The sequence below is a fragment of the Sedimentimonas flavescens genome (assembly GCF_025154035.1).
GTDB lineage: Bacteria > Pseudomonadota > Alphaproteobacteria > Rhodobacterales > Rhodobacteraceae > Rhodobacter > Rhodobacter flavescens.
Genome location: NZ_JAOALJ010000006.1, coordinates 108,856 through 164,063, shown reverse-complemented (window position 1 = coordinate 164,063; position 55,208 = coordinate 108,856). Strand labels below are relative to the sequence as shown.

Sequence of the window (55,208 nt, the reverse complement as noted above, 5' to 3'; positions counted from 1 at the left end):
GGGCGGTCCGCACCGCGCCTGACCTCGCCTTCCTGATGCAAAAGGAAACGGTGGAGCAGCGCAAGCTCTCGCGTGCCGCGATCGAGACGCTCGCCATCGTCGCCTATCACCAGCCCGTCACCCGCGCCGAGATCGAGGAGATTCGCGGCGTCGCGGTCAGCCGGGGCACCATCGACCAGTTGCTCGAGATGGAATGGATCCGCTTCGGCCGCCGCCGCATGACGCCGGGCCGCCCGGTCACCTTCGTCGTCACGCAGCAGTTCCTCGATGAATTCGGCCTTGAAAGCGCCCGTGACTTGCCGGGCCTCAAAGAGTTGCGCGCGGCGGGCCTTCTCGACAACCGCCCGATGCCGGGCGGCGCAAGCGACGATGACGACGAGGATGTAACCGGCCAGAGCGAGCTTTTCGAGGATTGACCCGATGAACACCGATCGCCTCATCGGCACGCTCTTTCGCATCCTGTTCCGGCCTGTGACGGATCTGGTCATCAACCTTCTGATCGGGCGCGGCAAGGCCCCGTCAGAGATGACCAAGGCCGAGCGCGCTCAGGCCCGTACCGCCCGCAAGGCCGTCACGCAGGCGCGCCGAGCAGCCCGTATCACCCGCCGTCTGCGCTAAGACCCAGATCCGCCAGATAGATCCGCACGGCCTCCTGCACGTGGCGGAAGCGGTCGCCACCCAGATGCTTGCCGCCATACCAGCGCGTCACCACGATCAGATGGTCGCGCAACCCGGCGCGCTCCAGCATCCGCAGGATGATCACCCCGGCGCCGCTCTCGCCATCGTCATTCTTCACCGGCCCCTCAGCGCATAACAGCCCCCAAGTGTTATGCGTGGCCTTGGCGAATTTCTTGGCCCGCTTCAACTCCCGGATCAGTGCCTTCGCCTCGTCCTCAGATGCGCAAGGCGCCCCGGAGACGGCATATTTCGACCCGCGGTCGCTGATGATGTCCTCGATGATGCGCATCGGGCCTCCTGAAAAAGATGCCGCAAGCCACTTTCGGCTTTGCACAAATATCCCGGGGGTGAGCGCGGAACGCGCGAGGGGGCTGGCCCCCTCAGCCCGCCCGGAAATGCTTGGCGAGCTTGAGGCCCTGACCCTGATAGTTCGAGGCGATGCCGGTGCCATAAAGCCGCTCGGGGCGTTCGGCCATGCGCTCATAGACCAGCCGCCCGACGACCTGACCGTGCTCAAGCACGAAGGGCGCCTCGTGGCAGCGCACTTCCAACACCCCGCGCGACCCAGTGCCACCGGCAGTCCCATGGCCGAAGCCCGGGTCAAAGAAGCCCGCGTAATGCACCCTGAACTCGCCCACCATCGCCAGATAGGGCGCCATCTCGGCGGCAAAATCCGGCGGGATCGTCACCGCTTCGCGCGACACGAGGATATAGAACGCGCCGGGGTCGAGGATGATCCGACCGTCGCGGGTGCGGATCTCCTCCCAGAATTCCGAGGCCGGGTAATGTGCGATCCGGTCGAGGTCGATCACCCCGGTATGCGGCTTCGCGCGGTAGCCCACCAGATCGCCTTCCGCGGGCAGCAGATCGACCGAGAAGCCGAGCCCGTGGTCGATCACCGCCTCGCCCGAGACCAGCGGCTCGGCCATGTGCAGGATCTTCAGCTCCGCATCGCTCAGCATCGCCTGACCCGCGCGGAAGCGAATCTGGTTGAGCCGCATTCCCGGCCGCACCAGCACCGAGAACGAGCGCGGGCAGATTTCGGCGTAGAGCGGGCCAGTGTAACCCTCGGGGATTCGGTCGAATTCCGTGCCGCCATCGGTAATGACGCGCGTCAGCAGATCTAGCCGCCCGGTCGAGCTTTTGGCATTCGCGACGGCGGTTAGGCCGGCGGGTAGGGCAAGCCCCTCCATCAGCGGCACCAGATAAACGCAGCCCTTTTCGAGCACCGCGCCGTTGGACAGGTCCATGCGGTGCATCTCGAATTCGGCAAGCTTGGTGTCAACGCGCTGGTTGCGCCCGGCCAGGAATGAGGCGCGGATGCGGTAGGCCACCTGACCAAGGCGCAGGTCGAGGCTTGCGGGCTGGATCTGCTCGGGCAGGACGGGGATCGTCGCGCTGATCTCGCCGCGCTCGATCATCGCACGGATGGCGCTGTCGGCCTGAACGCCTTGGGTCATGTCTCGTTCCCCCGGATATGCGAACGCCCACCCCGCGGAACGGGATGGGCGTTGTTCGAGATGGTCGGGCCGGAGAGATTCGAACTCTCGACCTTCCGCCCCCCAGACGGACGCGCTAACCAGGCTGCGCCACGGCCCGACGAGGCGCATATAGAGGCATCCGGGCGGTGGGCGCAAGCGGCAAAACGCATTTTTCCGCAACGCTCTGCACGCGAGATATCGGCGTGCAGCCGGGCAGAGGAAAGCGGCAGGGCAAGCATTATTCTGCCCGGCCAAGCGTCGCCGCAGCCAGGCGGCTGCGCAGGGCAACCAGCCGCGATTTGGCGGCCTTGAGCGTGTCTCTCTCCGCCTCGCTCAACTGCGTGCCAGACAGGGCGCGCAGGCGCTGCGACATCGGCGGTGTGGGGTCGGCCTCGGGCGGAGCGGGGGGATTCGGCGCCCCGCGTGCGGTCGCAAGATCAACGATCTCGGCGCCGGGAACGGCTTCTGGCTCAACATCTAGCGCCATGGGGGCCTCCGGCGCCGGTTCGTCAAAGAACGAGGGCTGACGCCAGCTTGCCTTCGACGGTGGCGCGGCAGGCACAGGGTCTTGCGGGTCGGGGGGGAACTGCGCGGCCGGGGCTTCAGGCTCCGGCTCGGGGGCGGCGGGCCAGGGCGTGGGTGCGGCCTCCGGCGTCGCGTCGACGGTCGCCTCTTGTTCCGCCGCACTCAGATCGATCGTGGCAAGCGACATGACGTGGCGCACGCCCTCATCCTTCAGCAGCTTTTGCACGCCGCGAATGGCCATGCCATCCTCATGCAGTAGGCGCTTGATGCCACCCAGCAAAAGGATGTCCTCGGGGCGGTAGTAACGCCGCCCACCGGCACGTTTCACCGGCTTGATTTGTGCAAAGCGACTTTCCCAGAACCGCAGCACATGCGTCGGCGTATCGAGAATCGTCGAGACCTCGGAGATCGTGCGGAAGGCATCGGCTGATTTCGCCATCACGCCGCCTTTCTTGTTCGCCTGCTCTTAGCGCCCCGAAACGGGGCAGCGCCTCAGTTCGCGTTGCCGGCGGCCACGCGATCCTTCATCAGATGCGAGGGGCGGAAGGACAGCACGCGCCGCGGCGAGATCGGCACTTCTTCGCCGGTCTTGGGGTTGCGACCCATGCGAGACGACTTTTCGCGCACCGAGAACGTGCCGAAGGACGAGATCTTCACCGTCTCGCCGCGCACCAGCGCATCGGAGAGATGCTGCAGAACGCTTTCGACAAGCTGTGCGGATTCATTGCGCGACAGCCCGACCTCGCGGAACACCGCTTCGCTCAAATCCATGCGCGTCAAGGTCTTCTCAGACATACCATCCCCCCGGATTGATTTTGACAACGATGGGGGCAATGAAATCCCGAGTCAATATCAATGACTTGGGCGGCGCTTTTCAAGCGTGTGGAAAGGCAGTTCTGCTTACCAGCGCAGCACGACGGCGCCCCAGGCAAGCCCGCCGCCGATCGCTTCGGTCACGACAATGTCGCCGGTCTTGATCTGGCCACGTTGCTTGCCAACCGAAAGCGCCAGGGGAATCGAGGCGGCCGAGGTGTTGCCATGGTCCTGAACGGTCACAACGACGCGCTCCAACGGCACCTGCATCCGCTCGGCGGTAGCCGAGATGATGCGCAGATTCGCCTGGTGCGGCACGATCCAGTTCACGTCCTCGCCCGACATGCCGATCTTGCCAAGCGCCGTATGCGCGGTCTCGGCCAGCTTCTGGACAGCGTGTTTGAAGACGGCATTGCCCTGCATGCGCAGCTGGCCCGCCTTGCCGTTCGACGACACGCCCCCATCGACATAAAGCAGTTCGCGGTAGCGGCCGTCCGAATGCAGATCGGTCGACAGGACGCCGCGATCCTTGTTGGTGCCAGAGCCGTTCGCCGCTTCGAGAATCAGTGCGCCTGCGCCGTCGCCGAACAGCACGCAGGTGCCGCGGTCTTCCCAGTCCATGATGCGCGAGAAGGTCTCGGCGCCGATCACCAGAACGCGCTCGGCCTGGCCCGAAACGATGAGGCCGTTGGCATTTGTCAGCGCGAAGACGAAGCCCGCGCAGACCGCCTGGATGTCATAGGCAAAACCGTTGGTCGAGCCGAGGCCCGCCTGAACCATTGTCGCGACCGAGGGAAAGGTGAGGTCGGGCGTCGAGGTTGCCACAACGATCGCGTCGATCTGGTCGGCGGTCATGCCCGCGTCGATCAGCGCGGCCTGCGCGGCCTTGATGGCGAGCTGCGAGGTCGTTTCACCTTCGGCGGCGAAGTGTCGTTGCTCGATTCCCGTGCGGGCGCGGATCCAGTCGTCGGTCGTGTCCAGCGTGGCCTCGAACTCGGCATTCTTGACGATGCGCTCGGGCAGATAATGCCCAACGCCCCGGACCACGGCTCTGATTTTCATGATACTTTCTCGCTGGTTTCGTCGCCTTGGGGCGCATCCTGCCCCGAGACTGACGCCGAGGCAACCCGTGCTGCGAGTTTCGCGCTGAAGCCCGAGCGGGCGAGGCGTGCCGCCAGATCCACCGCAGCGGCGACGCCGGTCGCGTCGGCCGAGCCATGCGATTTCACCACGGTTCCGTTCAACCCTAGGAAAACGCCACCGTTTGCGCGGCGCGGGTCGATCCGTTCCTTCATCCGTTTGAGCGGACCCATGGCCAGCAGCGCCCCCAGCTTGGCCAGCGGCGAGGCGGTCAGCGCCTCGCGCATCAATTCACCAGCGAGCCTCGCCGTGCCTTCGCCGGTCTTGAGCGCGATATTGCCGGTGAAGCCATCGGTCACGATCACGTCAACGCGGTTCGACGGCAGGTCATTGCCCTCGACGAAGCCGATGAATTCGAACTGACCGGCGTCCTGCGCCTTGGTCATCAGGTCATAGGCGACCTTGAGTTCGGCGTGGCCCTTGTGTTCTTCGGTGCCGACGTTGAGCAGGCCGACACGCGGGCGGGTCAGGCCAAGGGCGTTGCGCGCGTAGGACGTGCCCATCAGACCGTAGGTCAGCAGGTCGGCTGCCTCGGCCTTCACGTCGGCGCCCATGTCGAGCATGACGTTCCAGCCCGTCGGGTTGCGCGAGGGCCAGAAGGAGGCGATCGCGGGGCGGTTCACGCCCGGCAGCTTGCGCAGGCGGATCATCGATATGGCCATGAGCGCGCCGGTGTTCCCGCAGGATACCGCCACTTCGGCTTCCTTGGCGCGCACCGACTCGATCGCGGACCACATGGAGGTGCCCTTGCCGTTGCGCATCACCGCCGCAGGCTTGTCGTGCATCGTCACCACGCCTTCGGCATGGTGGATCTCGCAGCGCTCGGTCAGGCCGCGCGCGGCCAGCAGCGGGGCGAGGGTGCCTTCGGGGCCATGCAGGATGAATCGCAGGCTTGGCGATTTCCGCGCGGCAAGCGCCAGGCCATCGACGATGGCCTCGGGTCCGCGGTCGCCGCCCATCGCGTCGATGGAAATGACGATGGCGCCGGAATCACCCGGCGCCTTGGCCACGTCGTGGCCTTGATCAATATTTTTCATGTCGGACCGGCCCTGATCCTGCCCCGTGGTCTTCGGAATGTCCTGCACAGCGGGCATGATATCGGGCAAGCGACGGCGCGGGCTTACGCCGCGTCGTCGTCCAGATCGACCTCGGCAGCCTGAGCCACCACTTCGCGGTCGTCATAGTGACCGCAGGCGCCACAAACGTGGTGCGGGCGCTTCAGCTCGCCGCAGTTCGGGCACTCCGCCGGGTTGCCGGCAACAAGAGCGTCATGCGCACGGCGCATGTTGCGACGGGAACGCGTAACTCGGTTCTGAGGGACAGCCATGTCTCAACCTCGGGTGTTCGGGGGCGTTACAGCCCTGATTTTCCTGGAGTTTCGTCACTGGCGCCAGGTGGCGGACCGGGTGCGAACCCAAACTTTGAATGAGGCCGGGAACATACTGCGATTCTGATCCGGCGCAAGTCCTTTTTCTGCCTTTTTTTTCCGCCCTCGAAACCGGGCGGCTTCAGGCAGGACGTCAATCGTTTTCGCCCGACCCGTTGCCCTTTCCGGCCAGCAGATCGCGCAGGTTGGCAAAGGGGCGGGTGGCTTCATCGGTCAACTCTTCGGCCCCGTCGGGTACCGCGCTCAGGCGTGCGTCGGGTTCCAGCTCGGTTGCGCGCGGGTAAAGCGGCAGGGCGAGTTCGAGTGCCTCGAGCGCGACTGCGGCAAGGTCAATCTCGGCGCGCAGAGGCTCAAGCGTGTCGTCTTCGGGCATTTCGACCTCGTCACCCGTGGGCTCGGGCAGGTCGGCCAGGTAGTGGCGCGTAATCTCTTCGGCCAGATCGGTCGTGACCGGCGCCAGCGTGACCGCGCAGGGCTGCACGACGCGGGCCGTAAAGGCAGCCTCAAGCAGCCAGTCGCTGCGGCCCTTTGCGGTCAGCGTGCCCTTCAGGCGCAGCGATTTCACCGCCGAGATGCCCGCCCATTGCGCGATCGCCGCGCAGGTGGCGGCGTCGGGGCGGATGTCGAAGCGGTTGGGTTTGCGCCCCGCCAGATCGGCCACGCGCCGCGGCTCGCTCCAGGGCAGGGGGGTGTTCGGGTCGAAGGCGGCGTCACTCATGGATGTTATCCTTTGCTTTTCCCGCGCCATGGCGCAGCTTGGCTCGCAACGCGCTTGAGGGCCGTGCCAGCATGTTGTAAGCGGGATAAAAGGCCAAAGGCTATGAGGCAAGAGGGGGTTTCAGGTGGGACGCGAAACGGTCACGCGGCGCGGGGCGCTTGCACTGGCACTCGGCGCGGCGCTTCTGGCGGCGGGGTGCTCGCCAGTTTATCGCAACCACGGCTACGTCCCTCTGGAAGAGGATCTGGCGAAGATCGAGGTCGGCAAATCGACGCGCGACGATGTCGCGGCGGCGGTTGGACGTCCGTCTTCGGCCGGTCTGCTTGAGGGTTCGGGCTGGTATTACGTAGGCTCGCGCTGGAAGCATTACGGTGCGTTCCCGCCCGAGGAACTGGATCGCCAGGTCGTCGCGATCACCTTTACCCAAGCGGGCGTCGTCGAGAATGTTGAGCGTTTCGGGAGTGAGCGTGGCGAAGTCGTCGTGCTGTCGCGGCGCGTGACCGAGACCTCGATCAAGGGTATCGGCTTCGTTCAGCAGCTCATGGGCTCGTTCGGTCGGGTTTCGGCCGGCCAGGTCCTCGACCGCTGATTTCTTTCCTGGACGGGGTGCCGCGCTGCGGCATCTTTCGTCTTGCGCAGCGTTGGCCATCGGCTAGGCTTTGGACAGGCTCGACACCTGTCCGGGGGGAAGGATGCAGGCGCTCAGCAAGGGTCGATATACCGTTCGTCTGGCAAGCACGCCGCAGGATGTGCGTGCCGCGCAGGCGCTACGCTGGAAGGGGTTCCTCAGCCGCAAGCACGGCGTAGGCGTGACGTCTCAGGATGCGCGGCTTGACGCCGACGGGTTCGACCCGATCTGTCAGCATGTGCTGGTCGAGGATGCGCAGTCGGGTCGGCTCGTCAGCTGCTTTCGCCTCTTGCCGCTGCGGGATGGCTCCGAGATCGGCCGCAGCTATTCAGCGCAGTATTACGACCTGTCGGCGCTGAGGAGCTTCGATCTGCCGATGGTCGAGATGGGGCGCTTCTGCATCGACCCAGAGTGTCAGGACCCAGACATCCTGCGCCTCGCCTGGGGGGCGGTGACGCGCTTTGTCGATGAGACCGGGGTGGGGATGCTGTTTGGCTGTTCGTCCTTCACCGGAACCGACTGGACGCATTACAGCGATTCCCTCGCGCTGCTGGCCGCGCGCCACCTTGCGCCCGCCGAGTGGGCCCCGCGCGAGGCGGCGCCCTCGGTTGTCCGCTATTCCGAACGTCTGGCCGCGCATATGCCTGATGCCAAGACTGCCCAACAGCGGATGCCGCCGCTATTGCGCACCTATCTGCTGATGGGGGGCTGGGTCAGCGATCACGCGGTGGTCGATCCCGCGCTGGACACGTTCCATGTCTTCACGGGGCTTGAGATCGCCGCCATCCCGCCCGCCCGCGCACGTGCGCTACGGCTGGTCGCGGGCTGAGCGCGCAGCTAGCCGTTGACGTTTTCCTTGCGCCCGAGTAGCCGGAGCGCATGGCACGCGCACCCCTTCTTCAGCTCTCGGGCATCTCGCTCACCTTCGGCGGCAACCCCGTTTTCGACGGCCTCGATCTGGTCGTGCAGCCCGGCGACCGGGTTGCTCTGGTCGGCCGCAACGGCTCGGGCAAATCGACGCTGATGAAGGTGATGGCCGGGCTGGTCGAACCCGATCACGGCGAGCGGATCGTGCCCGTCGGCGTGCGTGTCGGCTACATGGAGCAGGAGCCCGACCTGTCGGCTTTCGCGACGCTCGGTGATTTCGCGGCTTCGGCGCTGGATGCCGCGGAACGCTACAAGGTCGATATGGTGGCCGAGGGGCTGAAGTTTCGCCCCGACACGCCGGTCGAGACCGCCTCGGGGGGCGAGCGGCGCCGTGCTGCGCTGGCCAAGCTTCTGGCCGAGGCGCCGGAGCTGATGCTGCTCGACGAACCGACGAACCACCTCGACATTCAGGCCATCGGCTGGCTCGAGGAGCAACTGTGCGACACTCGCACCGCCTTCGTCCTGATCTCGCACGACCGCGCTTTTCTACGCGCACTGACCCGCGCGACGCTCTGGATCGATCGGGGGCAGGTGCGTCGGCAGGAACGCGGCTTCGAGACTTTCGAGGAATGGCGCGAGCAGGTCTGGGCCGAGGAAGACGAGGCCCGCCACAAGCTCGACCGCAAGATCAAGGCCGAGGCGAAATGGGCGGTCGAAGGCATCTCGGCCCGGCGCAAGCGTAACATGGGGCGCGTGCGTGCGCTGCAAGCCCTGCGCGAGGAACGCGCCAGCCAGATCCGCCGTCAGGGCACCGCCGCGATGGAACTCGATGCGGGCACCCAATCGGGCAAGCGCGTGATCGAAGCGCGCGGCCTGTCCAAGCGCTACGCCGAGAAGCAGATCGTCAAGAGCTTCGACCTGCGCGTGCTGCGCGGCGACCGCGTGGCCTTCGTCGGCCCGAACGGTGTGGGCAAGACCACGCTGCTGAAGATGCTGACCGGAGAGGTCGCGCCGGACGAGGGCACTGTCGCGCTCGGCACCAACCTCGAGGTTGCGGTTTTCGATCAGGCCCGCGCCACCCTCGATTTCAGCATGTCGCTCTGGGACGGGATGGTGAACGACCCAGACATGCGCGTCTCGGGGCGCTCCGATCAGGTGATGGTGCGCGGCACGCCCAAACACGTGGTGGCTTATCTCAAGGATTTCCTCTTCGACGAACAGCAGGCCCGCGCGCCCATCGGCTCGCTATCGGGCGGTGAACGCGCGCGGCTCTTGCTGGCGCGGATCATGGCCAAGCCCTCGAACCTGCTGATCCTTGACGAACCGACGAACGATCTCGACGTCGAGACGCTCGACCTGCTGCAAGACATCCTGGGCGAATACGACGGCACCGTGCTTCTGGTTAGCCACGACCGCGACTTCATCGATCGGGTCGCTACCACCACCATCGCGATGGAAGGGGATGGCCGCGCCACCGTCTATGCGGGCGGCTGGAGCGATTATCAGGCGCAGAAAGCCCTGAGCGCCCCGGAGAAATCCGTCGAAAAGCCCGCGCCGAAGAAGGCTGAAGCCGCCCCCGCGCCCAAGGAAGCGCCGAAAAAATCCGGCCTCAGTTTCACCGAAAAGCACCGCCTCGAAGCCTTGCCGGGCATTATCGAAAAGCTCGAGTTTGAAATCGGCAAGCTCTCGGAGCTGCTCGGCGACCCGGATCTCTTCACGCGCGAGCCGGTCAAGTTCCGCAAGGCGACCGATATGCTGACCGAACGACAAGCCACGCTCAGCGCCGCCGAGGAGGAATGGCTGACGCTCGAAGAAAAGGCACAGGGCTGATCTGACGCAGCGTCACTTTGGCCAAGGCTTCCCCTCTTCAATGTGGTGAAAATATCCTGCGGGGGTCCGGGGGTGCAAAACCCCCGGCCTAACAGGAGAATTTCATGCAGCATGCACCGCAGGGGCCCCTGACAGGTCTTCGCATCGTCGAGATCTCAGGTCTTGGCCCCACGCCCTTCACGGCGCAACTCTTTGCCGACATGGGCGCCGAGGTGATCCGCATCGCGCGCCCCAATTCTGCGGGGGCCGAAAACCACGTGCTGGGCATGGAGAACGACCCGCTCGACCGGGGCCGCGATGTGCTCGAACTTGACCTCAAGAACCCGGAACACCACGCCATCGCGCGCCGCCTGATCCTGCGCGCCGACGCGTTGATCGAGGGGATGCGCCCCGGCGCGATGGAGCGCCTTGGCCTTGGCCCCGAAGATTTTCCCGAGAACCCGGCCCTCGTTTACGGTCGCATGACCGGCTGGGGGCAAAACGGCCCGCTGGCGCATAGGGCAGGGCATGACATCAATTATCTGGCCCTGTCCGGCGCGCTCGGCGCGATCGGAACCGCTGAAACGCCGGTGGTCCCGCTCAACCTCGTGGGCGATTTCGGCGGCGGCACGATGTATCTGGCCTTTGGCATGATGACGGCGCTGTGGTCTGCGCGCACGAGCGGTCGCGGGCAGGTCGTCGATGCGGCGATCACCGACGGGGTGGCAAGCCTTCTGGGCATGATTCACGGGATGGCCGGGAACGGCCTGTGGTCGGACCGCCGGGGCGAGAACATGATCGACGGCGGTATCCCGTGGTACGGCACCTATGCCTGCGCTGATGGCGGGCATATGGCGATTGGCCCGCTCGAGCCGAAGTTCTGGGCCGAGCTGCAACGACTGATGGGCTTTGCTGAGGGTGAGTTGCCCGACCGCGCCGACAAGACCCGCTGGCCCGCCCTGCGCGCGGCGCTTGCGGCGCGCTTTGCGGAAAAGACGCGCGACGAATGGGCCGCGATCCTTGAGCCCTCCGACGCCTGCGCGACGCCGGTACTGATGCTTTCCGAGGCCGTGCACCACCCGCATAATGTCGCCCGAGGGGCCTATCTTGAACACGAGGGCATGGTTCAACCCGCCCCCGCGCCCAAGTTGTCGCTGACCCCGGGGGCGATCGGTCCGGGCTCGACCCGGAACCGTATCCCCCCCGAGGAGGCGCTCAACCGCTGGCAGGCCTAGCGGTTGTCCGGCTGTGCGCGCACCGACAGGCGCCCGCGCAGAGAGATCCGGTAGGGCCGACCGTTCTGGCTTTCGATCAGCCGCCGCTTGCGCAACCGCGCGAACAGATCGAGCGTGCAATCGCTCAGGATCAGCCCGTCGCGTGTTACGCAGAGCACTTCGGTGATCTTGCCAGCCTCGCGCATATGTCGGATCTGCCCGCCCTGCGCCAGCGCGTGAAGCACGCGCTGTTCGCGTTTCGAGATATTCATGATGTCCTCGAGTGGAAAGCATGGCACAAGACACCCGACCGCATCGGCGGCGGGGTGGATGTGTCCGGGGTCATCCCGGCTCACAGCTTGCGCACAGTCTCCAGCATCAAGGCTCCGTCATTGGCCGGGATGTTCCCGGCTCGCGGCCAAGATAGGTGCGGAATTCCCGCCAGACAAGGCCGAAGCCCTTGACAGGCGGGGGGTGGATCACCCATAAGCCCCCAACCCGGCGGAAGGAGTCTCTTTCCGCCGGGAATCGTTTTGTAACAACGCCCCTGACGGGGCGCGCAGTCCGAGGCGGGGAAACCCGGCAAACCGAAAGGTGCCACAGGGCGCGGTTGACACAAAGGAATGGCCCATGTTTGCGGTCCTCAAGACTGGCGGCAAGCAATACAAGGTTCAGGCGGGCGACGTGCTCCGCGTGGAACTGATTGCCGCGACGGCTGGCGATAAAGTCCAGTTCAACGAAATCCTGATGGTGGGCGGTGACACGCTGACCGTTGGCGCCCCGCTCGTCGAAGGTGCCGCGGTGGTTGCCGAAGTCATCGACAACATCAAGGCCGACAAGGTCATCACCTATCACAAGCGCCGCCGCAAGCACTCGTCGCAGCGCACCCGTGGCCACCGTCAGAAACTGACGCTGGTTCGCGTGACCGAAGTTCTCGCTTCGGGCGCCGACAAGTCGGGCGTGAAGGAAGCTGTTGGCACCGCTGCTGCGCGTCGCACCGCGCACGAAGCGAAGTAAGAGGAGGCCTGACCTATGGCACACAAGAAAGCTGGCGGTTCTTCCCGCAACGGTCGCGACTCTGCTGGTCGTCGTCTTGGCGTGAAGCTCTACGGTGGCCAGGCGGCCATCCCGGGCAACATCATTGCGCGTCAGCGCGGCACCACCTGGTGGCCGGGTGAAGGCGTCATGATGGGCAAAGACCACACCATCTTCGCCGTTACCGAAGGCAAGGTTACCTTCCGCAAGGGCCTTAAAGGCCGCACCTTCATCTCGGTGCTCCCTGTTGCGGAGGCGGCCGAGTAAGCCGAACTCGACCCGCATAACGACAGGGGGGATCGGCTGGAAGGCCGGTCCCCCTTTCGTTTTCCGGATCTCTGTTCGGGGCGAGTGGAGGCGCGCCGAGCGGGGTTTCACTAAAAATTCAGGGGCATGGGCTTAACTTTGTCATCAGCCCGCCCAATTTGAAGAATAGGTCGGTAAGACCAGCGTTTCGAGGAGGAGCGCCATGTTTCAAGATACAATTTCGACACAGCCGGTGATTGAGGCCGAGCGGTTCATCCTGCGCCCCCTGCGCAAGTCGGACGCGGGGCTCATTGCAATGTATACCGCCGACAAGCGCGTGGCCGAGGGCACGCGCGCCATTCCCCATCCGCTGCCACCTGGCGCGACTGAAAGCTATATCACCCGCGCGATGTCGGATACCCGCAGCGAGGATGTCTGGGCGCTCGACGGTTCGGCACAAGGCTTGGCCGAGGTGCTTGGCGTGGTTTCGCTGACCCATCTCGATGATAACCAGTCCGAGGTCGGTTTCTGGGTCGGTCCGGGATTCTGGAACACGGGCTTTGCGTCCGAGGCTGTCGCGGCCCTGGTCGAGGCCAATCCGCACAAGGCCCGTACGCTCTTCGCCGAGGTGTTTCAGGACAATCCGGGTTCGGCCCGCGTCCTGACCAATGCCGGGTTCGAATACCTGGGCGATGCCGAAAGCTGGTCGGTGGCGCGTGGCGCCCGTGTGCCGACCTGGACCTATCTGAAAAAGATGGCCTGAACTTGAGCGACCTGCCGATCCGTTCCGCGCGCCTCGTGCTGGATCGGCTGGTCGCTGCTGACGCCGAGGACTTTCGGCGGATCGTCACGATCCCCGAGGTCGGGCGGATGCTCTTCATCTTTCCCGCCGATTACACGACCGAGGCCGCCGCTGCGCTGATCGCGCGCGACGCAGATCCGGCGCGCCGCCCGCTGCGACTTGCGATCCGGCGCCCCGGAAGCGACCGGCTTTGGGGTGCGATCGGGTTGGGGGCAGGGGATCGGCCCGACATTTACTATTTTCTCGACCCCGCCGCAGCCGGGCAGGGCTTGATGCGAGAGGCGGTCGCGCTGTTTTTGCCCTTCGTGCGGGCGCGGTTCGCCCTGCCAGCGCTTGGCGCCAAGGTTTTCACGGATAATCCCGCATCGGTCCGCGTACTTGAGGCCAACGGGTTCCAGCGGGTCGGGCATGACGAGGTGCAATCGGCGCAGCGCGACGAATTGCATCCGGTCTGGCTCTATCGCGCCGAATACGCCGATCCCCACGCCCCGCTTGAATAAATCCGGCGGGCGGCGTATGTCGGCGCCTTGCAAGCAAGGACCAAAGCCGATGAAATTCCTCGACCTCGCCAAAGTCTATATCCGCTCGGGTGGCGGCGGTGCCGGGTGCGTCTCGTTCCGGCGCGAAAAGTTCATTGAATTCGGCGGCCCGGACGGCGGCGATGGCGGCAAGGGCGGCTCGGTCTTTGTCGAGGCGGTCGAGGGGCTGAACACGCTGATCGACTTCCGCTACCAGCAGCATTTCTTCGCGCAGAGCGGCCAGCACGGCATGGGCAGCCAGCGCACCGGCAAGGATGGCGACGACATCGTGCTGAAAGTGCCGGTGGGCACCGAAATCATCGACGAGGACGAGGAAACCGTCATCGCCGATCTGACCGAGGTCGGGCAGCGCGTGCTGCTGGCCAAGGGCGGCAACGGCGGCTGGGGCAACCTGCATTTCAAATCCTCGACGAACCGTTCGCCCTCGCGCGCGAATCCGGGGCAGGAGGGCGTCGAGCGGACGCTGTGGCTGCGCCTCAAGCTGATCGCCGATGCGGGCCTGCTGGGTCTGCCGAATGCCGGTAAATCGACCTTCCTGGCCGCCGTGTCGAACGCGCGCCCCAAGATCGCGGATTACCCGTTCACGACGCTGGTGCCGAACCTGGGCGTGGTGGGTATCGATGGGCGCGAGTTCGTCATGGCCGATATTCCGGGTCTGATCGAGGGCGCCTCGGAAGGGCGCGGCTTGGGCGATCAGTTCCTGGGCCATGTCGAGCGTTGCTCGGTGCTGCTGCATCTGGTCGATGGCACTTCGAGCACGATCACCAAGGATTACCGCACCATCATTCAGGAGCTTGAGGCTTATTCGCCCGAGCTTGCCGAAAAGCCCCGCGTCACCGTGCTCAACAAGATCGACGCGCTTGACGCCAAAACGCTCTCGAGCCGCAAGCGCTCGCTTGAAAAGGCCGTGGGTGGCCCGGTGATGCTGATGTCGGGTGTAGCCAAGAAAGGCGTGAACGAGGTGCTGCGCGCGCTCTGGGCCGAAATCTCGGAGGACCGCCGCAGCGAGGAAGAGGCGCAACCGTGGCGACCCTGAAACCGGATGTGCGGGCCGCGCGGCGGCTGGTGATCAAGATCGGCTCGGCGCTTTTGGTGGGCGCCGGGGGGCTCAAGACCGATTGGCTGAAGGCGCTGGCCGAGGATGTGGCCGAGGCCCGTGCGCGTGGCTGCCATGTGGTGCTGGTGTCCTCGGGGTCGATCGCGCTTGGCCGCCGGGTTCTGGGCCTGCCGCTTGGCGCGCTGCCGCTGGAGCAAAGCCAGGCTGCGGCCGCCGTCGGCCAGATCCGCTTGGCGCGCGCCTATGAAGAGGTGCTCGCGCCCCACGGTGTGACCACCGCACAGGTGCTGGTGACGCTGGAAGATACCGACGACCGGCGCCGCTACCTGAACTCGCGCGCGACGATGGAGACGCTGCTGTCGATGGGCGTCGTGCCGATCGTGAACGAGAATGACACCGTCGCCACCGACGAGATCCGCTTTGGCGACAACGACCGTCTGGCCGCGCAGATCGCGGTCACGGTGGGCGCCGATCAACTGGTTCTGCTGTCGGATGTGGACGGGTTCTACTCGGCCAACCCGAAAGAAGATCCCACCGCGATCCGGTTCGAGCTGGTCGATAAGATCACCCCTGAGATCGAGGCGATGGCGGGCGATCCGATCTCGGGCCTCTCGAAGGGGGGGATGAAGACCAAGCTGCTGGCGGCCAAGACCGCCGTGGCGGGGGGCTGTGCCATGGCGATCATGGAGGGCTCGACGCCGCGCCCGCTGAGCGCGCTGGCCGAGGGGGCGAACTGCACCTGGTTCCTGCCCGAGGGCGATCCGCAGGTGGCCCGCAAGCGCTGGATCGCAGCGATGAAACCGCGCGGAGAGATTTTCGTCGATGCGGGTGCGGTGAACGCGCTCTTGTCCGGCAAGTCGCTTCTGCCTGCCGGGGTGACCAAGGTTGTCGGCCGTTTCGGCCGGGGCGAGCCGGTGGTGATTGCCGGCCCCGATCGCGCGGTTCTGGCCAAGGGGTTGGTGCGTTACACCTCGGACGAGGCGCGACTGATCGCGGGGCACCGCTCGGCCGAAATTGCCGAGTTGCTGGGCTATCCGGGTCGCGCGGCGCTGGTGCATCGCGACGACATGGCGATGGGATAGGAAAGGGGGCCGCTGGCCCCCTTTCTTCATTTCGCGATCCGGTCGAGCACGCGCACCCAGCTGCGTATGCCTTTGTGGAAGCTTTTCACGTCATATTTCTCGTTCGGGCTGTGGATCTGGTCATCGTCGCAAGCGAAGCCGATCAGCATCGCGTCCATGTTCAGGATCGTCTTGAAATAGCCCGCAATCGGGATCGAGCCGCCGCAGCCGGTATAGACCGCAGGCACGCCCCATTCGTCGGAAAGCGCTGCGCGCGCGGCCTCAAAGGCCGGGTCGGTGATTTCCATCACGCTGGCAGGGCTGCCGATGGGTTCTTTCCACTCCAGCGAACAGTCGGCGGGCAGTTGCGCCTCGATCCAGGCCTTGAAGGCGGGCAGGATCTTGTCGGGGGCTTGCCGCGACACGAGGCGAAAGCTGACCTTGGCGCTGGCCTCGGCGGGCAGCACGGTCTTGAAACCCGCGCCGGTGTAGCCGCCCCAGATCCCGTTGATCTCTGCCGTCGGGCGGGACCAGAGCTGTTCGAGCGGCGTGCGGTCAACCTCGCCCGCCGGAACCGAGAGGCCCACGTCGCCCAGGAACTTGCCCGCATCGAACGGTAGCGATTGCCACTGCGCGCGCACGGCATCGGGCAGTTCATCGACGTCATCGTAGAAGCCCGGAACCGTGACGCGGCCCTGATCGTCGTGCAGCCCGCCCAGAATCCGCGTGAGCACCCGGATCGGGTTCATCCCCGCGCCGCCATACATGCCCGAGTGCAGGTCCTTGGTCGCCGCATTGATCGTGAATTCCACCTTGGCAAGGCCGCGCAACATCATCTCGATCGCGGGCTGGGTGTCGGCGAAAAGCCCGGTGTCACAGATGAGCGCGAGGTCGGCGGAAAGCTCCTCGCGGTTGGATTCCATGAAGGGAATGAGCGAGGGCGAACCCGATTCCTCTTCTCCCTCAAGGAAGATCGTGAGGTTGCCGGGCAGGTTGCCGTGGATCTCCTTATAGGCGCGGCAGGCCTCGATGAAGGTCATCAACTGCCCCTTGTCGTCCGAGGCGCCGCGTGCGCGGATCACCGCGCCCTTGGCGGTTTCCTCAATCGCCGGGTCGAAAGGATCGCGGTCCCACAGGGCAAGCGGATCGACCGGCTGCACGTCGTAATGGCCGTAGAACAGGATATGGCGGCCGGGTGCCTCGTGCCGCGCCACGACCATCGGATGGCCGGGGGTGGGGCGCACAGATGCGGTGAAACCAAGCGATTCCAGTTCCTTGACCAGCCAGTCGGCGGCGGCGGCACAATCGGGCTTGAAGGCCGGGTCGGTCGAGATCGAGGGAATGCGCAGCAGGTCCACAAGGCGATCGAGCGCCTGCGGCAGGGTCTCATCGACGCGGTTCAGAACGGCTTGCAGGGTCATGCGGATCTCCTTTTCTGCGCGAAACCTAGCAGTCCGGTTCGCGCTGTCCAGCCGGTCGCGGGGCGTGATAGAAATGTACGATACATTCCAAAGTATGAATTGATTTATCGGCGCGACATTTTTACGCTCCCATTTTGGGTATTTGACCTTTATCAATGCCCGGCGCGAATGGGGCCGGTATGGCTCTTCCCAGCGAACTTTGGCGAGGGAAACGGAAATGGACTATAATCACGCTCTCGACATGGCGATTCAACGTCTGCACGACGAGGGGCGCTATCGAACCTTCATCGACATCGAGCGTGAGAAGGGCGCCTTCCCGAAAGCGGTCTGGAACCGGCCGGATGGCGACAAGCAGGACATTACCGTGTGGTGCGGCAACGACTATCTGGGCATGGGCCAGAACCCGGTCGTGCTGGCGGCCATGCACGAGGCGCTCGACGCGGTTGGCGCGGGTTCGGGCGGGACGCGCAACATTTCCGGCACCACGGCCTATCACAAGCGGCTTGAGGTCGAACTGGCCGATCTGCACGGCAAGGAAGCGGCTCTGGTCTTCAGCTCGGCCTATATCGCGAATGACGCGACGCTGAGCACGCTGCCCAAGCTGTTCCCCGGCCTGATCATCTATTCGGATGAACTGAACCATGCCTCGATGATCGAGGGGATCAAGCGCAACGGCGGCGCCAAGCGCATCTTCCGCCACAATGACGTCGCCCACCTGCGCGAGCTGCTGGCAGCCGACGATCCGTCGACCCCCAAGCTGATCGCCTTCGAGTCGGTCTATTCGATGGACGGCGACTTCGGCCCGATTTCCGAGATCTGCGACCTGGCCGAGGAATTCGGCGCGCTGACCTATCTTGATGAGGTCCACGCGGTGGGCATGTATGGCCCGCGCGGCGCCGGTATCGCCGAGAAGATCGGCGAGATGCACCGTATCGACATTTTCAACGGCACGCTCGGCAAGGCTTTCGGCGTGTTCGGCGGTTATATCGCGGCCTCGGCCAAGATGGTGGATGCGATCCGCTCCTATGCGCCGGGCTTCATCTTCACCACCTCGCTGCCGCCGGCCATTGCTGCGGGCGCTGCGGCCTCGATCGCGTTCCTCAAGACTGCGGACGGCCAGAAGCTGCGCGACGCGCAGCAGCTGCACGCCAAGGTTCTCAAGATGCGCCTCAAGGCGCTCGGCATGCCGATCATCGATCACGGCTCGCATATCGTTCCGGTGGTCATCGGCAATCCGGTGCATACCAAGGCGCTGTCGGACATGCTGCTGGCGGAATTCGGCGTCTATGTGCAGCCGATCAACTTCCCCACCGTTCCGCGCGGAACCGAGCGGCTGCGTTTCACGCCCTCGCCGGTGCACGATCTGAAGCAGATCGACCACCTTGTGCGCGCCATGGATGCGCTGTGGTCGCGCTGTGCGCTGAATCGTGCCGAAGCATCGGCTTAAGTCGCTTCGCGGATGCACAGCTCTCCTGCTTGTGATAAACACAGGGTAAGGGTTAGGGATCACATAACCCGAATCGACAACCTTTAGTGTTTTGGGGCAGGGGCAGCCACATGATCGGGCGGAGGAGCAAACCTTCGACGCAGGCCGAGGACAAGCCGAAAGGCTTTGACGATTTCGAGCTTCGTCTTGGGGATCTCATGCGCGGGGAGCGCGCAACTCTGGCGAAGTCGCTATTGGATGTGCAGCGAGAGTTGCGCATCAAAGCGGCCTATATCGCGGCTATCGAAAGCTGCGATGTCGCCGCGTTCGAGACACCCTCTTTCATCGCCGGTTATGTCCGATCCTACGCCCGTTACCTCGGGCTCGATCCGGATTGGGCGTTCGAGAGATTCTGCCTGGAGGCGGGCTATCAGCCCACGCACGGCATGGCCGCGGCGGCGTCCGGGCCCAAGCCGCAGCGCCGCCCGACCGAGGTCGCCGAGGCGCTGGCCAATCCCAATGCAACCTTCGTTCCGCGCACCCAGGCGTTCTGGAGCACGATTGAGCCGCGCGCGATCGGCTCGGTATTCGTGCTGGCGCTGCTGGCGGGCGGGATCGGCTATGGTGGCTGGTCTGTCCTGCAAGAGGTGCAGCGCGTGCAACTGGCTCCGGTCGATCAGGCGCCTGGCGTCGTGGCCGAGCTTGACCCGCTGCAAGGCGCGCGGCCCATGCGTATGGCCGAGACCGACGACAGCCTGCCCGACCTTCCGGTGCCCGAGGCGCTGGACCGCATCTATCGCCCCGCCGCGCTCGATACCCCGGTGCTGATTGCCCGCGATGGCCCGATTGCCGCGATCGACCCCTCGCAAACGGGTGTTCTGGCCGGGCTGGCGGGCGCGAAACCCGCGATCGAAACCGCACTGGCCGAGGCTTCGGTCGAAAGCATCGATACGCTGGTGCGCACTGTCGCCGCCGAGGCGCCTGCGCTTGAAATTCTTGCCGTGCGTCCCGCATGGGTGCGTGTGAGCGCGGCCGACGGCAGCGTTCTCTTCGAGAAGGTGATGGATGCGGGCGAACGCTACACGCCGCCCAAGCTCGAAGAGGCACCTGTGCTGCGCACGGGTGAGTCGGGTGCGATCTACTTCGCGGTGAACGGCGTGGCCCATGGCCCGGTCGGCAAGCGCGGCGAAGTGACCAAGAACATCGTGCTGGCCCCCGAGGCCGTGACCGAGAAATATGCGACGGCCGAGATCGACGCAGATGGCGACCTTGCGCGGATGATCGCCGTGGCAGATGCCAGCGCGGTGGCGACGGTCAATCCCGCAGGCCAGTGATTTCCTTGAACAGGATTGCGCAGCCGTTGCCCTCGGGCGGCGGCTGACCTATGTCTGGGGCAGCAATCGGAGACCCCGCCATGTCGCTCAACCACATTCGTCCCTGGCGCAATATCTACCGCCGCAAGTCGCGCCAGATCATGGTCGGCAATGTGCCCGTGGGGGGCGATGCGCCGATCACGGTGCAGACGATGACGAACACCGATACTTCGGACGTCAGGGCGACGCTGGATCAGGTGATCCGCTCGGCCGACGTGGGTGCCGATATCGTGCGCGTCTCGACGCCCGATGAGGCCAGCACCCGCGCCCTGCGCGAGATCGTGCGCGAAAGCCCCGTGCCGATCGTGGCCGACATCCATTTTCACTACAAGCGCGCCATCGAGGCGGCCGAGGCAGGCGCCGCCTGTCTGCGCATCAACCCCGGCAATATCGGCGATGAAAGCCGCGTGAAAGAGGTGATCCGGGCGGCGAAGGACCACGGCTGCTCGATCCGCATCGGTGTGAACGCGGGCAGCCTTGAAAAGCACCTGCTCGACAAATACGGCGAGCCGTGCCCCGATGCGATGGTCGAAAGTGGCCTTGATCACATCAAGATCCTGCAAGACAACGACTTTCACGAGTTCAAAATTTCCTGCAAGGCGTCGGATGTCTTCCTGGCGGCCGCTGCCTATCAGGCGCTGGCCGAGGCGACCGATGCGCCGATCCACCTTGGTATCACCGAGGCGGGCGGGCTTATGGCTGGCACCGTGAAATCCGCCATCGGTCTGGGCAACCTGCTGTGGATGGGGATTGGCGACACGATCCGCGTCAGCCTCTCGGCCGATCCGGTCGAAGAGGTCAAGGTTGGCTACGAGATCCTCAAGTCGCTTGGCCTGCGCACGCGCGGGGTGCAGATCATCTCGTGCCCGTCCTGTGCGCGTCAGGGCTTCGACGTGATCAAGACGGTCGAGACGCTCGAAAAGCGCCTTGAGCACATCAAGACCCCGATGAGCCTGTCGATCATCGGCTGCGTCGTGAACGGCCCTGGCGAGGCGCTGATGACCGATATTGGCTTTACCGGCGGCGGTGCGGGCTCGGGGATGGTCTATCTGGCGGGCAAGCAGAGCCACAAGCTCTCGAACGCCGAGATGGTCGATCATATCGTGGGGCTGGTCGAGGCCCGCGTGGCCGAGATAGAGGCGGCAGGCGATACGCCCGATGCGGCGGAATAAGCCCTGAAAAGAAAAAGGCCGGCGCGATGCCGGCCTTTCGCGTCTTTGGCAGGGCGATCAGCCGCGCTGCTCGGCCACGATTTGCTGCATCGTCTTGAGGGGCGCATAGCCGCGCAGCATCTCGCCGCCGATGACGAAGGCCGGGGTGCCCGAGATTCTCATGCGCTCGGCCAACTGGTGGTTGGCGCGCAAAACGGCGGTCACTTCTTCCTCGTTCATCCGCTTGAGCACGGCGTCCTTGTCCACGCCCTGCTCATCTGCCAGCCGCGAGAGGCTTTCAAGCGTGATCGAGCCACGGAAGGCGATCAGCTCGTCATGGACCTTCTTGTAGGTCTCGTCGCCCGCAAGCTGCTTCACAGCCACCGCGAAGCGCGCCGAGAGGTCGGATTCCTGACCCAGGATCGGGAATTCCTTGACGATGAAGCGGATGTTGCCGTCCTTGGCCAGAAGCTCCTCGACCTCGGTATAGGCCTTGCGGCAATAGCTGCAGCGGTAATCCATGAACTCGACGATGGTCAGGTCGCCGTCAGGGTTGCCACCGATCCAGGAATAGCCGTCGTCAAACAGGTCCTCGGCGTTGGTCTGCACCAGCACCTTGTCATTCTGCGCCTCGGCAGCCTGCTGGCGTTCTTCGAGCACGCCGATCGCCTCAACCAGCACCTCGGGGTTTTCCATCAGATAGGTCTTCACGGCTTCGCCGAAGGCCGCCTTTTCGGCGTCCGACATCCCGGAGATATCGAAAGCCATCGCGGGGGCGGAAAGCGCCATCGAGAGGGCGAGGGCGGCGAAAAGCTTGCGCGTCATCAGTTCATCCTGTTCAGGGCCTTGCGGCCGGTTCGGGCCAAACTGGCCAGTCCTGTCTTCATGCGCAAGAGGGGTGTGCATGGTGCGACTCTGTGACCGCCGCCATTGACCCTACCGCCAAGGCGGCCTATCGCGCATATTCAATCCGCAGGATGGAGGCAGAAGATGCGTTTCTCAAGCCGTGGTCAGGTTGATCCCTTTATTGTGATGGATGTGGTGGAGGCTGCGCGTGCCGCAGAGGCCGCCGGGCGCCATATCATTCATATGGAGGTGGGACAGCCGTCGACGCCCGCACCGGCTCAGGCGCGTGCCGCACTGGCGGAGGCGTTGGAGCGCGACTCTCTTGGCTACACGGTTTCGTTGGGGCTGCCTGCGCTGCGCGAAGGGATCGCGCGGCTTTACGCGCGCTGGTATGGCGTCGATCTGGACCCGGCGCGGGTGGTGGTAACGGCGGGATCGTCGGGCGCCTTCGTGCTGGCCTTCTCGGCGCTTTTTGATGCGGGCGACCGCGTGGCATTGGGCGAACCCGGCTACCCGAGCTATCGCCAGATCCTGCGCGCCATGTCGGTCACGCCGGTCGGCATCCAGAGCCGCCCCGAGAACCGCTATCAGCCCGTGCCCTCCGAGATCCCCGCCGATGTGCAGGGCTTGATCGTGGCCTCGCCCGGCAACCCCTCGGGGACGATGCTCGGCAAGCCGCAACTGGCCGCCCTGATGGCCGAGGCCGCGGCACGCGACATCGCCTTCATCTCGGACGAGATCTACCACGGCCTGCATTACGGTGATCGGGCGGTCAGCGCGCTTGAGATCTCGGATCAGGCCTATGTGATTAACTCCTTCTCGAAGTATTTCTCGATGACGGGCTGGCGCGTGGGCTGGATGGTCGTGCCCGAGGATCACATCCGCACGGTCGAGCGGCTGGCGCAGAACCTGTTCATCTGCCCGCCCCATGCCAGTCAGATTGCGGCGCTCGCCGCGCTTGACTGCATCGACGAGCTGGAGGCGAACCGCGCCGTCTATGCCGAGAACCGTCGCCTGATGCTGGAGGGCCTGCCGAAGGCCGGGTTCACCAAGATCGCGCCGCCCGACGGAGCCTTCTACATCTACGCCGATGTCTCGGATCTGACGCAGGACAGCGTGGCCTTCGCCGCCGAGATCTTGGAAAAGGCAGGTGTGGCCGTAACGCCGGGGCTCGATTTCGATCCGCGTCGCGGCGCACGGACCCTGCGCTTTTCCTATGCCCGCGCCACCGCCGATATCGCCGAGGGGCTCGGTCGTCTGACCCGTTTCATGGCTGCGCGCGGTTGAGCGGTTTCTCAGGCGTTTGCGGCGCGCTATACTGCGCGAAAACGGGCAGGGCGGCATGAAACGCATTCTCTTGGGCATCGCGCTGGCGTGGCTGGCGGGCATTGGACTGGTTCAGGCACAGGATTTCTCGGCGCTTGCACGAGTTGAGCCCGCGCGCAGCCATGTCCGTGCGACCGATGGCCAGACCGAGATCGTTCTGGGCATCAGCCAGCCGGTTCCCTTCCGTGCCTATCTGCTGGATGGACCGCCGCGCCTGATCGTCGATTTCCGCGAGGTGGATTTTACCGGCCAGAACCCGGCGGATCTGAACGAGGGCGGGGTGTTGCAAGGCCTTCGCTGGGGTCGTTTCCGGCCCGGCTGGTCGCGCCTTGTGGCAGAGCTTCCGGGGCCGATGCGCTTGCTTGAGGCGGTCGAGGAAACCGCGCCCGACGCGGCGTCGGTGCGCGTGCGGCTGGAACCTGTTTTGCCCGAGGATTTCACCGCGCGCGTGGGCGCGCCATCCTCGGTGCTGTGGGATCTGCCGCAACCGGCGGTGACCGAGGCGCCGCATCGTCGGCAAGACGGGGCGCGGCCCTTGCGTGTGGTGCTTGACCCCGGCCATGGCGGCATCGACCCCGGCGCCGAGGCTGACGCGCAGAGCGAGGCGGTGCTGGTGCTGACCTTCGCGCGCGATCTGAAAGAGGCGATGACGCGGGCGGGTATGGAAGTGCTTATGACCCGCGAAGAGGACATCTTTGTCCCACTCGAAACCCGGATCACGGTTGCCCGCGCCGTCGGGGCGGACCTGCTGCTGTCGCTCCATGCGGATGCGCTCGCCGAGGGGGAGGCGACCGGTGCCACTGTCTATCTGCTCGATGACGCGGCACAGGATGCGGCCTCGCAAAAGCTGGCCGAGCGCCATGATCGTGCGGACCTGCTTGCTGGCGTCGATCTGTCGGGTCATGACGATGCCGTCGCCGGGGTGCTGATGGATCTGGCGCGGGTTGAGACCCATCCGCGCAGCCTTCGCCTTGCACAGGTTCTGGCGGGGGCGATCAAGGCCGAGGGGCTGAAGATGCACCGCCATCCGGTGCAGGGCGCGGATTTCTCGGTGCTGAAATCGCCCGATATCCCCTCGCTGCTGCTGGAACTGGGGTTCCTGTCCTCCGAGGCGGACCGTGTTCGGCTGCTCGACGCCGAGTGGCGCAAACGCATGGCTCGCGCGGTGGTGAAGGGGGTCGAAAGCTGGGCGCAGGCTGATGCCGCCGAGGCGCGTCTGCTACGCAAGTAGCGACGGGGGGCGCAAAAATCGTCCACCGCGCCCTGTCGCGGGCGCATCGCCGCCGGCCTGACGCCAAGTTGTTTTGACCCGCGCGCGCGCGCGCGATATACGGGCGGCCGAACGGGGCAATCGGCCCCATGGGGGTGCTTGTGATCCGTTTCGTCCTGTCGTCGCTCGGGGGTCTCTTCTCGTGGATCGTGACCGCGGTGTTTTTCGCCGCGCTGACCTTGGGCGCGATCTTCTGGATGTATTCGCGCAACCTGCCCAGCCACGAGCAGCTTGCCCAATACACCCCCAAGACGATCTCGCGCATCTATAACGGCGAGGGGCGACTGATCGACGAATTCGCCGAAGAGCGCCGGATCTTTGTGCCGGTCAGCGAGATCCCCGATCTGGTCAAGAACGCCTTCGTCTCGGCCGAGGACAAGAACTTCTGGGTCCACCGCGGCTACGACGCGCGCGGCATGGTGGCGGCGGCTGTGCAGGCGGTCAAATCGGGCGGGCGCGATCTGCGCGGCGCATCAACGATCACGCAGCAGGTGATGAAGAACTTCCTGCTCAGCTCCGACCGCTCGGTTGAGCGCAAGATCAAGGAGTTGATCCTGGCCTCGCGCGTCGAGGAGGCGTTGTCGAAAGAGCGGATCCTCGAACTCTACATGAACGAGATTTTCCTGGGCCAGAACTCTTACGGCGTTGCGGCCGCTGCCCAGACCTATTTCAACAAGACGCTGTCCGAGTTGGCGCCGCATGAGGCCGCAACGTTGGCCGCGATGCCCGCTGCGCCCTCGAACTTCCATCCCGTGCGCAACAAGGAAAAGCTGGAAGGCCGCCGGAACTACGTGCTGCGCGAGATGTGGCAGAACGGCTATATCGACGAGGCGACCTATGAGAGCGAGCGCCAGCAGCCCGTGCGCTCGGTCCAGAACGGCGATTTCCCGCCTTTCCGGCAGGCCCTTCCGCCGCGTGACTATTTCACTGACGAGATTCGGCGCCAGCTGTCGAAGACCTTCGGTCAGGAGGAATTCTTTGGCGGCGGTCTGACGATCCGCGCCACGGTGAACCCCGACATGCAGCGCGCCGCGGCCAAGGCGCTGCAAGACGCGCTGGAGAAATATGACCGTAGCCAAGGCGTCTGGCGCGGCACTGACGCGACCATCGCCGCCGACCAACTGGGCGATGAGGCGACGTGGCGCGCAGCGCTTGCCGCGGTGCCGACCGACAAGGCCCCGCGTGACATTGAGGGCTGGTATCCCGCCGTCGTGCTGGAGTTGGGCGAGGATTCGGCCCGGATCGGCATCGAAGGCATCGAAGAAGATGGCGACGGCCACTGGATTCCGGCCGAAGATGTCACCTGGGCCAAGAAGCTGAAGGACGATGGCAAGCTTGGCCCCAAGGCCAAGCGCGCGTCGGACCTTGTGGATCTGGGCGATGTGGTTCTGGTGCGCGCCGTTACCAAGGACGAGGACGGCTCCTTCGTGCGCTGGAGCCTGCGTCAGGTGCCCCAGGTCGAGGGCGCCTTCATGGCGATGGACATCAACACCGGGCGCGTGATCGCGATGCAGGGTGGCTTCAGCTATCAGGCATCGGTTTTCAACCGCGCGACGCAGGCGATGCGGCAGCCGGGTTCGAACTTCAAGCCCTTCGTCTATGCGGCGGCGCTGGACAAGGGCTTTACCCCGGCGACCATCGTCGTGGACGCACCGATCGAGGTGAACACTCCGCAAGGCCTATGGCGCCCCAAGAACGCGTCGAACAAATTCTACGGGCCGACGCCCATGCGCACCGGGCTTGAGCAGTCGCGAAACCTGATGACCGTGCGTATCGCGCAGGAAATCGGGATGGAGACGGTCGCGCAATATGCCGAGCAGTTCGGCGTCTACAATCCGATGAGCCCGTTCCTCGCAAACGCGCTCGGTGCTCAGGAAACCACGATGTACCAGATCGTCAGCGCCTATGCGATGTTCGCCAACGGCGGGCAGCGGGTGGAGCCGACGCTGGTGGACCGGGTGCAAGACCGCTGGGGTCGTACGGTCTATCGCCATGATCAGCGCGTCTGCGAGGATTGCGGCAAGGAGATCCTGGCCGAGGGGCTTGGTCCGCGCATCCGCGCCGAGCGCGAGCAGGTCATCAACCCGGTCACCGCCTATCAGATGGTCTCGATGATGGAGGGCGTGGTTCAGCGCGGCTCCGGCTCGGGCGTCAACCTGCCGGTGCCGGTGGCGGGCAAGACCGGGACGACGAACGACGCAAAAGACGTGTGGTTCACCGGCTTCACCTCGAACATCGTGGCAAGCTGCTACATGGGCTATGACCAGCCCCGCACGCTGGGGCGCGGCGCCTATGGGGGCACGCTCTGCGTGCCGGTGTTCAATGCCTTCATGACCGAGGCGATCAAGGAATACGGCGGCGGCCGGTTCAAGGCCCCTCCGGGCGGCTACTGGGCCAAGTTCAACCGCTACACCGGCGAGCGTCTCTCGGACGATGCCACGGGCGATTTCGTTCAGGCCGAATACCTGCGCGAGGGGCAGGACGGCATGTTCGGCCTTGGCCTGATCGTGGATGGCGGCTTTGCCATGGGGGCGAACCTGCCGCTGTTTGCGCAGGGCGAGACCGACGGCGAGGGCACCGAGATCATCACCTCGACCGGCGAGCGCGCCGTTATTCCGAAGAAAGCCGATTTTGGCACGCTCAGCTCGGGCGGGCTTTACTGACACCGGGCAGCTGCCACAGGGCGCGGGCAAGCCTTGCCCGCGCGTGACCTTGGCTGTATCACCGCCCGCAAGACGATAAAGAGGACGAACGCGATATGCGCGCCGAGACGCTGAATACCGTGGAAGCGATCAAGAAGTCGCTGAAACTTCTGGGCCAGCGGATGGATTGGGAAACCGCTCCGCACCGTTTGGAAGAATTCAACGCGATGATCGAGGATGGCGACCTGTGGTCGGACCCGGCGCGCGCGCAAAAGCTGATGCGCGAGCGTCAGATGCTGATGGACAAGGTCGAGACCTACAAGCGCATTGACCGCGATCTGACCGACAACGTCGAGTTGATCGAACTGGGCGAGATGGAGGAAGACCCCGAGATCGTCTCGGAGGCGGAAAAGTCGCTCAAGGAACTGCGCGAGTTCTCTGCCGCCAAGGAGCTTGAGGCGCTTCTGGACGGTGAGGCCGACGGCAACGACACCTTCCTTGAAATCAACGCGGGTGCGGGTGGTACGGAAAGCTGCGACTGGGCCTCGATCCTGGCGCGGATGTACACGCGTTGGGCCGAGAAGAAGGGCTACAAGGTCGAACTTCAGGCCGAAAGCGCGGGCGAAGAGGCAGGGATCAAGTCGGCCTCCTATAAAATCTCGGGGCCGAATGCCTATGGCTGGCTCAAGTCGGAATCGGGCGTGCATCGTCTGGTGCGGATTTCGCCTTACGACTCGGCGGCGCGGCGGCATACCTCATTCTGTTCGGTCTGGGTCTATCCGGTCGTGGACGAAAATATCGAGATCGACATTCCGGCGAGCGATATCCGCATCGACACCTACCGGTCGTCGGGCGCGGGCGGCCAGCACGTGAACACCACCGACTCGGCGGTGCGGATCACCCACTTGCCGACCAACATTGTCGTCACCTCGTCGATGAAGTCGCAGCACCAGAACCGCGAGATCGCGATGAACGCGCTGCGCTCGCGGCTCTATCAGCTTGAACTCGACAAGCGCAACGCCGCGATCAACGCCGCGCATGAGGCCAAGGGCGAGGCGGGCTGGGGCAACCAGATCCGTTCCTACGTGCTTCAGCCCTACCAGATGGTGAAAGACCTGCGCACGGGCTACGAGACCTCGGATACGCAGGGCGTTCTGGACGGCGATCTCGACGGGTTCATGGCGGCGACACTGGCCATGGATGTGGCGGGCAAATCGCGCGCCGACGCGCAAGGCGAGGATTGATCGATGGCGGCGCGGGTCTATATCACCGGCGCCGCAGGATCGGGGACCTCGTCTTTGGGGCGCGCGCTGGCCGAAAGCCTAGGCGTGCCGCATCTTGATACCGATGATTTCTACTGGGCGCCCTCTGATCCGCCCTTCACGCTCAAGCGCTCGGTGCCCGAGCGTCTCTCGCTGTTGGCGCAGGCGGCGGGGCCGTATGGCGGTTGGGTCTTGTCGGGCTCGGCTGACAGTTGGGGCGATGGGTTCATTGCCGGCGTCGATCTGATCGTGTTTCTGGTGACGCCGACGCCGGTCCGCCTGATGCGTATCCGCAAGCGCGAGATCGAAAAGTTTGGCGACCGGGTGCGCGAGGGCGGCGACATGCATCGCAACCATGGCGCGTTCCTGACCTGGGCCGCCTCGTATGACGATCCCTATTTTGGCGGGCGCAGTCTGCAACGCCACCGCAATTGGCTTGAAGGGCAGATCACACCGGTGCTGGAGTTGTCGGGCGCGCGTCCGACGGCGGAACTTGCGCAGGAATGCCTATCGCGTCTTGGCTGACCGCTAGAGCTACGACAGCAGCGGTTTTCGGTTCAGCAAATGACGGCGTGCGATACTGACCGCCTTGCGGCCAAGCGCCAGCGTCCGCGCGGGCAGGCCGTGCGAGGCCTCTCGCAGTTCAGGGAACAGCGTCAGAATTTCTTGTCGCGCGCCGGGGCTCAGGGAGCGCCAGGCCTGCGGACCGGTCAGCAAGGATTCGGCCTCCAGTCCGTTGGCAAAGATGATCTCGTGCCGGTCGAAGAGCAGGTGGAAGTAGATCACGCCGTCCTTCGGGGTGATCTGCTCGATCCCGGGTAGGGAGGTCAGGTGCTTGGCACCCAGCAGAACTTCGGGCTCGCCGCAGACCCGCGCAGCGATCTGTGAGCGCACGAGGATGCGATGTTGCGGCGAAACCATCAGATCCGCAGCAGGCTTGCCACGCCCGACGGTGCCCGCCCGGATGCGGATGGGGCGCAGGTTCGGCGCCTCCTGTAGCCTGTTGGGCGAAACCTCGCTGCGACCGATCCAGAGGATCGGCTGGAAGTCATGATCCAGCGTGCGCACCAGTATTCCCGGGCGCAAATCCTCCACCGGCAACTCGCCGAAGATCGTGTCGATCCTCGTGTCCGCGGCAAAGCAGATCACGTTCGGGCCGGAGGCATAGGCGTCACTGAAGTCCAGTTGCCCGTCGTTGTCGCCGACCGTCAGATCACCGTTCTCGTCGGTCGCATAGTAGGTCAGTGTTGTCGGTGACTGCGGAAGCCCACCGTTCAGGTCATAGAGCAGGTAGTGGCTGCCCGACTGCAGCACAACGTAATCGTCGCTCGCGCCAAGGCCGCTGACGAGATCGTTTCTGGGCGTCAGGCTGCTGTAGACCGGGATGGTCTTCCAACCGGCGTCACCATTGTAGGGGTCGATATCCGTGTCCGCAGCCGGGTCGTAGCTTTGCAGTTTCCACGTTTGACCACTGATAAAGCTGGTCGCGGTCGTATTCGGGTTTTGCCACCAGACAAGGCGGTAAAGATCGCTCTCGGCGCCGAGCGCATCCACACCCGGCATGACGATGCCATACCCGGTTTGGCCCGGATTGACGCCGGACGGGCTTGTCGGTTTGCTGGAAAGCTGGGCGACCATGTCGCCGGTCAGATAGATTGGCCCGGTATAGGTGCTGTCGGCCATGATTTTGACGCGTGGGCTCCCGAGAGGGTTACGATCCGCCGAGTTCTGATCGCTCGGCAAACATAGCCTAAGTCTTCAGGCGTGAAATAAACGTTCCCGTGTTGAGGGGCTTCACTTCATGCCGACCAATCTTTTTGTTTGCGAGAGCGCTACCACTGCCCTTAGCGTAAGCAAAAAGCAGGGAGGACACAATGACGCATATCGAGGATGGCGGACCATCAGCATTACCCGAAATCAGGGACATGCCGGTTGCCCTTATCCCGAGTGTCCTGAGGGCGGGCCTGCGCGACTTTCTGCGCGCACCTGCCTTCGGGTTATTCTTTTCCGCCGTGTACGTCTTGGGAGGGATCGTACTGTGGCTGGTATTTTCGATGAACGGCCGGGAATGGTGGCTGGTGCCGTTCTTCCTGGGCTTTCCGCTGCTCGCGCCATTCGCAGCTATTGGCCTTTACGAGGTCAGTCGGCGGATCGAGGCGGGCGAGCCGCTGCTGTGGCCCTCCGTATTGGGCGTGATCTTCGCACAGAAGGACCGGCAACTGCCCTCGATGGCGGTCGTGATCCTGCTTCTGTTCATGTTCTGGATGTTCATCGCACATATGACCTTTGCGATGTTCCTGGGGCTTCAGGCGATGACCAATGTCTCGACCGACCCGCTTGGGGTGCTTCTCAGCGGAAATGGCCCTGCGATGCTTCTGTTCGGCACGGCGGTCGGTGGAGCCTTTGCGCTGGTGCTGTTTGCCTTCACGGTGGTCGGGCTTCCGCTGCTGCTGGAACGCGAGGTCGATTTCATCTCGGCGATTATCGTGTCGGTTCAGGCGGTGATGGCGAACCCGGTCTCGATGATGGTCTGGGCGGGAACGATTGCGGGGCTTTTGTTCCTTGGGATGTTGCCGCTGTTTCTGGGGCTGTTCATCGTGCTGCCGGTCCTCGGACACGCCAGTTGGCATATGTACCGCCAGTTGACGGTCTGAAATGAAAAAGGGCAGCCGCAGGGCTGCCCTTTCCAATTCGTTGCCGGGGCCGATCAGGCCTCGGGGGTGCTCGGCGGGGCCAGCTTGGGGGCGCCGGTGCCCTGAAGCGGGTCGTCCTGACGCTGCACCGAACCCTCGAAATGCGCACCGGATTCGATGGCGATGGTCTTGTGGATGATGTCGCCTTCGACGCGCGCGGTCGAGGTCAGGCGCACCTTAAGGCCGCGCACGCGGCCCACGACGCGGCCATTCACCACGACGTCATCGGCGACAATCTCGCCCTTGATGGTGGCGCTTTCGCCCACGGTCAGCAGATGCGCACGGATGTCGCCCTCGACAACACCCTCAACCTGGATATCGCCGGTCGTCTTGACGTTGCCGACGATCGTCAGGTCGGACGACAGCACCGAGGCGGCGGGTTTGTTGCGGCTCGTGGGGGCAAAGTCCCCAAGCGGGCGGGCCGGCGGCGTTGCGTCGGCAGCCTTGGGCTTTTCGGTTTCCGAAGCGGCCTTGGGGCCGGGCTCGTGGATTTTGCTCTTAGAAAACATCTTTGGCAGCCTTGATGAATGTCATCGGGTTGGTGGGTGAACCGTCCACCCGGATTTCATAGTGCAGATGCGGCCCCGTGGACCGACCGGTATTGCCCATATCACCGATAAGCTCCCCGCGCGAGACTTTTTGCCCGGCCTTCACGCGGATTTTGGACAGATGGGCATAGACGGTCGTGATTCCGAACTCGTGCCGGATCTTGATGACGTTGCCATAGCCGTTCTCCCACCCGGCATCGGTGACGGTGCCGTCGGCGGGGGCGTGAATGTCGGTGCCGACACGGCCGGCCAGATCGATGCCAGCGTGCAGACGGCCCCAGCGGTAGCCATAGGGCGAGGTGAAACGGAACGAACCCTGTTTGACCGGAAGCGCGAAGGGCAGGCGGTCAACCGCGATGCGATACATGTTCATCTCGTCGAGACGGGTCAGGATCTCGTTCGCGCGGTCGGTGTCGGCGCTCAGATCAAGGGCACCTTTCGACGAATAGGCGATCGGCAGCAGCGGGCCGCCGGTGCCGGAGTAGCCGCGCCGAACCTGCGACAGGATCGAGTCGGGGTTCATGCCTGCGGCCTTGAACATCTTGTTCAGCGGCTCCATCGAGATCTGCACGGCGCCTTCGAGCGTGGTGAAGATCTCGTCGTTGCGCTCTTCCATCAGGCGCTTCTCAAGGGCGATATCCTCAGCCTCAAGGCGCGCGGCCTCAGCGTCGCGGGCGGCGGCATCACGCTGCGCGGCGGTGCGGCCCAGAACAGCGGTCAGCATGTCCATCGTCCGGTCCAGATCGTGCACGCGCGCCTCGGGCGACAGGCCTTTCTGCACGTCCGCGCCATGGGCATCGGCGAGTTCAAGGCGTGCGGTGTCGCGCTCGTTCATGGTGCGGCGCAGGGTGGACTGGATCACGTTGATCCCGGTTTCCAGCTCGCGCCGCCGCTCTTCCGAGGAAAGCAGCGCGGTCTGCATCTGCGAGACCTGCTCGAGCGCGGTCTGGAAGCGTTGCTGCGCGGCGGAGGCTTCGCGGGCGCGGGCGTCGCGTTCGCGCGCAAGACTGTCGAGGCGCATCTCAAAGGCTGCTTGCGAGATCGCCGCCTGCTCGCGCGCCGATCCCGAGGAGATACGGTCGATGAACAGCAGCGAGGTGGCGAGCACCGACCAGACGAACAGCATGCCGACGGCCCCCAGAGCGGCGGTCTGAGTCAGCGGCCGCAGCCGGACGAACCGGGTGGAGCTGTCCGATTTCATGAACAGGCGTTGCTCGGGCAGCCAGCGTTCTAGGCTCGAGTTCGCGCGGTCGAGGAGGCGTCTGGGCAAACCTGTGATCCTGTCTCGTTCGAGGGCAGCGGGCGCAAGGCGCCCTTATCGGTGGGCCGGGAAACCGGACCGCCGGAACTGGACAGGGCTTAACAAGTGGCAAACCCGTGGCGCAACCGATTTTGCCCGGTCTGCGACCAAGGGTGGCAATTTTTTGGGCGCCATGGGCAGATTCCTGCCGATAGCGCCCCTGATCTCAGGCGATGGCGCGGGTCGCCTCAAGCACTTCCTCGGCGTGCCCCTTGACCTTCACCTTCGGCCAGACCCGCGCGATTGTGCCTGCGCCGTCGATCAGGAAGGTCGCCCGCTCGATCCCCATATAGGTGCGGCCATACATGCTTTTCTCGACCCAGGTGCCGTAGCGCTCGCAGGTATCCGAGGCTTCGTCCGAAACAAGGATCACGCCGAGTCCGTGCTTGGCGCAGAACTTCTCGTGCTTGGCGGGCGTGTCCTTGGAGATGCCGATCACCACCGCGCCCGCTGCCGCGAATTCTCCGGCGAGGCGGGTGAAATCCAGCGCCTCGGTTGTGCAGCCCGGCGTGTCGTCCTTGGGGTAGAAGTACAGAACGACCGGTTGCGGGCGCAACGCCGAGAGCGTCAGCGCGCTTTCACCCGACCCATTGTCGGTGCGCGGCAGGGTAAAGTCTGGCGCGGTTTCGCCGATGGCTCGCATTTGCCTCTCCTTCTGTTGCGGGCGTGGTGCTAAGGTCTAGGTCGGCGAAACGAATTGTAAACCGTAAAGCCGGACGAAAAGGGGCATATGAAGCCCCATGAGGTAGGATGAGAGACGAGCACGCAGGACAGGATCGGGCAGATGCCCCGGTTCCGCCGAATGCGCCGACGGCAGGCCCTGCGGGCCCCGCCGGAAGGCGGCCTGCACGCTTCGGGATCTGGTTGCTGCTCAGCCTGCCGGTGATTGCGCTGGCCGCGATCTTTGCCTTCATGGCGGTGACACATGTGCCGATCCGCCTGCCGGTCTGGGCCGTTGAACGCGTCGAGGCGCGCGCCAACAGCGCCCTTGAAGGACGGATGCGCGTTTCGCTGGCTGGCGGGGCCGATCTGATCGTCGATGAAGGGGGTGTGCCGCGCGTGCGCTTCCAGATGGTCGAGATCACGCGGCCCTCCGGTATGCCTTTGGCGGTTTTCTCTGAAATGCGGGCAACGCTGTGGTCGCAACCTCTGCTGCGCGGCAAGGTCGAGTTGCGCGGCTTCCGGGTGCGCGGCGCCACGCTTGCACTGCGGCGCATGGCGGATGGGCGGATCGACCTTGATCTGGGCGGTGCGGGGGCGCTGAGCGGCTTGCAGATCGACACGCTCTCCGAGGCCACCGATCTGTTCGAGGCCGCGTTCGAGACCTCGGCGCTGAGCAAGGTCGAGCAGATCCTGGCCGAGGATGTCCGCATTCGCCTGAACGACGAGCGTCTCGGGCGGGTCTGGCAGGTGTCTGAGGGGCGCTTCCGGCTGACCCAGAACCGCGAGCAGATCGCCGTGACGCTCAGCCTCGACGCCGGGCAGCGCGATGAGTTGCCCGCCCAGCTTGCGCTAAGCGCGACGACGCAGAAGAAAAGCAAGGAGGCCAGCTTTGGCGCCGTCGTGACCTCGGTTCCGGCGCGCGATCTGGCGGTGCAGTCGCCCGCGCTGGCGGTGCTGGGGCTTCTGGATGCACCGATCTCGGGCTCGCTGCGCTCGGGTCTGGATGGGCAGGGTCAGCTGAAGTTGATGGAGGGCTCGCTCGAGGTGGGCGCCGGGGCGATCAGCCCGGCCGAAGGGGCCATCCCACTGCCCTTTTCTGGCGGCAAGCTTTTCCTGAGCTATGACGGGGAAACGCAGCAGGTGCGCGTCTCTGATATGAGCTTCCAAAGCCGCGCGCTGCGTCTGAAGGGCAGCGGTCAGGCGCTGTTGCGCGACTTCCGCAACGGGCTGCCCTCGGCACTTCTGGCGCAGGTGGCGATCTCGGATCTGCGGCTTGACCCCGAGGGGATCTTCGACAAGCCCGCGCGGTTTTCGCAGGGCGCGGCGGATCTGCGTATCAGCCTTGCGCCCTTCAAGGTCGAACTGGGGCAGTTGCAGCTGATCGAGGGCGCGCGGCGGATCAGTGCGCGCGGCGAGGCCTCGGCCGATGCCACGGGTTGGCATGTCGCGCTGGATGCCGGGGTCGATCGCATCGCGCAGGAAGACCTGCTGGCGCTCTGGCCGCGGGCGCTGGTGCCGCCGACGCGCAAATGGCTGGCGGATAACGTGGCAACGGGAGAGCTGCAAAATGTCCGCGCGGCAGTACGCCTGGCGCCCGAGTCCGCGCCGCGTCTGGCGCTGAGTTACGAATTCCGTGGCGCGCAGGTGCGCATCCTGCGCTCGCTGCCCCCGGTACAGGAAGGGCGCGGCTTTGCCACGATCCATGAATTCAGCCATGCGCTGATGGTCGAAGAGGGGCATGTGATCGCCCCGGCAGGCGGCCAGATCGAGGTGGCGGATTCGGTCATGGTCGTGCCCGATGTGCGTATCAAGCCCGCGCCCGCCGAGGTGAGGCTGATCACCCGCTCGCCCATTCCCGCTGCGCTCTCGCTGCTCGATCAGCCGCCCTTCGAGTTCCTGAAAAAGGCAGGGCGCACCCCGGACATCGCCGAGGGCTGGGCCGAGGCGCAGACCGAGCTGCGCTTTGTGATGAAACGCAAGATCGCGCCGACCGAGGTGGATTTCGATGTCACGGCGCGGCTGACCGACGTGCAGTCTGACAAGGTCGTGCCGGGGCATGTCCTGTCCTCGCCGCTCTTGCGGCTAAGCGCGGATCGGTCGGGCATCGCCATTTCGGGGCGCGGCGATCTGTCGGGCACGCGGTTCGACGCGCGCTGGTCGCAACAGTTCGGCCCCGAGAACAAAGGCATCTCGGCCGTGCGGGGCTATGTCGAGATCACCCCCGAGGGCTTGGAGACCTTCCGCGTCGGGCTGCCCGAGGGCGCGGTGTCAGGTGTTGGGTGGGGCTCGCTTGCGCTGGACCTGACGGCGGGTGCGCCCGCGCGCTACCGGATCGAGAGCGACCTCAAGGGTCTCGGGCTGCGCATCCCGCAGATCGGTTGGTCCAAGCCCGCCGAGGCCAAGGGTAACCTCAAGGTCGCGGGGCTACTGGGTAAGCCGCCGGTGGTCGAGACGCTGGCGCTGCGCGCGCCGGGGCTGAGCGCCGATGGCAAGGTCTCGGTCAAGGCCGAGGGCGGGCTGGAGCGGGCCGAGTTCGACAAGCTGGTGATCGCGGATTGGTTCGATGGCGGGGCTGCGCTGATCGGGCGCGGCGAAGGGCGGGCTCCGGATGTTCAGATCCTGTCGGGCGCGCTTGATATGCGGCGCGCGGCCCTGGGTGGCGGCTCGGGCGGGGCGGGGGGCACAGGCATCAGCGTGGCGCTCGATCGCCTGACGATCTCCGAGGGGATCGCGCTGACCGGGCTGCGCGGCACCTTCTCGACCCAGGGCGGGCTCAAGGGCACGTTTGCCGGAAACGTCAACGGCGGTGCGCCGGTAGAGGGCGTCGTGGGCCCTGCGGATAATGGGCGTACCGCGGCGCGTATTGCCGCGGCGGATGCGGGGGCGGCCATCGCCTCGGCGGGGATTTTCAGCAAGGCGCGGGGTGGGGCGCTCGACATGACGCTCTCGCCCGTCGGCGCGCATAGCTACGAGGGGCGCGCCCATGTTGCCAACCTGCGCGTGAAGGATGCGCCGGTGCTGGCCTCGATGCTCTCGGCGGCCTCGATCATCGGACTTCTCGAGCAATTGAACGGCGAGGGCATCCTGTTCACCGAGGTTGATGCGGCCTTCCGCTTGACGCCCGAGGGGTTGAGCCTCACAAGGGGCGAGGCCGTCGGCGCCTCAATGGGCGTCACCATGACCGGCAACTATTACCCCGGCAGCGGACAGATCGACATGCAAGGCGTGATCTCGCCCTTCTACATGGTCAATGCGATCGGCGGGATCTTCTCGGGGCGGCGCGAGGGGCTGTTTGGCTTCACCTACAGCCTCAGCGGCCAGGTGGCCGCGCCGCGCGTGGCGATCAACCCGCTGTCGATCTTTACCCCCGGCATGTTCCGCGAGATCTTCCGCCGAGAGCCGCCGAAACTGGAAGCACGATGAAACTCGACGATTTTGACTTTGATTTGCCCGATGGGCTGATCGCAACGCGCCCGGCCCGTCCGCGCACGGCGGCCAAGCTGCTGGTGGCGCAGGGCGATACGATCAGCGATCTGCAGGTGTCCGATCTTGTGGATCAGTTCCGCGCGGGCGACCGGCTGGTGCTGAACAATACCAAGGTGATCCCCGCACGGCTGAATGGAACCCGTAGCCGCATGACCCCGCAGGGCGAGGCGGTTGCCAAGATCGAGGTGACCCTGCTTGAACCCGCGCCGGGGGGCGAATGGGTCGCGCTGGCCAAGCCGCTGCGCAAGCTCAAGGAAGGCGAGGAGGTGCGCTTTTCCGACGCCCTCTCGGCCACGGTCACGGCGATCGATGCGGGGCAGATGCGGATCGCCTTCAATCTGACCGGAGCCGATTTCGATGCCGCGCTGGCCGAGGCGGGGGCCATGCCGTTGCCGCCCTATATCGCCGCGCTGCGCGCGCCCGATGAGGCAGACAAGACCGATTACCAGACCGTCTTCGCGCGCCACTCGGGGGCGGTCGCCGCACCGACGGCCTCACTCCACTTCACGCGCGAGCTGCTTGAGGCGCTGGCCGCCAAGGGCGTCGCGTTTACCGAGGTGACTCTACATGTCGGCGCGGGCACCTTCCTGCCGGTGAAGGTCGAGGATGTGACCACCCACCGGATGCACGCCGAATGGGGCGAGGTCACCGCGCAGGCCGCCGCCGAGATCAACGCGACCAAAGCCGCCGGCGGGCGCGTCATCCCCGTGGGCACCACCGCCCTGCGGCTGATCGAAAGCGCCGCCGTTGCCGAGGGGCGGGTCGAGCCCTTCTGCCGCACCACCGACATCTTCATTTACCCCGGCTATCAGTTCCGCATCACCGACGCGCTGATGACCAATTTCCACCTGCCGAAATCGACGCTGCTGATGCTGGTCTCGGCGCTGATGGGGCAGGACCGGGTGCGTCGAATCTATGAACATGCGGTCAAAAACGGGTACCGTTTCTTTTCCTACGGGGATGCGTCGCTTTTGATACCCTGAGGTCGTATTTCTGGCTGACGTTTACGATGTGCTGACCTATCTGCGGCGTTCTGCCTCAAAAAGGAGTTCTCCGATGCTCACCGTTCTGCGCCAATCCTGGCCTCTGTTGCTGGGGGTCATGCTGTTCATGGTCGGGAACGGGATGCAGGGTACGCTGCTGGGTATCCGCGGCGGGATCGAGGGTATCGGCACCTATCAGATGTCGGTCGTCATGGCCTCATACTTCGCTGGTTTTCTGTTCGGCTCGCAGATGACGCCGGTCTTGATCAGCCGCGTGGGGCATGTTCGGGTATTCGCCGCGCTTGGCAGCCTGATCTCGGCGGTGCTGATCCTCTATGCGGCCTTCCCGCACTGGATCGCCTGGTCGGTAATGCGTGTGCTGATCGGTTTCAGTTTCTCGGGCGTCTACATCACCGCGGAAAGCTGGCTGAACGCGGGCTCGACCAACGAGACGCGGGGGCAGGCGCTTTCAGCCTATATGATCGTGCAGATGATCGGCATCATCTTGGGGCAGTTGCTGATGAACGCAGCAGACCCGGCGGGTTTCGTGCTGTTCATTATTCCCTCGGTGCTCGTGTCGCTGGCCTTCACGCCCATTCTGCTCTCGGTCGCGCCCGCACCGACCTTCGCCGAGGTGCGCCGGCTGAGCATCCGCAAGCTCTTCATTGCCTCGCCTCTGGGCGTCGTCGGCATGTTCCTGATGGGCGGGACCTTCTCGGCGATGTTCGGGATGGTGTCGGTCTGGGGGACGCGCGCAGGGCTGAGCGTCTCGCAGATCTCGCTCTTTGTTTCGGTGATCTATTTTGGAGGGCTTGTCGCGCAGTACCCGATCGGCTGGGCTTCGGATCGCATGGACCGGCGCAAGCTGATTGTCGCCGTGGCGGCGGTAGGGGCTGTGGCCATGTTCATCGCATTCGCCTTCGATCCCGGATTCTGGGTGCTGGCGGGCTTGGGCGCGGTGATCGGCGGGGTGGCAAACCCGCTTTATTCGCTGCTGCTGGCCTATACCAACGACTACCTGGATAATTCGGACATGGCGGCAGCCTCGGGCGGGCTTTTGTTCGTGAACGGGGTAGGGGCTATGTCCGGGCCGCCGATCACCGGCTGGCTGATGGAAACCGTGGGCAACGGCGGCTTCTTCCTGTTCATTGCGCTCCTGATGTCTGGGATCGCGGGATACGCGCTGTGGCGTATGACCCGGCGCGCAGGCCTGACCGTAGCCGAAACCGGGGCCTATGCGGTGCTGTCCCCGGCGGCGACGGCCCTTGCCGTAGAGGCAGCTTTGGAATCGGCCCAGGAGGATGCAACGCCGGGAGAATGACCGTAAGGCCCGGAAAAGCAAGGGGATTACAAGGAAATGCTGCGCCATTAAACCTTTTGTTGATGTTTGCGGAAAAATAGTTTAATACCAAACTAGTTTTTCAAGCGGAGGAGAAAACATGGCTGCCAAGAGCTTCGATATGATCGTGATCGGCGCGGGCCCGGGCGGCTACGTCGCCGCCATCCGGGGCGCGCAGCTGGGGTTGAATGTTGCCATCGTCGAGCGCGAGCATCTCGGCGGGATCTGTCTTAACTGGGGCTGTATCCCGACGAAGGCGCTGCTGCGCTCGGCCGAGGTGTTCCACCTGATGCACCGCGCAAAGGAATTCGGCCTCTCCGCTGACAAGATCGGCTATGACCTCGATGCGGTGGTTCAGCGCTCGCGTGGCGTCGCGAAGCAACTTTCGGGCGGCATCGGCCACCTGATGAAGAAGAACAAGATCACCGTCTTCATGGGCGCGGCGACGCTGCCCAAGGCGGGCACCGTTTCGGTCACCACCGACAAGGGCGTGGAAGAACTGACCTCGAAGGCCATTGTTCTGGCGACCGGCGCGCGGGCGCGCGAACTGCCGGGCCTTGAGGCGGATGGCGATCTGGTCTGGACCTACAAGCACGCCCTGATGCCCAAGCGGATGCCGAAGAAGCTGCTGGTGATCGGCTCGGGCGCCATCGGGATCGAGTTTGCCTCGTTCTTCAACACGCTTGGCGCGGATACGACCGTCGTTGAGGTGATGGATCGCGTGCTTCCGGTCGAAGATGCCGAAATCTCGGCTCTGGCCAAGAAGCAGTTCGAAAAGCAGGGCATGAAAATCCGTGAAAAAACCACGGTTAAGAAGCTCGACCGTGCCGCTGGCAAGGTCACCGCGCATCTTGAGAAAGACGGCAAGACGACGACCGAGGAATTCGACACCGTGATCTCGGCCGTCGGGATCGTCGGCAACGTCGAGAACCTTGGTCTCGAGGCGCTCGGCGTGAAGATCGACCGCACGCATGTCGTCACCGATGAGTTCTGCCGCACCGCAGTTGCAGGTCTCTATGCGATCGGCGACATCGCCGGTGCGCCCTGGCTCGCGCATAAGGCCAGCCACGAGGGCGTCATGGTTGCCGAACTGGTCGCGGGCGGCCATCCGCATCCGATCAAGCCGAACTCGATCCCGGGCTGCACCTACTGCCACCCGCAGGTCGCTTCCGTCGGTCTGACCGAAGAGAAAGCCAAGGCTGCCGGTTACACCGTCAAGGTTGGCCGCTTCCCCTTCATCGGCAACGGCAAGGCCATCGCGCTTGGCGAGCCGGAGGGTCTGGTCAAGACCGTCTTCGACGCCAAGACCGGCGAGTTGCTGGGCGCCCATATGGTCGGCGCCGAGGTGACCGAGATGATCCAGGGTTATGTGGTTGGCCGCACTCTGGAAACCACCGAAGCCGAGCTGATGGAAACCGTCTTCCCGCACCCGACGCTGAGCGAGATGATGCATGAGTCGGTGCTGTCGGCCTACGGTCGCGCGCTGCACTTCTGATTTTCAGCGCCAGAATTGGCAAGGGCCCGCAGTAGCGGGCCCTTTTCGTTTTGGAGGCACGAAAAAACGGGGGGCGTCGAGCCCCCCGTTTTCGTCGGGGGCGGCGCCCCCCGGTGACCTTTGCGATCAGGCGCGTTCGATGGCGCCGCCAGCAGCGTGCCAGTCATAAAGCCCGCCGAGGTTGTAGACCGTCTGGTAGCCCATCTGCGCCAGCATCTGCGCCGCGCCGTGGCTGCGACCGCCCGAGGCGCAATACAGCGCGACCGGCTTTTCCAGCGACAGTTCCTTCAGGCATTCAGGGCTCGACGGGTCGCATTTCATCTTGAGCGACATCATCGGCACGTGAAGCGCACCGACGGCCTTACCGCTTGCGCGCAGTTCCATCCCGTCGCGCACATCGATCAGGGTCAGCTCGCCCGCCGCCACCTGCGCAACGGCGTCTTTGGCATTGATGCGCTGGACCTGGGCACCGCCAGAGGGGCGAAGGAAGTTGAACATGCCGAGCACCTTTCGAATTTCGTACCGGGGCCTTCCCCGTTTATCTGGCCTGATTTGGCAGATCGGCGGCGCAAATCAAGCCTCAATTCCGATGATCACGAAAAGTATATTCAGAATCCGGAATGAATGAAGGAGCCTGCGCGGCAAAGCGCCGACCCGCCCAATACGCAGTTGGTGCGCAAGCGCCGCTTTCTTGTGATCTGCGCGAAACTGCGTTAACAAGTTCACTATTCGTTCGCGTATTTCGATTGGAGACTCAGCGCGCCTCGCCTATCTAGGGAGGGTGGAAACGGGGGCAGTCATGGCCGAGCAGAAATTCATCGAGGTGCGCGGCGCGCGCGAGCATAACCTCAAGGGCGTCGATCTCGACATTCCGCGGGATGCGTTCACGGTGATTACCGGCCTTTCCGGCTCGGGCAAGTCCTCGCTGGCCTTCGACACGATCTATGCCGAGGGGCAGCGCCGCTATGTCGAGAGCCTCTCGGCCTATGCGCGCCAGTTCCTCGACATGGCGGGTAAGCCCGATGTCGATCACATCTCGGGCCTGTCGCCCGCGATTTCCATCGAACAGAAAACGACCTCGAAGAACCCGCGCTCGACTGTAGGGACGGTGACCGAGATCTACGATTATCTGCGCCTGCTCTTCGCGCGGGCCGGCACGCCCTATAGCCCGGCCACCGGCCTGCCGATCGAGGCGCAGCAGGTGCAGGACATGGTGGACCGCATCATGGCCCTGCCCGAGGGCACGCGGGGCTACCTGCTGGCGCCCATCGTGCGCGACCGCAAGGGCGAATACCGCAAGGAATTCATCGAATTGCGCAAGCAGGGCTTTCAGCGCGTGAAGGTCAATGGTGAGTTCTATGAACTGGAGGAGCCGCCCACGCTCGACAAGAAATTTCGCCACAATATCGACGTGGTGGTGGACCGGATCGTGGTGCGTGAGGGGCTGGAGACGCGTCTGGCCGACAGCTTCCGCACGGCGCTGGACCTCGCCGACGGGATCGCGCTGTTCGAAGAGGCGCTGAGCGCGGATCAGACCGAGGCGGGGCAGGAGCCACAGCGGATCACCTTCTCCGAGAACTTCGCCTGTCCGGTCTCGGGCTTCACCATCCCTGAAATTGAGCCGCGGCTGTTTTCCTTCAACGCGCCGCACGGGGCCTGCCCGGTCTGTGACGGTCTGGGGGGCGAGTTGTTCTTTGATGAGCGTCTGGTGGTGCCCGATCAGTCGCTGACCATTGCCGGGGGCGCGTTGGCACCCTGGGCGAAGTCGAAAAGCCCCTATTTCACGCAGACCATCGACGCGCTGGCCAAGCATTACGGCTTTGACAAGCGCAAGCAGTGGAAGGATCTGCCGGAAGAGATCCGGAACCTGTTCCTCTATGGTTCGGGCGAGACCGAGATCAAGTTCCGCTTCGACGAAGGCGGACGGGTCTATGAGGTCAGCCGGACCTTCGAAGGCGTCATCCCGAATATGGAGCGGCGCTTCCGCGAGACCGACAGCGCCTGGGTGCGCGAGGAGTTCGAGCGCTATCAGAACAGCCGCCCCTGCGGCTCCTGTGGTGGCTACCGCCTGCGCCCCGAGGCCCTTGCGGTCAAGATCGGCGGGATGCACGTCGGGAAACTGGTCGAAATGTCGATCAAGGAGGCCCATGCGCATGTCTCGGGGATGCCCGAGCAACTGACCAAGCAAAAGCAGGAGATCGCGCGACCCATTCTTAAGGAAATCCGCGAACGTCTTGGTTTCCTTGTGAATGTCGGGCTCGATTACCTGACGCTGAGCCGTTCGGCGGGGACGCTGTCGGGCGGCGAAAGCCAGCGGATTCGTTTGGCGAGCCAGATCGGGTCTGGCCTGACGGGCGTTCTCTATGTGCTCGATGAGCCCTCCATCGGCTTGCACCAGCGCGACAATGACCGGCTGCTGATGACGCTCAAGAACCTGCGCGATCAGGGCAATACGGTGCTGGTGGTCGAGCATGACGAGGATGCGATTCGCCACGCCGATTACGTCTTCGACATCGGCCCCGGCGCGGGCGTGCATGGCGGCCAGATCGTCGCGCGCGGCACCCCCGAAGAGATCGCCGCCGACCCGGCCAGCCTGACCGGCCAGTATCTGAGCGGCACGCGCCGGATCGAGGTGCCGGTGGAGCGCCGCGCGGGCAATGGCAAGAAGCTGAGCGTGATCAAGGCCACCGGCAACAACCTGAAGGAAGCCAGCGTCTCTTTCCCGCTTGGCAAGTTCATCTGCGTGACGGGCGTTTCGGGGGGCGGCAAGTCCACCCTGACCATTGAGACGCTCTACAAAAACGCAGCCATGCGCCTCAATGGCGCGCGCGAGACCCCGGCGCCCTGCGAGACGATCAAGGGCTTCGAGCATCTCGACAAGGTCATCGACATCGACCAGCGGCCGATCGGGCGCACGCCGCGCTCGAACCCCGCCACTTATACCGGGGCCTTTACCCCGATCCGCGACTGGTTCTCGGGCCTCCCCGAGGCGAAGGCGCGCGGCTACAAGCCGGGGAGGTTCAGCTTCAACGTCAAGGGTGGGCGGTGCGAGGCCTGCCAGGGCGATGGTGTGATCAAGATCGAGATGCACTTCCTGCCCGATATCTATGTCACCTGCGAGACCTGCAAGGGCCATAGGTATAACCGCGAGACGCTGGAAATAAAGTTCAAGAACAAAAGCATAGCGGACGTTCTTGAGATGACGGTTGAGGATGCGCAAGAGTTCTTCAAGGCCGTTCCCTCGATCCGCGAGAAGATGGATGCGCTGGTCGAGGTGGGCCTTGGCTACATCAAGGTCGGCCAGCAGGCGACGACCCTTTCGGGGGGCGAGGCGCAGCGGGTCAAACTGTCAAAGGAACTCAGTCGGCGGGCGACCGGGCGCACGCTTTACATTCTCGATGAGCCAACCACGGGGCTGCATTTCGAGGATGTACGCAAGCTGCTTGAGGTGCTGCACAGCCTTGTTGACCAGGGCAACACGGTCATCGTGATCGAGCATAACCTAGACGTCATCAAGACCGCCGACTGGATCGTCGATATTGGCCCCGAGGGCGGTGATGGTGGTGGAGAGATCGTGGCCGAGGGCACGCCCGAGCAGGTCGCACTGAACCCGCGCAGCCATACCGGGCGCTACCTCGCGCCGATGTTGGGGATCAAGGTTGCGGCAGAATAAAGCCGCCGGGCGGTATCCCACCCGGCGGCTGCTTTGACCTATGCGGTATCGGCGCCTTAGCGCAGGATTGCCGAAACCGCCCCGATCAGGTCAAGAATCTCACCGGTGCGGCGGTCCACCCGGTAGACGTAGTCGTCCTTGCTCCAGTAGTCGTAGCGCGGATTGAGGCCGTAACGGTCGGGATTGCGCAAGATGTAGTAATCGTCGCGAATACGATCGCCGATGTTCCAACGATGCTTGACCTGGCCGGGCGGCATGCAGCCGTTGTTTTTCTTGGCCAGGCCCGGCGGGCAGCCTTTGTTGCCCTTTTCGACCTCAACGAAGCCGCGCGGATAAACCTTGTCCTTGTTCTTGCCATCGGCGTGGGCCGCCAACGGGCTCAGGATCAGGGCGGTGGCAAACAGAATCTGCGTGAAGTGCTTCATAAAGCTCTCCTTTCTCTCAACCCGGAGAATGCACCAAAGCGATGCCGGGTTCCATGCCCTGAAATAGGGCTGCGCGGAGTCTTGCCAAGTGCCGCGCCCGCCGGGTGTATCCGGCGGGCGCCATGGTCGCTTATTTCTTCATCGGGCAGCTGTTGAACCCGAAGATCGAATAGAGCGGGCAGCTGCCCATCAGGCCGGTCAGCAGCGGCACGACGCCGATCAGATAGGCCCAACGATAGCTCGCCTCGGCATTGAGGAAAAAGCCCGCCAGCAGGGCGAGGCCGACGAGGATGCGCAGAACGCGGTCGATGCCGCCGACATTGGATTTCAACATGATATGCTCCCTTCCCAGGCGCGTTTCGGAAAAATGCGGGTGTTTTCACCCGGCTGATCCGTACTTACGCCGAGTCGCCTTGCGCTGTCTGTGACAAGGTCACCTTCACTCAGAGACCCTCGGCGAGGGCAAGTCTGCGCAGGGAGGCGGCGTCGATGATCTCGACCGCACCGCGTTCTGTGTGCACCCATCCCCGGCGCGCGAAGGCGTCGAGGCGGCGCGAGACGACCTCGCGGGCGGTGCCGATCTGGGCGGCGATCTCGGATTGCGTGGCCTGCACCCGTCCGCCCTCGGCGCGGTTGCACAGGAAAGCGGCCAGGCGGCACTCGACCGACTGGAATGAGACACGCTCCATCAGCTGGATCATGCCGCCCATCCGCTCGGCAAACGCGGTGAAGACGAGTTGGCGAAAAGCCGGGTCGCTGTCCATCAGCGACAGGAAGACCGGGCGGGGGATCACGATCGCGCGCGATTCGGTCGCGCAAAGCGCCTCGGCGGAATAGCTGGCGTCGCCGCCCAGCAGGCCCAGGGTGGTCTGCACGCAGGTCTGCCCCGGCTCGACCGCATAGAGCAAAAGCTCGCGCCCGCCGGCGCCGGTCAGGAAGACCTCAATGCGGCCCGAAAGGATGACGGGGAAGCCCGTGACGTCATCGCCGGGGCGGTAGATGACGGCCCCGCGTGGCAGCGCCATCGGTTGCAATGCGCCAAGGCGCGCCTTGCTGGCGGGGGAGAGGGCGCTGAGGCTGGGTGTGTCGGTGATCCAATCGGTCATGGATAGGTTCTAGCCCAGCCGGGCGCAGGTGCAAGAGCGGCGCGCTATGACGCGCGCCGCTTGGGGTCAGGAACGGTGGCGCTTTTCGAAGCGCGGCAGCATGGCCGAGAAATCCATGCCGCGGCCGTCTTCCGTTTCGACGAACTGGGTATAGAGAGCGGCGGCGAGCTGGCCCATCGGCGTGTCGGCATCGGCAGCCTCGGCCGCCTGCTGGCTCAGCCGCAGATCCTTGAGCATGAGTTCGGCCGCGAAGCCCGGCTTGTATTCGTTGTCGGCGGGGCTTGCCGGGCCGACGCCGGGGGCGGGGCAGTAAGCGTTCATCGTCCAGCTATAGCCCGACGAGGTCGATACCACGTCAAACATCTTCTGCCGATCAAGGCCGAGCTTGTCGGCCAGTGCGAAAGCCTCGCAGGTGGCGATCATGGTCACGCCGAGGATCATGTTGTTGCAGATTTTCGCGGCCTGACCGGCGCCAGCGTCGCCGCAATGGACGGCCTTCTGGCCCATGATGTCAAAAAGCGGTTTGACCTTGTCGAAGGCCTCGGCCGAGCCACCCACCATGAAGGTCAGCGTGCCGTTGGTCGCACCGCCCACGCCACCCGAGACCGGGGCGTCGAGCGCACCAAGACCGGCCGCCGCTGCCTGTTCGGCCACGGCGCGGGCGCTTTCGACATCGACGGTCGAGCAGTCACACAGCACTGCGCCCGGAGCCATCGCCGGGATCACCTCGGCCGCGACGGCGCGCAGGATCGCGCCGTTGGGCAGCATGGTAATGACCACATCCGCGCCCTGGGCAGTTTCAGCGGCGCTGGCGGCCTTTCTGACGCCCTCGGGCATCGGCGCGGCAAGGTCGAAGCCCGTCACCTCATGGCCCTCGCGCGCAAGGTTCGCGGCCATCGGCCCGCCCATGTTGCCCAATCCGATAAATCCGACTTTCATATTTCCTCCCATGGCGTTACGGGCCGTTCTTTAGGCCGCGAAGTCTATTTCATAGCCCTTCGGCAGGGGTTCCAGCAGGGCCGAGACCGCGGCCATCGGCAGGGTCTCGAGGCTGTACTTCCACTGCGGATTGCGGTCCTTGTCGATTATCTGCGCGCGCACGCCTTCCAGAAAATCGCTATGCTCGACGGCTCGCAGGGTAAAGCGGAACTCGTTTTCCAGCGCTGCGCGGATCGTGGGCGTCGCGCGGGTCATGCGCACCAGCTGCAGTGTGGCCTCTTCCGAGAGAGCCGAGTTGCGGCGTAGGATGGCAAGCGTTTCGCGCCCGAAGTCACTGCCCGAGGCTTCGAGGGAAGCGACGATTTCGTGAATATCGTGGCCACCGAAGGCAGCCTCGATCTCGGGGCGCAGATCGGCAAGGCGGCCCTTGGCCTGTGGCACAAGGCCCGAGGGCAGGGCGCCGACGTCACCGGTCTCGATCAGCCGGGCTTTCAGCGCGTCCCACTCGGCCTCGGGGGCATAGACATCGGCAAAGCCCGCATAGATTGCGTCAGCCGCGCCGAAACGCCCGCCGGTCACGCCGAGGTACTCGCCTACACGCCCCGGAGCGCGCGCAAGGATCAGCGTACCGCCCACGTCAGGGATCAGGCCGATGCCGGTCTCGGGCATGGCAATCTGGGTGCTGTCACCCACCACGCGGTGCGAGCAGTGCCCGCCGACGCCAACACCGCCACCCATCACGAAGCCCTGCATGAACGACACGATGGGCTTGGGGAACTCGGCCACTTTGGCGTTCATGCGATACTCGTCGCGCCAGAACCTGGGGCCGGTTTCAAAATCGCCCGCGCGGCCCTGCTGGTAGATGATCGCGATATCGCCGCCAGCGCAGAAGGCGCGATCGCCCACCGCGTCGATGATGACCAGCGCCACCTCGGGATCGTCGCGCCATTGATCCAGCGCCTGCTCGATCACGACCGCCATGTCGTGATCAAGCGCGTTCAGCGCCTTGGGACGGTTGAAGGTCAGCCGCCCGGCGCGGCCTTCCTTGCGCGCGATCATGGTCGGAAGATCAGTCATCAGCCGCGCTCCGCCAGCAAGGCGCGGCCAACGATCAGCCGCATGATCTCGTTCGTGCCTTCAAGGATCTGGTGCACCCGCAGGTCGCGGACGATCTTTTCGATCCCGTAATCGGCCAGATAGCCATAGCCACCGTGCAACTGGAGGCACTGGTTGGCAACCTCGAAGGCCGAGTCGGTGACGTAAAGCTTGGCCATCGCGCAGAACTTGGTCGCGTCGGGCGCTTTGTTATCAAGCTTCCACGCCGCCTGACGCAGGAAGGTGCGGGCCGATTGCAGCTTGACCTCCATCTCAGCCAGCCGGAATTGCAGCGCCTGGAACTGGTCGATGGATTTACCGAAGGCCTTGCGCTCGCCCATGTAGGTCAGGGTGGCGTTCAGGGCCGCCTGCGCGCCGCCAAGGGCCGAGGCCGCGATGTTCAGCCGCCCGCCGTCAAGCCCGGCCATCGCATAGGCGAAGCCTTTGCCTTCCTCGCCCAGAAGGTTGTCCGCCGGGATCGCGCAGTCGTCGAACTGGACCTGCGCGGTCGGTTGCGCGCGCCAGCCCATCTTGTCTTCCAGCCCGCCAAAGCTCAGCCCCGGCGCGCCATCCTCGACGATGACGGTCGAGATGCCCTTGGGGCTGTTGTCGCCGGTGCGCACCATGGTGACATAGACATCGGAATAACCGCCGCCCGAGATGAAGGCCTTGTTGCCGTTCAGCTTCCAGCCGTCATTCGTGCGCTCAGCGCGGGTGCGCAGCGCGGCGGCGTCCGAGCCGGAACCCGGTTCCGTCAGGCAGTAGGAGAAGATCTTTTCCATCGAGCACAGCGCCGGAAGCCAGCGGGCCTTGGTTTCCTCGCTGCCGAACTTGTCGATCATGCCACCGCACATGTTGTGGATCGACAGGAACGAGCCGACTGCCGGGCAGGACATCGCCAGTGCCTCGAAGACCAGCGTCGCATCAAGCCGCGAAAGGCCCGAGCCGCCGTATTCCTCGGCGACGTAGATGCCGCCTAGGCCCAGCTCGGCCACCTTGGGCCACAGCTCTTTCGGGATCGTGCCAGCGGCTTCCCATTCGCGGGCAAAGGGGGCGATGTTCTCTTGGCCGAATGCCAGGGCCATGTCGAAGATGGCCTGCTGCTCTTCGCTCAGAGCAAAATCCATGGTTTCCTCCCCGAAACGCGTGAATTGAACGTCTGTTTAGTTGTGAAACCTTGCAAGAATTTTGCAAGGGGCCGATCCGGGGCAACTGAATCCGGATGGCATGCAGGCCGTGGCGACCCGCCGGGATGGCTGGGGGCGCCGCAGCGCCCCCGAACCGATCAGTCCATTGCCTTGAAGTTGAAGGCCGAGCCTTCCTTGATGCCCGACGGCCAGCGCGAGGTGATCGTCTTGGTGCGGGTGTAGAAGCGGAACCCGTCCGGGCCGTGCTGGTTCAGATCGCCAAAGCCCGACTTTTTCCAGCCGCCAAAGGTGTGGTAGGCCAGCGGAACCGGGATCGGAACGTTGATGCCGACCATGCCGATGTTGATGCGGTTGGCAAAGTCGCGCGCGGTGTCGCCGTCACGGGTGAAGATCGCGGTGCCGTTGCCATACTCGTGGTCCATGGCGTAGCTCAGCGCTTCTTCGTAGGTCTTGGCGCGGACGGTCGAAAGCACGGGTCCGAAGATCTCCTGCTTGTAGATCTCCATGTCGCGGGTGACGTTGTCGAAGAGGGTCGGGCCGACGAAGAAGCCGTTCTCGTAGCCCTGCAGGCTGAAGTCACGACCGTCGCAGACCAGAGTCGCACCTTGCTCGACGCCCGAGCCGATGAGGCCCTTGATGCGCTCGGCGGCGGCGGCGGTCACGACCGGGCCGTAATCAACGTCATCGCCAGCGGTATAGGGGCCGACCTTCAGCTTTTCGATGCGCGGCACCAGCTTTTCGATCAGGCGGTCGGCGGTTTCGTCGCCCACCGGAACGGCGACCGAGATCGCCATGCAGCGCTCGCCCGCAGCGCCGAAGCCCGCGCCAACCAGCGCGTCGGCGGCCTGATCCATGTCGGCGTCCGGCATGATGATCATGTGGTTCTTCGCACCGCCGAAGCACTGCGCACGCTTGCCGGTCGCGGCGGCACGCTCATAGATGTACTGCGCGATCGGGGTCGAGCCAACGAAGCCCACCGCCTGGATGATTTCGCTGTCGAGGATCGCGTCCACCGACTCCTTGTCGCCGTTGACGACCTGCAGAACGCCGTCGGGAAGGCCCGCTTCCTGGCAGAGTTCGGCCAGCATCAGCGGGACCGAAGGGTCACGCTCGGACGGCTTGAGGATCATCGCGTTGCCCGAGCTAAGCGCGGGGCCCATTTTCCACAGCGGGATCATGGCGGGGAAGTTGAACGGCGTGATGCCGGCGACGACGCCAAGCGGCTGGCGCATCGAGTACATGTCGATGCCGGGGCCGGCGCTGTCGGTGAACTCACCCTTGAGCATCTGCGGCGCGCCGATGCAGAACTCGATCACTTCGAGGCCGCGCTGCACGTCGCCCTTCGCGTCGGGGAAGGTCTTGCCGTGCTCGGACGAGAGCGCCTCGGCCAGCTTGTCCATGTCGCGGTTGATCAGGCGCACCAGTTCCATCATGACGCGGGCGCGCTTTTGCGGGTTGGTGGCGCCCCAGGTCTTCTGGGCCTCGGCGGCGGCGGCGATGGCCGCGTCCAGTTCCGCTTTGGTGGCAAGCGCGACCTTGGCCTGCACTTCGCCGGTGGCGGGGTTGTAAACGTCGGCAAAGCGGCCCGAAGTGCCCGCAACATGTTTGCCGTTGATCCAGTGACCGATCTCTTTCATCGCATCCTCCCATGGATTGATTGGCGACACATTAGCCTTGCGAAAATGCCAGAAAAAGAGGAAGTCTGGCAAAGGTGTTTTGCATTATTGCAAAGGTTGGTCGAAGATGGACTGGGACGATCTGCGTGTTTTCCTTGCTGTCGCGCGGGCGGAAAGCCTGTCTGGGGCGGGCAGGGCGCTCAAATGCGATGCGGCCACGGTCGGGCGACGGATCGCGCGGCTTGAGGAAGCCTTCGGCGCCAAGCTTTTCGTGAAATCGCCGCAGGGCTATGCGCTGACCGAGGCCGGATCGCGACTGCTGCCCCATGCCGAGCAGGCCGAACAGGCGATGGCGGGTGCGGCCGAGGAATTGGGCGGCTCGGCCGGAAGGCTGACCGGGCAATTGCGGATCGGCGCACCGGATGGTTGCGCGAACTACCTGTTGCCGCAGGTCTGCGCGGCGATCTGCGACGCGAACCCCGGGCTTGAGATCCACATCGTTGCCCTGCCGCGCGTGTTTAACCTGTCCAAGCGCGAGGCTGACATGGCCATTGCCGTGTCGCGCCCCACGGCCGGGCGGCTGACGGTGCAGAAGCTGACCGACTACCAGCTGCATCTCGCGGCGCATGAAGACTACCTTGGCCAGGTCGGCCCGATCACCACTCGTTCGGACCTCAAGGCGCATCGGATGATCGGCTATATCCCCGACATGATCTTCGACAAGGAGTTGGACTATTTCGCCGAGACCGGGGGCGAGGCGGTTGGCCTCGCATCGAACTCGGTCTCGGTGCAGATGCAGATGGTGCGGGCGGGGGCAGGGGTCGGCATCGTCCATGACTTCGCGATTCCGTTTTGCCCCGGCGTACGGCGCGTTCTGCTGGATCAGGTCTCGCTCAGCCGCACCTTCTGGCTGATCCGCCATGCGGACGATCGACGCTCGGAGCGACTGACGCGCCTTGCCGATGCGCTTGGGCAGGGGTTACGCGCCGAGGTGACCCGGCTTGAGGCCCTCGCAGCAAGCTATTGAGTTCGCAACCGCAAAGCAGTCTTGACAGGCGTCCATCGCGCGGTGACGCTGCGAGTCAGACAAGCGATTGGGAGGTTGCGATGCAGGTTCTGCAAATTCTGAAAACGAAGGGCGATGAAACCGTGGCGACGATTGCGCCCGGCTCGACCGTTGCGGCGGTGGCCGAGGTCTTGTCGCAGCGCCGTATCGGTGCCCTGATCGTTTCGCGGGACGGCAAGCATGTCGAGGGTATCGTGTCCGAGCGCGACGTGGTGCGCGAGCTTGGGCGCCGCGGCCCCTCGGTGCTGAACCTCCCCGTCGATGAGATCATGACCAGGAACGCTGTCGGCTGCGCGCGTACCGACACCACCGATCAGGTGATGGAGCGCATGAGCGACGGCCGCTTCCGCCACATGCCCGTCATGGAAGGCGACGAGATGATCGGCCTCGTGTCGATCGGCGACGTCGTGAAGGCCCGTCTGTCCGAGCTGCAACTTGAGAAAGAAGCGCTCACCGGCATGATTATGGGCAATTAATTCTGCGCCGCGGCAAGAGATGCTTGCAAATGGGCACGCAATATTGTTGCGTGCCCTAAACATTTCGTGAGCGGCAAGTGAGGAGTTCGCCCATGCGCATCGGCCTGTACCCCGGCACGTTCGACCCTGTGACACTCGGGCATATCGACATCATTCAGCGAGCGCTGGCGCTCGTGGATCGATTGGTGATCGGCGTGGCGATCAACCGCGACAAGGGCCCGATGTTCACACTCGAAGAGCGCGTCGAGATGATCGAGACCGAATGCGCCCAGATCACCGCGCGGTGCGGAGGCGAGATCCAGGTGCACCCGTTCGAGAACCTGCTGATCAACTGCGCGCGCGACGTCGGCGCGAACGTGATCATCCGCGGCCTGCGCGCCGTGGCAGATTTCGAGTACGAATTCCAGATGGTCGGGATGAACCGCGCCCTCGATTCGAGCGTCGAGACGGTCTTCCTGATGGCCGACGCACGGCGCCAGGCGATAGCTTCGAAGCTGGTGAAGGAAATCGCCCGTCTCGACGGCGATGTGACACGCTTCGTCACCCCCGCGGTCAAGGATCGGTTGATGGAGCGTCTCGGCAAGGTCTGACGACCGGCTGGCGCGGCGGGGGAGCCGCGCCAAATGCCGTCAGATGAGCTTGCCCATGGCAACAGCGGTATCCGCCATGCGGTTGGAAAAGCCCCACTCGTTGTCATACCAGCTCAGGATACGCACCATGGTGCCCTCCATGACCTTGGTCTGATCCATGTGGAAGACCGAGGAATGGCTGTCATGGTTAAAGTCCATGCTGACATTCTTGAATTTTGTGTAGCCCAGAACGCCCTTGAGCGGGCCTTCGGCGGCGGCGCGGATCGCCTCGTTCACCTCTTCGACGGTGGTCGGGCGGGCGGCCTCGAAGACCAGATCGACGACCGAGACGTTCGGGGTCGGAACCCGGATCGCGACGCCGTCGAGCTTGCCCTTCAGTTCCGGCAGAACCAGTCCGACCGCCTTGGCGGCGCCCGTCGAGGTCGGGATCATGCTCAGCGCGGCGGCGCGGGCGCGGTAGAGATCCTTGTGGAAGGTGTCGAGCGTCGGCTGGTCGCCGGTGTAGCTGTGGATCGTGGTCATGAAGCCCTTCACGATCCCGATTGCGTCGTTCAGCGTCTTTGCGACGGGCGACAGGCAGTTCGTCGTGCAACTCGCGTTCGACACGACGATGTCGTCCTTGGTCAGCGTGCCATGGTTGACGCCGAAAACGATGGTCTTGTCGGCACCTTCGCCGGGCGCCGAGATCAGCACGCGCTTCGAGCCATTCTCGAGATGCGGCTGGCACTTTTCTTTCGAGGTGAAGATGCCCGTGCATTCGAGCACGACGTCCACATCCGACCAGGGCAGATCGGCGGGGTTGCGCATCGCGGTGCAGCGGATCGGTCCGCGCCCGACATCGATCCAGTCCTCGCCCGTCGTCACTTCGGCGGGGAAGCGGCCATGTACCGAGTCGAAACGCAGCAGATGCGCGCTGGTTTCGACCGGGCCCAGATCGTTGATCGCGACGACTTCGATATCGGTGCGGCCCGATTCGATGATGGCGCGCAGGATGTTGCGCCCGATACGTCCGAACCCGTTGATTGCTACCTTGACCGCCATTTCAGCCTCCTGTGACTCTGCACCGCAGCGCAAGTTTAGCGCTAACATCGCGATTTCGAGCCAAAGGTCAACAGAAAGGTGGGCCCGTTCAGCGCCAGAATTCGACCCAATCGATCAATTCGACGGTCTTGCGGGCCAGAAAAAGGAAAACGCCCCAGTCGTTGGCAAAGCCATCGACCAGGGCGGCAAGGATAATCAGTGTGGAAAGCCCGACGGCGACAGAGGTATTCATACCACTCCCTTGCGCGTCGGGGCCGTCCCGGAGCGCCTTACAGCAGGCGACCCATCGCGCCGGCCACGTCGGCCATGCGGCACGAGAAGCCCCATTCGTTGTCGTACCACGCCAGAACGCGCACCAGCTTGCCGCCGGTGACCTTGGTCTGGTCGGGGGCGAAGATGGACGAGTAGGGCGTGTGGTTGAAGTCGATCGAGACCTTCGGCTCGGGGTCATAGGCCAGAACCATGCCCATGTAGCCCTGCGCGGCTTCGCGCACGATCTCGTTCACCTCGTCCTTCGTCACCGATTTGTTGGCGATGAAGGTCAGGTCAACGGCCGAGACGTTCGGGGTGGGGACGCGCATCGCGGTGCCGTCGAGCTTGCCGGCCAGTTCCGGCATCACTTCGCCGATGGCTTTCGCTGCGCCGGTCGAGGTCGGGATCATCGCCATGGCGGCGGCGCGGGCGCGATACAGATCTTTGTGGCGGCGGTCCAGCGTCGGCTGGTCACCGGTGTAGGAGTGGATCGTGGTCATGATGCCCGACTCGATGCCGATCGCGTCGTGCAGAACCTTGGCCAGCGGCGCGAGGCA

General features: G+C 64.6%; 55 protein-coding genes and 1 tRNA gene (2 of these 56 only partly in view). 29 read left to right on the top strand and 27 right to left on the bottom strand.

Annotated features, from left to right (window positions below; all coding sequences use genetic code 11):
• On the top strand, positions 1-416 hold the 3' portion of the coding sequence (gene scpB, locus N3C64_RS12630; RefSeq protein WP_260014741.1) for an SMC-Scp complex subunit ScpB. It extends 214 nt beyond the left edge of the window; only the last 416 of its 630 coding nucleotides appear in the window; its start codon lies beyond the left edge, outside the window; the stop codon is at positions 414-416.
• Between the two features lie 4 nt (positions 417-420).
• Positions 421-618 carry a hypothetical protein gene (locus N3C64_RS12625; RefSeq protein WP_260014740.1) on the top strand — a complete coding sequence of 66 codons (198 nt, stop codon included), beginning with the start codon at positions 421-423 and terminating at the stop codon, positions 616-618.
• Here the strand turns inward: N3C64_RS12625 and N3C64_RS12620 are convergent.
• The 9 genes from N3C64_RS12620 to N3C64_RS12580 form a co-directional block, all read right to left on the bottom strand.
• Positions 599-967 carry a YigZ family protein gene (locus N3C64_RS12620; RefSeq protein WP_260014739.1) on the bottom strand — a complete coding sequence of 123 codons (369 nt, stop codon included), beginning with the start codon at positions 965-967 and terminating at the stop codon, positions 599-601. The genes N3C64_RS12625 and N3C64_RS12620 overlap by 20 nt on opposite strands.
• Before the next feature lie 91 nt (positions 968-1,058).
• Positions 1,059-2,138 (bottom strand): 2'-deoxycytidine 5'-triphosphate deaminase, encoded by a 1,080-nt coding sequence (locus N3C64_RS12615; protein ID WP_260014738.1) that lies wholly within the window; start codon positions 2,136-2,138, stop codon positions 1,059-1,061.
• 61 nt (positions 2,139-2,199) lie between these two features.
• Positions 2,200-2,277, bottom strand: a tRNA-Pro gene (locus N3C64_RS12610).
• Positions 2,278-2,397: 120 nt separating this feature from the next.
• The gene (locus N3C64_RS12605) at positions 2,398-3,123 is read right to left on the bottom strand and encodes a MerR family transcriptional regulator (RefSeq protein ID WP_260014737.1); all 726 of its coding nucleotides are present in this window, start codon (positions 3,121-3,123) and stop codon (positions 2,398-2,400) included.
• Positions 3,124-3,176: 53 nt separating this feature from the next.
• A complete protein-coding gene (gene ihfA / locus N3C64_RS12600; protein WP_233675958.1) occupies positions 3,177-3,479 on the bottom strand; it encodes an integration host factor subunit alpha in 303 nt (100 codons plus the stop codon).
• Positions 3,480-3,584: 105 nt separating this feature from the next.
• Positions 3,585-4,559, bottom strand: coding sequence for a beta-ketoacyl-ACP synthase III (locus N3C64_RS12595; RefSeq protein WP_218629681.1), 975 nt, complete (start codon positions 4,557-4,559; stop codon positions 3,585-3,587).
• Entirely contained in the window at positions 4,556-5,674 is a 1,119-nt protein-coding gene (gene plsX / locus N3C64_RS12590; RefSeq protein WP_260014736.1) for a phosphate acyltransferase PlsX, read from the bottom strand. Before plsX ends, N3C64_RS12595 begins: the two co-directional genes overlap by 4 nt.
• A gap of 83 nt (positions 5,675-5,757) precedes the next feature.
• A complete protein-coding gene (gene rpmF, locus N3C64_RS12585) occupies positions 5,758-5,964 on the bottom strand; it encodes a 50S ribosomal protein L32 (protein ID WP_218629682.1) in 207 nt (68 codons plus the stop codon).
• Positions 5,965-6,157: 193 nt separating this feature from the next.
• Entirely contained in the window at positions 6,158-6,742 is a 585-nt protein-coding gene (locus N3C64_RS12580; RefSeq protein ID WP_218629683.1) for a YceD family protein, read from the bottom strand.
• A 124-nt stretch (positions 6,743-6,866) separates the two neighbouring features.
• Between N3C64_RS12580 and N3C64_RS12575 the strand changes: the two genes are divergently transcribed.
• From N3C64_RS12575 to N3C64_RS12560, 4 genes are all read left to right on the top strand, one after another.
• On the top strand, positions 6,867-7,331 hold the full coding sequence (locus N3C64_RS12575) for an outer membrane protein assembly factor BamE (protein ID WP_260014735.1): 465 nt from the start codon (positions 6,867-6,869) through the stop codon (positions 7,329-7,331).
• Between the two features lie 103 nt (positions 7,332-7,434).
• Positions 7,435-8,199 (top strand): GNAT family N-acetyltransferase, encoded by a 765-nt coding sequence (locus N3C64_RS12570; protein ID WP_260014734.1) that lies wholly within the window; start codon positions 7,435-7,437, stop codon positions 8,197-8,199.
• Between the two features lie 50 nt (positions 8,200-8,249).
• Entirely contained in the window at positions 8,250-10,067 is a 1,818-nt protein-coding gene (locus N3C64_RS12565) for an ABC-F family ATP-binding cassette domain-containing protein (protein WP_260014733.1), read from the top strand.
• A gap of 104 nt (positions 10,068-10,171) precedes the next feature.
• Entirely contained in the window at positions 10,172-11,281 is a 1,110-nt protein-coding gene (locus N3C64_RS12560; RefSeq protein ID WP_260014732.1) for a CaiB/BaiF CoA transferase family protein, read from the top strand.
• On the opposite strand, the gene N3C64_RS12555 is transcribed toward N3C64_RS12560, so the two are convergent.
• Positions 11,278-11,532: a YjhX family toxin gene (locus N3C64_RS12555; protein ID WP_218629687.1), complete on the bottom strand. Its 255-nt coding sequence runs from the start codon at positions 11,530-11,532 to the stop codon at positions 11,278-11,280. The genes N3C64_RS12560 and N3C64_RS12555 overlap by 4 nt on opposite strands.
• 358 nt (positions 11,533-11,890) lie before the next feature.
• On the opposite strand from N3C64_RS12555, the gene rplU reads away from it, so the two are divergent.
• From rplU to proB, 6 genes are all read left to right on the top strand, one after another.
• A complete protein-coding gene (gene rplU, locus N3C64_RS12550) occupies positions 11,891-12,277 on the top strand; it encodes a 50S ribosomal protein L21 (protein ID WP_260014731.1) in 387 nt (128 codons plus the stop codon).
• A 15-nt stretch (positions 12,278-12,292) separates the two neighbouring features.
• Positions 12,293-12,562: a 50S ribosomal protein L27 gene (gene rpmA / locus N3C64_RS12545; RefSeq protein WP_218629689.1), complete on the top strand. Its 270-nt coding sequence runs from the start codon at positions 12,293-12,295 to the stop codon at positions 12,560-12,562.
• 202 nt (positions 12,563-12,764) lie between these two features.
• On the top strand, positions 12,765-13,304 hold the full coding sequence (locus tag N3C64_RS12540) for a GNAT family N-acetyltransferase (RefSeq protein ID WP_218629690.1): 540 nt from the start codon (positions 12,765-12,767) through the stop codon (positions 13,302-13,304).
• 2 nt (positions 13,305-13,306) lie between these two features.
• On the top strand, positions 13,307-13,843 hold the full coding sequence (locus N3C64_RS12535; RefSeq protein WP_260014730.1) for a GNAT family N-acetyltransferase: 537 nt from the start codon (positions 13,307-13,309) through the stop codon (positions 13,841-13,843).
• A 49-nt stretch (positions 13,844-13,892) separates the two neighbouring features.
• A complete protein-coding gene (gene obgE / locus N3C64_RS12530) occupies positions 13,893-14,918 on the top strand; it encodes a GTPase ObgE (protein ID WP_260014729.1) in 1,026 nt (341 codons plus the stop codon).
• Positions 14,906-16,021 (top strand): glutamate 5-kinase, encoded by a 1,116-nt coding sequence (proB, locus tag N3C64_RS12525; RefSeq protein WP_218629693.1) that lies wholly within the window; start codon positions 14,906-14,908, stop codon positions 16,019-16,021. Before obgE ends, proB begins: the two co-directional genes overlap by 13 nt.
• Positions 16,022-16,047: 26 nt before the next feature.
• Here proB and N3C64_RS12520 read toward each other — a convergent pair whose 3' ends face one another.
• Positions 16,048-17,421 (bottom strand): M20/M25/M40 family metallo-hydrolase, encoded by a 1,374-nt coding sequence (locus N3C64_RS12520; protein ID WP_260014728.1) that lies wholly within the window; start codon positions 17,419-17,421, stop codon positions 16,048-16,050.
• Between the two features lie 217 nt (positions 17,422-17,638).
• Here N3C64_RS12520 and hemA point away from each other — a divergent pair, with 217 nt between their 5' ends.
• From hemA to ispG, 3 genes are all read left to right on the top strand, one after another.
• Positions 17,639-18,868 (top strand): 5-aminolevulinate synthase, encoded by a 1,230-nt coding sequence (gene hemA / locus N3C64_RS12515; protein WP_218629695.1) that lies wholly within the window; start codon positions 17,639-17,641, stop codon positions 18,866-18,868.
• A gap of 110 nt (positions 18,869-18,978) precedes the next feature.
• The gene (locus N3C64_RS12510) at positions 18,979-20,181 is read left to right on the top strand and encodes a helix-turn-helix domain-containing protein (protein ID WP_218629696.1); all 1,203 of its coding nucleotides are present in this window, start codon (positions 18,979-18,981) and stop codon (positions 20,179-20,181) included.
• Between the two features lie 80 nt (positions 20,182-20,261).
• Positions 20,262-21,392 carry a flavodoxin-dependent (E)-4-hydroxy-3-methylbut-2-enyl-diphosphate synthase gene (gene ispG, locus N3C64_RS12505; protein ID WP_218629697.1) on the top strand — a complete coding sequence of 377 codons (1,131 nt, stop codon included), beginning with the start codon at positions 20,262-20,264 and terminating at the stop codon, positions 21,390-21,392.
• A 57-nt stretch (positions 21,393-21,449) separates the two neighbouring features.
• On the opposite strand, the gene N3C64_RS12500 is transcribed toward ispG, so the two are convergent.
• Positions 21,450-22,196, bottom strand: coding sequence for a DsbA family protein (locus tag N3C64_RS12500; protein ID WP_260014727.1), 747 nt, complete (start codon positions 22,194-22,196; stop codon positions 21,450-21,452).
• 165 nt (positions 22,197-22,361) lie between these two features.
• Between N3C64_RS12500 and N3C64_RS12495 the strand changes: the two genes are divergently transcribed.
• The 5 genes from N3C64_RS12495 to N3C64_RS12475 all read left to right on the top strand — a co-directional run bounded on the left by N3C64_RS12495 (position 22,362) and on the right by N3C64_RS12475 (position 29,242).
• Positions 22,362-23,504 carry a pyridoxal phosphate-dependent aminotransferase gene (locus tag N3C64_RS12495; protein ID WP_260014726.1) on the top strand — a complete coding sequence of 381 codons (1,143 nt, stop codon included), beginning with the start codon at positions 22,362-22,364 and terminating at the stop codon, positions 23,502-23,504.
• A 55-nt stretch (positions 23,505-23,559) separates the two neighbouring features.
• Complete coding sequence (locus N3C64_RS12490) at positions 23,560-24,774, top strand: N-acetylmuramoyl-L-alanine amidase (RefSeq protein WP_260014725.1); 1,215 nt, start codon at positions 23,560-23,562, stop codon at positions 24,772-24,774.
• Positions 24,775-24,914: 140 nt separating this feature from the next.
• Positions 24,915-27,476 carry a penicillin-binding protein 1A gene (locus tag N3C64_RS12485; protein ID WP_260014724.1) on the top strand — a complete coding sequence of 854 codons (2,562 nt, stop codon included), beginning with the start codon at positions 24,915-24,917 and terminating at the stop codon, positions 27,474-27,476.
• A gap of 95 nt (positions 27,477-27,571) precedes the next feature.
• The gene (gene prfB, locus N3C64_RS12480; RefSeq protein WP_260014723.1) at positions 27,572-28,699 is read left to right on the top strand and encodes a peptide chain release factor 2; all 1,128 of its coding nucleotides are present in this window, start codon (positions 27,572-27,574) and stop codon (positions 28,697-28,699) included.
• Positions 28,700-28,702: 3 nt separating this feature from the next.
• Positions 28,703-29,242: an ATP-binding protein gene (locus N3C64_RS12475; RefSeq protein ID WP_260014722.1), complete on the top strand. Its 540-nt coding sequence runs from the start codon at positions 28,703-28,705 to the stop codon at positions 29,240-29,242.
• A 9-nt stretch (positions 29,243-29,251) separates the two neighbouring features.
• On the opposite strand, the gene N3C64_RS12470 is transcribed toward N3C64_RS12475, so the two are convergent.
• Positions 29,252-30,400, bottom strand: coding sequence for a Hint domain-containing protein (locus N3C64_RS12470; RefSeq protein ID WP_260014721.1), 1,149 nt, complete (start codon positions 30,398-30,400; stop codon positions 29,252-29,254).
• Between the two features lie 371 nt (positions 30,401-30,771).
• On the opposite strand from N3C64_RS12470, the gene N3C64_RS12465 reads away from it, so the two are divergent.
• Positions 30,772-31,371, top strand: coding sequence for a DUF2189 domain-containing protein (locus N3C64_RS12465; protein ID WP_311201878.1), 600 nt, complete (start codon positions 30,772-30,774; stop codon positions 31,369-31,371).
• Positions 31,372-31,424: 53 nt separating this feature from the next.
• Here N3C64_RS12465 and N3C64_RS12460 read toward each other — a convergent pair whose 3' ends face one another.
• The 3 genes from N3C64_RS12460 to N3C64_RS12450 form a co-directional block, all read right to left on the bottom strand.
• Positions 31,425-31,919 carry a bactofilin family protein gene (locus N3C64_RS12460; protein WP_218629705.1) on the bottom strand — a complete coding sequence of 165 codons (495 nt, stop codon included), beginning with the start codon at positions 31,917-31,919 and terminating at the stop codon, positions 31,425-31,427.
• Positions 31,909-33,228 (bottom strand): M23 family metallopeptidase, encoded by a 1,320-nt coding sequence (locus tag N3C64_RS12455; protein ID WP_260014720.1) that lies wholly within the window; start codon positions 33,226-33,228, stop codon positions 31,909-31,911. The genes N3C64_RS12460 and N3C64_RS12455 overlap by 11 nt, the downstream gene beginning before the upstream one ends.
• A gap of 196 nt (positions 33,229-33,424) precedes the next feature.
• On the bottom strand, positions 33,425-33,901 hold the full coding sequence (locus N3C64_RS12450; RefSeq protein WP_260014719.1) for a peroxiredoxin: 477 nt from the start codon (positions 33,899-33,901) through the stop codon (positions 33,425-33,427).
• Positions 33,902-34,008: 107 nt separating this feature from the next.
• On the opposite strand from N3C64_RS12450, the gene N3C64_RS12445 reads away from it, so the two are divergent.
• The 4 genes from N3C64_RS12445 (at position 34,009) to lpdA (ending at position 41,224) form a co-directional block, all read left to right on the top strand.
• Positions 34,009-37,344 carry an AsmA family protein gene (locus tag N3C64_RS12445; RefSeq protein ID WP_260014718.1) on the top strand — a complete coding sequence of 1,112 codons (3,336 nt, stop codon included), beginning with the start codon at positions 34,009-34,011 and terminating at the stop codon, positions 37,342-37,344.
• Positions 37,341-38,390 carry a tRNA preQ1(34) S-adenosylmethionine ribosyltransferase-isomerase QueA gene (queA, locus tag N3C64_RS12440; RefSeq protein ID WP_260014717.1) on the top strand — a complete coding sequence of 350 codons (1,050 nt, stop codon included), beginning with the start codon at positions 37,341-37,343 and terminating at the stop codon, positions 38,388-38,390. Before N3C64_RS12445 ends, queA begins: the two co-directional genes overlap by 4 nt.
• A 73-nt stretch (positions 38,391-38,463) precedes the next feature.
• Positions 38,464-39,711 (top strand): MFS transporter, encoded by a 1,248-nt coding sequence (locus tag N3C64_RS12435; RefSeq protein WP_218629710.1) that lies wholly within the window; start codon positions 38,464-38,466, stop codon positions 39,709-39,711.
• Positions 39,712-39,829: 118 nt separating this feature from the next.
• Complete coding sequence (lpdA, locus tag N3C64_RS12430; RefSeq protein WP_218629711.1) at positions 39,830-41,224, top strand: dihydrolipoyl dehydrogenase; 1,395 nt, start codon at positions 39,830-39,832, stop codon at positions 41,222-41,224.
• Between the two features lie 126 nt (positions 41,225-41,350).
• Here lpdA and N3C64_RS12425 read toward each other — a convergent pair whose 3' ends face one another.
• Positions 41,351-41,722: a rhodanese-like domain-containing protein gene (locus N3C64_RS12425; RefSeq protein WP_260014716.1), complete on the bottom strand. Its 372-nt coding sequence runs from the start codon at positions 41,720-41,722 to the stop codon at positions 41,351-41,353.
• A 301-nt stretch (positions 41,723-42,023) separates the two neighbouring features.
• On the opposite strand from N3C64_RS12425, the gene uvrA reads away from it, so the two are divergent.
• Positions 42,024-44,897 carry an excinuclease ABC subunit UvrA gene (gene uvrA, locus N3C64_RS12420; RefSeq protein ID WP_260014715.1) on the top strand — a complete coding sequence of 958 codons (2,874 nt, stop codon included), beginning with the start codon at positions 42,024-42,026 and terminating at the stop codon, positions 44,895-44,897.
• 56 nt (positions 44,898-44,953) lie between these two features.
• Here uvrA and N3C64_RS12415 read toward each other — a convergent pair whose 3' ends face one another.
• From N3C64_RS12415 to N3C64_RS12385, 7 genes are all read right to left on the bottom strand, one after another.
• Positions 44,954-45,322, bottom strand: coding sequence for an excinuclease ABC subunit A (locus N3C64_RS12415; RefSeq protein WP_218629714.1), 369 nt, complete (start codon positions 45,320-45,322; stop codon positions 44,954-44,956).
• A 130-nt stretch (positions 45,323-45,452) separates the two neighbouring features.
• On the bottom strand, positions 45,453-45,656 hold the full coding sequence (locus tag N3C64_RS12410; protein WP_218629715.1) for a YgaP family membrane protein: 204 nt from the start codon (positions 45,654-45,656) through the stop codon (positions 45,453-45,455).
• 109 nt (positions 45,657-45,765) lie between these two features.
• On the bottom strand, positions 45,766-46,428 hold the full coding sequence (locus tag N3C64_RS12405) for a Crp/Fnr family transcriptional regulator (RefSeq protein ID WP_218629716.1): 663 nt from the start codon (positions 46,426-46,428) through the stop codon (positions 45,766-45,768).
• 66 nt (positions 46,429-46,494) lie between these two features.
• Positions 46,495-47,367 carry a 3-hydroxyisobutyrate dehydrogenase gene (gene mmsB, locus N3C64_RS12400; protein ID WP_260014714.1) on the bottom strand — a complete coding sequence of 291 codons (873 nt, stop codon included), beginning with the start codon at positions 47,365-47,367 and terminating at the stop codon, positions 46,495-46,497.
• A gap of 30 nt (positions 47,368-47,397) precedes the next feature.
• On the bottom strand, positions 47,398-48,444 hold the full coding sequence (locus N3C64_RS12395) for an enoyl-CoA hydratase/isomerase family protein (RefSeq protein ID WP_260014713.1): 1,047 nt from the start codon (positions 48,442-48,444) through the stop codon (positions 47,398-47,400).
• Positions 48,444-49,589 carry an acyl-CoA dehydrogenase family protein gene (locus N3C64_RS12390; RefSeq protein WP_260014712.1) on the bottom strand — a complete coding sequence of 382 codons (1,146 nt, stop codon included), beginning with the start codon at positions 49,587-49,589 and terminating at the stop codon, positions 48,444-48,446. Before N3C64_RS12390 ends, N3C64_RS12395 begins: the two co-directional genes overlap by 1 nt.
• A 158-nt stretch (positions 49,590-49,747) precedes the next feature.
• Entirely contained in the window at positions 49,748-51,247 is a 1,500-nt protein-coding gene (locus N3C64_RS12385) for a CoA-acylating methylmalonate-semialdehyde dehydrogenase (RefSeq protein ID WP_260014711.1), read from the bottom strand.
• A gap of 106 nt (positions 51,248-51,353) precedes the next feature.
• Between N3C64_RS12385 and N3C64_RS12380 the strand changes: the two genes are divergently transcribed.
• The 3 genes from N3C64_RS12380 (at position 51,354) to coaD (ending at position 53,358) form a co-directional block, all read left to right on the top strand.
• Complete coding sequence (locus N3C64_RS12380; RefSeq protein ID WP_260014710.1) at positions 51,354-52,253, top strand: LysR family transcriptional regulator; 900 nt, start codon at positions 51,354-51,356, stop codon at positions 52,251-52,253.
• Positions 52,254-52,333: 80 nt separating this feature from the next.
• On the top strand, positions 52,334-52,768 hold the full coding sequence (locus N3C64_RS12375; protein WP_218629722.1) for a CBS domain-containing protein: 435 nt from the start codon (positions 52,334-52,336) through the stop codon (positions 52,766-52,768).
• 92 nt (positions 52,769-52,860) lie between these two features.
• A complete protein-coding gene (coaD, locus tag N3C64_RS12370) occupies positions 52,861-53,358 on the top strand; it encodes a pantetheine-phosphate adenylyltransferase (protein WP_218629723.1) in 498 nt (165 codons plus the stop codon).
• Between the two features lie 39 nt (positions 53,359-53,397).
• Here the strand turns inward: coaD and gap (N3C64_RS12365) are convergent, their stop codons facing one another.
• The 3 genes from gap (N3C64_RS12365) to gap (N3C64_RS12355) all read right to left on the bottom strand — a co-directional run.
• Positions 53,398-54,399 carry a type I glyceraldehyde-3-phosphate dehydrogenase gene (gene gap / locus N3C64_RS12365; protein ID WP_218629724.1) on the bottom strand — a complete coding sequence of 334 codons (1,002 nt, stop codon included), beginning with the start codon at positions 54,397-54,399 and terminating at the stop codon, positions 53,398-53,400.
• Between the two features lie 88 nt (positions 54,400-54,487).
• Positions 54,488-54,631, bottom strand: coding sequence for a hypothetical protein (locus N3C64_RS12360; protein ID WP_218629725.1), 144 nt, complete (start codon positions 54,629-54,631; stop codon positions 54,488-54,490).
• Positions 54,632-54,668: 37 nt separating this feature from the next.
• A protein-coding gene (gap, locus tag N3C64_RS12355; RefSeq protein WP_218629726.1) for a type I glyceraldehyde-3-phosphate dehydrogenase crosses the window boundary here: on the bottom strand, positions 54,669-55,208 show its 3' portion. 462 nt of this gene lie beyond the right edge of the window; only the last 540 of its 1,002 coding nucleotides appear in the window; the start codon falls outside the window, past its right edge; it ends in the stop codon at positions 54,669-54,671.

What these genes read in the sequence shown, in the direction of transcription:
- N3C64_RS12555 (WP_218629687.1), bottom strand. Translation starts at nt 11,532, where the DNA reads ATGAATATCTCGAAACGCGAACAGCGCGTGCTTCACGCGCTGGCGCAG.
- N3C64_RS12390 (WP_260014712.1), bottom strand. Translation starts at nt 49,589, where the DNA reads ATGGATTTTGCTCTGAGCGAAGAGCAGCAGGCCATCTTCGACATGGCC.
- N3C64_RS12495 (WP_260014726.1), top strand. Translation starts at nt 22,362, where the DNA reads ATGCGTTTCTCAAGCCGTGGTCAGGTTGATCCCTTTATTGTGATGGAT.
- N3C64_RS12360 (WP_218629725.1), bottom strand. Translation starts at nt 54,631, where the DNA reads ATGAATACCTCTGTCGCCGTCGGGCTTTCCACACTGATTATCCTTGCC.
- N3C64_RS12375 (WP_218629722.1), top strand. Translation starts at nt 52,334, where the DNA reads ATGCAGGTTCTGCAAATTCTGAAAACGAAGGGCGATGAAACCGTGGCG.
- N3C64_RS12615 (WP_260014738.1), bottom strand. Translation starts at nt 2,138, where the DNA reads ATGACCCAAGGCGTTCAGGCCGACAGCGCCATCCGTGCGATGATCGAG.
- N3C64_RS12385 (WP_260014711.1), bottom strand. Translation starts at nt 51,247, where the DNA reads ATGAAAGAGATCGGTCACTGGATCAACGGCAAACATGTTGCGGGCACT.
- obgE (WP_260014729.1), top strand. Translation starts at nt 13,893, where the DNA reads ATGAAATTCCTCGACCTCGCCAAAGTCTATATCCGCTCGGGTGGCGGC.
- lpdA (WP_218629711.1), top strand. Translation starts at nt 39,830, where the DNA reads ATGGCTGCCAAGAGCTTCGATATGATCGTGATCGGCGCGGGCCCGGGC.
- N3C64_RS12595 (WP_218629681.1), bottom strand. Translation starts at nt 4,559, where the DNA reads ATGAAAATCAGAGCCGTGGTCCGGGGCGTTGGGCATTATCTGCCCGAG.
- N3C64_RS12500 (WP_260014727.1), bottom strand. Translation starts at nt 22,196, where the DNA reads ATGACGCGCAAGCTTTTCGCCGCCCTCGCCCTCTCGATGGCGCTTTCC.
- N3C64_RS12460 (WP_218629705.1), bottom strand. Translation starts at nt 31,919, where the DNA reads ATGTTTTCTAAGAGCAAAATCCACGAGCCCGGCCCCAAGGCCGCTTCG.
- N3C64_RS12620 (WP_260014739.1), bottom strand. Translation starts at nt 967, where the DNA reads ATGCGCATCATCGAGGACATCATCAGCGACCGCGGGTCGAAATATGCC.
- rplU (WP_260014731.1), top strand. Translation starts at nt 11,891, where the DNA reads ATGTTTGCGGTCCTCAAGACTGGCGGCAAGCAATACAAGGTTCAGGCG.
- N3C64_RS12580 (WP_218629683.1), bottom strand. Translation starts at nt 6,742, where the DNA reads ATGAGTGACGCCGCCTTCGACCCGAACACCCCCCTGCCCTGGAGCGAG.
- gap (WP_218629724.1), bottom strand. Translation starts at nt 54,399, where the DNA reads ATGGCGGTCAAGGTAGCAATCAACGGGTTCGGACGTATCGGGCGCAAC.
- coaD (WP_218629723.1), top strand. Translation starts at nt 52,861, where the DNA reads ATGCGCATCGGCCTGTACCCCGGCACGTTCGACCCTGTGACACTCGGG.
- prfB (WP_260014723.1), top strand. Translation starts at nt 27,572, where the DNA reads ATGCGCGCCGAGACGCTGAATACCGTGGAAGCGATCAAGAAGTCGCTG.
- N3C64_RS12570 (WP_260014734.1), top strand. Translation starts at nt 7,435, where the DNA reads ATGCAGGCGCTCAGCAAGGGTCGATATACCGTTCGTCTGGCAAGCACG.
- N3C64_RS12540 (WP_218629690.1), top strand. Translation starts at nt 12,765, where the DNA reads ATGTTTCAAGATACAATTTCGACACAGCCGGTGATTGAGGCCGAGCGG.
- N3C64_RS12490 (WP_260014725.1), top strand. Translation starts at nt 23,560, where the DNA reads ATGAAACGCATTCTCTTGGGCATCGCGCTGGCGTGGCTGGCGGGCATT.
- N3C64_RS12565 (WP_260014733.1), top strand. Translation starts at nt 8,250, where the DNA reads ATGGCACGCGCACCCCTTCTTCAGCTCTCGGGCATCTCGCTCACCTTC.
- rpmF (WP_218629682.1), bottom strand. Translation starts at nt 5,964, where the DNA reads ATGGCTGTCCCTCAGAACCGAGTTACGCGTTCCCGTCGCAACATGCGC.
- N3C64_RS12410 (WP_218629715.1), bottom strand. Translation starts at nt 45,656, where the DNA reads ATGTTGAAATCCAATGTCGGCGGCATCGACCGCGTTCTGCGCATCCTC.
- N3C64_RS12435 (WP_218629710.1), top strand. Translation starts at nt 38,464, where the DNA reads ATGCTCACCGTTCTGCGCCAATCCTGGCCTCTGTTGCTGGGGGTCATG.
- ihfA (WP_233675958.1), bottom strand. Translation starts at nt 3,479, where the DNA reads ATGTCTGAGAAGACCTTGACGCGCATGGATTTGAGCGAAGCGGTGTTC.
- N3C64_RS12450 (WP_260014719.1), bottom strand. Translation starts at nt 33,901, where the DNA reads ATGCGAGCCATCGGCGAAACCGCGCCAGACTTTACCCTGCCGCGCACC.
- N3C64_RS12625 (WP_260014740.1), top strand. Translation starts at nt 421, where the DNA reads ATGAACACCGATCGCCTCATCGGCACGCTCTTTCGCATCCTGTTCCGG.
- rpmA (WP_218629689.1), top strand. Translation starts at nt 12,293, where the DNA reads ATGGCACACAAGAAAGCTGGCGGTTCTTCCCGCAACGGTCGCGACTCT.
- hemA (WP_218629695.1), top strand. Translation starts at nt 17,639, where the DNA reads ATGGACTATAATCACGCTCTCGACATGGCGATTCAACGTCTGCACGAC.
- N3C64_RS12465 (WP_311201878.1), top strand. Translation starts at nt 30,772, where the DNA reads ATGAACGGCCGGGAATGGTGGCTGGTGCCGTTCTTCCTGGGCTTTCCG.
- N3C64_RS12520 (WP_260014728.1), bottom strand. Translation starts at nt 17,421, where the DNA reads ATGACCCTGCAAGCCGTTCTGAACCGCGTCGATGAGACCCTGCCGCAG.
- N3C64_RS12380 (WP_260014710.1), top strand. Translation starts at nt 51,354, where the DNA reads ATGGACTGGGACGATCTGCGTGTTTTCCTTGCTGTCGCGCGGGCGGAA.
- N3C64_RS12470 (WP_260014721.1), bottom strand. Translation starts at nt 30,400, where the DNA reads ATGGCCGACAGCACCTATACCGGGCCAATCTATCTGACCGGCGACATG.
- queA (WP_260014717.1), top strand. Translation starts at nt 37,341, where the DNA reads ATGAAACTCGACGATTTTGACTTTGATTTGCCCGATGGGCTGATCGCA.
- N3C64_RS12445 (WP_260014718.1), top strand. Translation starts at nt 34,009, where the DNA reads ATGAGAGACGAGCACGCAGGACAGGATCGGGCAGATGCCCCGGTTCCG.
- N3C64_RS12405 (WP_218629716.1), bottom strand. Translation starts at nt 46,428, where the DNA reads ATGACCGATTGGATCACCGACACACCCAGCCTCAGCGCCCTCTCCCCC.
- N3C64_RS12425 (WP_260014716.1), bottom strand. Translation starts at nt 41,722, where the DNA reads ATGTTCAACTTCCTTCGCCCCTCTGGCGGTGCCCAGGTCCAGCGCATC.
- N3C64_RS12510 (WP_218629696.1), top strand. Translation starts at nt 18,979, where the DNA reads ATGATCGGGCGGAGGAGCAAACCTTCGACGCAGGCCGAGGACAAGCCG.
- ispG (WP_218629697.1), top strand. Translation starts at nt 20,262, where the DNA reads ATGTCGCTCAACCACATTCGTCCCTGGCGCAATATCTACCGCCGCAAG.
- N3C64_RS12605 (WP_260014737.1), bottom strand. Translation starts at nt 3,123, where the DNA reads ATGGCGAAATCAGCCGATGCCTTCCGCACGATCTCCGAGGTCTCGACG.
- mmsB (WP_260014714.1), bottom strand. Translation starts at nt 47,367, where the DNA reads ATGAAAGTCGGATTTATCGGATTGGGCAACATGGGCGGGCCGATGGCC.
- N3C64_RS12560 (WP_260014732.1), top strand. Translation starts at nt 10,172, where the DNA reads ATGCAGCATGCACCGCAGGGGCCCCTGACAGGTCTTCGCATCGTCGAG.
- N3C64_RS12395 (WP_260014713.1), bottom strand. Translation starts at nt 48,444, where the DNA reads ATGACTGATCTTCCGACCATGATCGCGCGCAAGGAAGGCCGCGCCGGG.
- N3C64_RS12415 (WP_218629714.1), bottom strand. Translation starts at nt 45,322, where the DNA reads ATGAAGCACTTCACGCAGATTCTGTTTGCCACCGCCCTGATCCTGAGC.
- uvrA (WP_260014715.1), top strand. Translation starts at nt 42,024, where the DNA reads ATGGCCGAGCAGAAATTCATCGAGGTGCGCGGCGCGCGCGAGCATAAC.
- N3C64_RS12475 (WP_260014722.1), top strand. Translation starts at nt 28,703, where the DNA reads ATGGCGGCGCGGGTCTATATCACCGGCGCCGCAGGATCGGGGACCTCG.
- plsX (WP_260014736.1), bottom strand. Translation starts at nt 5,674, where the DNA reads ATGAAAAATATTGATCAAGGCCACGACGTGGCCAAGGCGCCGGGTGAT.